Raw genomic sequence first — 57,671 nt, 5'->3', positions numbered from 1 at the left:
GAAATTGTACTTGTTACTATTCCTCAAATATTAGCTGGTTCAATTTTTTTCAGTATAGTAGCCCACGTCTTATTCGCTGTTGCTTTTATCCTTACTAAAGGAAAAGGGTTAAGAATGATGGCATATTCTCTCATGACCCTTGGATCTGTCGGAGTCATTACAGTAGTTCTTTATTTGAAGAATTACAAAACTTCCTTACTAAATCAGAATGAAATTTTCGAAATATTATTTTATATTTTGCTACAATATCCGAAATATCTTTTGGGTTCACCTATTGATCTAATAGAAGTGGGATTATTTTATATACTAATTTCTATAAATGTTATATGTTTTATACCCATTGCCTATCTGATTACAAACTATTGTTATAAACGAGGTTTTTTGACTATATCTTTGCGGGACATAGAGAAGTCATTTTATTCAAATAAGATTTCAGCATTCATCAATAAGTACATAAAGAACTTTTTCATTAGGAAAGACTTATTATATTTAATAAGATCACCAAAGCTATTCTCTGTGTATATCTCACCAATATTATTTACAAGTTTAATCGAATATAAAAATCAGTTTGCATCTGGGATAACTTTGACGGTACTAATAAATATATTTGCGCTTGTAATTGTAACCGTTACATTAAATATCCTTTTATCTGATGATAAAAAACATCAAGATATTTTATTTTCGATTCCTTTTAATTATGAGGAACTGTTTAAAATGAGAAGGCGTTTATTGCACGTTCTTTCTTTTATAATTGCTGGCTCATATATAGTTATGATATGTATTTTAGAATCCGTAGAAATGGAATTTATAATTTATGGTATAGGTCAATTATTTATTCTGACTTATATAGCATCCAGAGTATTATTATCAAGCATCATGAAAAAGAGCAATAAAGATTCTAAAGGATACAGATATAAAGGGGAAATGGTAAAACCCCTTTTGTACTATATATTTGTATGGAATATTCCGCTACTTATTATTTTCAGCACTATTTTCGAGTATCTCAGACAATTACTCAAAAATAATCATGTATCACTTCAAGCAAATATCATTCTAATTTTAATCATAACTATTGTAATTGGAATGTTATATAAAAGTACAAAAATAAATTTAAATATTGGGGTGCAAAGTAAATGACAAACGGAAATAAAACGGAAAAAAAGACATTTTGGCAAAAGTTCGGTAAAGGTTTCACAATTTTTAGTATAATATTCCTCATTTTGAGGTTTTCGGGTGTTTTGGATCCTGTTGCGGAATTTTTTAAAAATTAACACATCTAAAAGGGTTCCCACCATAAGCCAATCAAGCTAAGTAGCCTTAAACCTTGTTAGTCATGGATTCTGCTATTTTACTTTGAGACTTATCAGAAAATAGGCGTCCCAAAGAGCTCTGTGATGAACCCAAATATAATAAAACGGATACGTAAGCGTCAACAAATGCCCACCTATCATTCAGGTGGGCATTTGTGTATGATTTATTTGGTTTTTTTGGAATGTGATTAGGACGTTTTTGACCATGGAGCAGCTGATCTTTTCTTGCAGTCTCGACAATACTATAGATGACGGCACTAGCTTTTGCTCCTTTAATCCCTTTAGCGAACAGCCAGTTTTTACGACTAATAACGAAGGGTTTGATCGCAAGAGGCGGTGATAATACCATATTTAAATAGTGCGATTCCTGGCGTTGCAAAGCATTAGTATGTTCAGCTTTCATTAATTTTGAAGAATCTTCTAGCTATTAAAAATAAAATAACACTAAATTAATCTCAATAGAATAATCTTCTTACGGTGGAAACTCATAAATGTTTTTATTGAAAAATACCTAGTTGAGCAGGAAAATTTGTATTAGTGTTAGCACAACAGTCCCAGCTATAGGTACAATTTTCATAAACATGAATCCATTAGTCGTTGATAATAGTGGTTCTAAAGGATCTTTTGTAGGGGAGGCGAGCATGTGGATCAGCCGTTCCCGGTTACTGTATTTTGATTTCATAGGGAAATTTGGAACATCTATTTCGTATTCATCTAATTTCGTACGGAGATGATGTTCCTCTTTAAAAGGGTTTGGCTTCATGAAAGTCGTCCTCCAATTCTAGTTTTAAATTTTGAATCGCGTTATACAGTCGCGATTTAACGGTTCCTTTAGGTATTCCAAGAATTTCTGCAATATCTTCGTGCGACATGTCATGAAAGTAAAAAAGCAGAATAACGCCACGTTGTTTCTCCGGTAGCTTAGCAATCGCATGCTGAATCGTCATACGATCTGCATGATGAAATTCTTCTTTTGTGATGGGGGTTAGGAAGGGCAAAAAAGATTGTAATTTTTTTCGCCGATTTAATTTTACTATCATAATTCTGTATGCAATTTGAAACAGATATGCTTTCAATTTACCTTTCTTTGGATCGTATTGATGCCTGTAACGTTGTAGTTTGACAAATGTATCTTGAACGATGTCAATACTTAGCTGCTCATCCCGCGTATAGCGAAAGATGAACGAATACAGGGGTTGTTTCAAAAGTGAGTAGATTGTTTCTAACGCTTTGTCTTCGCCGTTTTGATAAGCAATCATATACTCATCTGTATGTTCAATCAAGTTCATCTCCCCACCGCTCCTTAATAGCTTTCAATGTTATTGACACCCGGGAAACTAAGTAAATAATCGATACAGTTGTCCAGATTTGTGTTTGGTTTGTGAAAAACTGCACATAAACATTCTCGACTGTTTGACCACACGAGATTAATATATTAAGTACTTGTACACAAATAATCGTATAGATAGCAAGACTAAGCGTTACTGTATCAAAGACATTCCATTTTAAAAATATTTTTGATTTCTTATAATTAATTTTCCTGTTTTCCCATACCACATATTTACGGTCCATTGGAATTAAAAGCGCTAAAATAAACACGAGTAATATACCTGCAACAATCAGTGAAACAATCCATCCAACACCCATTTCAAATAACCTCCATCTTTGTTCTTTACTAACTATACAAATGAGCGAGTGAAAAGGTTCACTTAGAATGAAAAATATTTTTTATGGCATTCAGTTTTAACTTTTATATTCAAAATATGGGCAAAGAGCAGGTTGGTTATATGAATGGTATTTATCATTTTAAAATCATATTTTAGTATATATTGTAAATCATATACTAAAAATAACGTAAAATAGTTTGTTACCAAGGAAGAGATACAAGCTATTAAGTAACTAATAGGATGTGTTTTAATGATGAATCATTTTTTAAATATGATATTAAGTTACAAAATGCGAGAGTGCTACTTGTTCCTGTTACTTTAGAATATAAAGAATCTCTAAAGAAAATTGTTTTTGATGAGATTATTGGAAATATATAAGCTTTTCTATTCAGAAAGACTAATTAGAAACTTAACTTTACAAGAAAAGATAGAAGGTAAGGCATATCAGGTGTGTTGATTAGGGGAATATTAGGTTATTATTTACCGTTAAAATGGTTTTTTATGTTCAATACTAACGTATGTTACTATATCTTTTAGTTGATTGTAGCGGAGGGTGCTCGACTCCTGCGGGAAATGCAAGCGAACTGAGACCCTGCACGGAGCATAGCGAAGGAAGCGGCTCGGTGCTTGCCCGCGGAAAGCGAGCATCCCGTAGCGTAAATCAATCTACCACTTTAATGGTAATGGTTAAAATTAGTTAATCATCACGCCTGGATGTTTGTTTTAGTAGTATTACAGATGAATGATTGAATGCTAAAAAGATGTTTTTCAGTGAATTTCAATTTGTATAGAAACAAAGGTACTGAAAATAGGGAATAGATGGTTTACTGGGGTAATTAGCTAAATCTTATATGGTCAGGACAATTATTGGCATTTCGGTCCTATTCTTGCCATTTTATTTGAAGCAGTATTTGTGAAGTAAAATCAGAATCAAGGAAGTACTTGAGAAGGAGTAGGATACGCAGCCACATATATAGGATTAATCATCGTTGGAAATAGAGTGATTTACTGTGTTACACTTCTGAAGTTACCTTTTTAGAGGTGATTTTATATTGCTTAAAATAAATGAGAAACATATAGTTCTTTAAAACAGAGCCTAAATTTTAAGGAAAACCATTTAACCCCGTCTTGAAATCAAAACGGGGTGATTCGTATTATATTTTAACTAAAAAATAAACAATTTTAATGACATTTTAAATGAAATAAGAAATTTCTTCATAATTTTGCGTCCTACATCCATTTTTATACGTCTATAGTTTGAATCGAGAAAGGAGGACAGTCGCGTGCAACATGAAATTGAACACATTATACATACATACAGCGATTACTTACTTCGCGTTTCATACGTTTATGTGAAAGACGAGCAACTTGCAGAAGAAATAATCCAGGATGTTTTCTTGAAATTTTATCAAACGCAGCACCAATTTAGAGAAGATGCTTCATTAAAAACATATTTAGTGAAAATGACGATTAATCGTTGTCATGATTATTTACGTAGCTGGAAAAACAAGCGCTCTATTCTTCTTGAAAAAGTGCAACTAAAAGGTAAATCGCACACAGTTGAGAGGGTATACATAGAAAAGCAAGAGCGAATGGAATTAACGAATGTAGTATTAACGCTGCCAGTAATATATCGGGAGGTTATTTTACTTTATTATTACGAGGATTATACGACATCCGATATAGCCAAGCTACTAGAAGTCTCACATTCCACCATTAAGTCTAGGTTACAAAGGGCTCGTAAGGAATTGCAAAAGCAATTAACGGCATATGATTGGGAGGTGTTGTCACATGAATCAATTTAAAGATGAATGGCAAAGGGAATTAAATCGAGAAGTTAAGCTATGTTCAGAGCGAAAGCTAGAAATTTTACGGAAAATAAAGAATGCACCTCATAAAGCACAAAAGCCCAAAAGAAATTGGGGTTACCCAGTGGTTCTTACATCGTTTATTGCGTTAGCTTTATTGTTCCTTGTGATGAATATTCAAGGAGAAATACCACAAGGTAATATTTCATCCGGATCTGTCATGAATAAAGGTGAGAAGGTTGAAAGCGTTTCATGGCAGTTACTAATATATTTGATATTGGTGATTATTTTCTCAAGCTTAACACTGCTATTTAGTGCACTTGCTATTATGAAAACAAAGCGTTGGGATAGTAATGAGAAAGTACAAACGTTACGAACTTTTATCAAGACACATGTACATTACAAAATGTTTCATATTTTGGTAGTTGTCTTAGCACTGTTAACTTTAATTGTATGGATGGTGTCACCGATAGTTGTAGTAAGTAACTTCAAGTTCATCGGAGGAATCGTAACAAATGTATTCATCTTTATTTTTGCAACGCTATTCGTCACGTCACATACACTTTATATTAATCGAAAAGCTGCTATGCAAATTCGTAAGGAAAAGCGTAAACGTACCTTTTTATTATTTCAACTAATGAGCTGGGCTATTGGTATGATGGTATTGGGAAACGTACTTTTATTTGTAACTTACGAGACATCATATGAAGTGATTAAAGTGATCGTTGTTATTGCATATACGACATTTCTTTGTAGTCTTTGTCTGTATGCTGCAAAAGCAGGGAATTATGCAAAATGCCCTCATTGCAATTGTCGATATAATCGCAAATTTATTTTTAAAAAGTCATTTGATCCCTATAAATTTAATTGTCCTGATTGTGCTGAACAAGTGTATATAAAAGATTGGAACGAAAGTGAAACTTCATTTTTATTTTATTCTGTATTTCCAGCAATATTTTTTCCATTGAATTTAGCTGAGCGTATAGGTTTGTCTTTTGGACTACTTATTACTTCTATTTTCTTTATGTTGCTATTTTATATTGTTTGCCTTGCTCCTGTTATAGATAAGTTTACGAACGAAAATAAATCACAATGGTAGTTTTGGTTAGATTAATTTTGAAAATACTTTGAATCATAAAGGCTGATTATCATGATGCTTTTGTCAGAAGAATTGAGTTCTTTGTCTATTTAGTAGATAGGGTTTTTCAGTTCTTTTGATTTCATTTTTCTCACATTAAAAAGTTAAGTTAAACTTCTCTCGATTTAATCCTTAATAGTTAATTGTTCCGTGTTTTTGTTTGTGATTGTACTAGCTCTCAATAAATTGAAACAGTACAAAGTTATCTGTGTGCATCATGAACTCTCCCAGGGCGCTTGACTTTGGATTAATAATTTATAAATATATGGTAATATATATACATAATGGAATTGTCTGCGTTATATTGATCGAATGTCGGGGAAAAGATGCTTGGAAGTTTAATTGTTTTTATACCTCATCACCTTAAAAGTTAATAACTGTATCTTAGGCAATAATTTCCTTGTTCTTAAATCTTTATATAGAGACTAAACTGCGGGTGATGATAGGCGTTTGTATATTCTTTACTGAAGACTTATTTTTATTAACAAGCAAGGCACCAAGTACATTTAATTATTAATAAGTAAGGTGTGTAATGATGAAAATTATTATGGAATTGCAGGGGATCTCCAAACACTATAGAGAGAAAATAGTTTTAGAAAATATGTCTTTCTCGATATATGATAATCAGGTTGTAGCACTTGTTGGAAAGAATGGTTCGGGGAAAAGTACGCTATTAAAAATCATCGGAGGTTTAGTCAAGCCTGACAGTGGTTTGATTCACAAACATACACAGCCGCTGAAAATTGGTTATGTACCGGAAGTTACGCCTTCTCATATTCTGTTTACGCCGGAAGAGTATCTAACTCATATGGGTAATATTCGGGGAATGGCAAAGGGTCAAATACAACAGCGAATAGATAGCTTAATAGAAACCTTTAATTTGCAAGATGCTCGTAAAATAAGAATTGAACACTTTTCTAAAGGAATGAAACAGAAGGTTGCGATTATGCAGGCGATGCTTGAGGAGACAGATCTTTTGATATTGGATGAGCCTTTATCTGGACTTGACCCCAAAGCCCAGAGTGATTTAGAAAGCATTCTATTAATTTTGAAAGAAAAAGGGCTAAGTATTGTCTTAACTTGCCATGAGACTAAATTGTTAGAAAACATAGTGGATAGTGTCCTATTAATTAAGGATCATCAAATTATTCAAACTAGTTTATTACAAGAGAGTGTAAACAAAGGAAATAGATTTATTTTTGAAATTTCTACAGAAACATCGTTAGAAGAATTACTGCCCTTTATCGAAATTAAACAAGAAAGGCGTTTAAACTCTGAAGTAAACGAGATAGAGGCAACCGTTAATCGGGAAATTACAGATAAAATTTTAATGGAACTCCTTATAAAGGGAGCTTCTATTAAGCAATTACTTCCTATACGCGGGTCTGAAGAAAACTTCCATAGCCACTTCTAGTTGAAAGGAGAATGTAAAGAATTGAGAGGTTTATTAAGTTATCAATTAATCAATTATTTAAGATCTTACAGATATGTTCCACCTTTTTCAGTCTATATCATGGCTCTTATAGTGAACTATACTTATATTCCTAATCCAATTTTAGACAGTTACTCATTTACATCCTTGGTTCTCTTTTTTATCATGGGGTGGTTTACAATAACGATTTTTCATGCAGAAGATGAGGGCCAAAAACAAATAACGTTATTGCATTGCAAAAGCTTAAGGGAGTATCATCTGGCACTATTTATTATTTGTGCTCTTATTGGCTTTTGTCTAAGTTGCATATATGTAGCGTATCCCATCGTTATTGGTGCGTTCGGAGGAGAAACTCGTTCATTACATATAATTATGGGGTTCCTGTCTCATTTTAGTTTATCCATTGTAGCCATTGCATTGTCAGCTATCTTTACAAGAGAACTAGTCAAAAACAATGGGAATACGTGGTGGGGAGTGCTAAGTATACTTATTATTTCTGTAGCGATTGCGTCCTTCAAAAGCACGATCCTACAAGTAAAAGGGCTTATATGGCTATTACCGCCTGTCCACCTTTCTTTAGAAATGTTGAGTTCGAAAGATAGTATAAAATCCATCCCTGGATTATTTTATTGGCAATTCGGTTGGATTTTTCTATATGGAATGCTATTTATAAGTCTATTCTTTTTGCTCATAAAGCACAGGCGTACCAATTAAGAGGAGAAGAGGGAAGTAGGGGTTCTTCTGTTGGATAGTAACACTAATTTGTTGCAGGTTCTTCTTAATTTTTTTGTATGACATTTAAGCAAAGGTATGGATAAACACTAGCAAAAGATCATAAGGAAATAGATATGAAACATCAAAATGTACTAAGGCGAACTCCTTTTACTCTATATTCGATATAAACGTATGTTACTAGATTTTCAGTTGATGGAGGGTGCTCGACTCCTGCGGAAAATGCAAGCGAACCGAGACCCTGCACGGAGCGTAGCGAAGGAAGCGGCTTGGTGCTTGTCCGCGAAAAGCGAGCATCTCATAGGGGAAATCAATCTATTACTTTAATGGTAATGGTTTAAATGAGCTAATCAATATGCCTGATTTCAATTAGCCCTTCAAGTGGTAGTTCAATGCTCTATAATGAACAATTTATAGTTATTGTCGGAAGAACAATTTTACGAAGATACGGTAGATTAATAACAAATCTAAATATGTAAATAATTCATGCTATGACGTAAACGAAAATTTTTGGAGGTTATATCAATGGATCATGTAAATAGAATAGCTATAATTGGTGGGACGGGGAAAGTAGGACGTTATATTGCTACTAAGGCGTTACAAAATGGTTATCAAGTTCGCATGCTTGTTCGAAATCCAGAAAAGATTACCGATAAAGATGAAAGAATTGAGATTATAGAAGGAACAGTTGAAAATATTAAAAATCTAAAACTACTTCTCGATGGTTGTCATATTGTCATTAATACCTTTGGACAACCCCCTAAGGATGAACCGATATATAGTAGCCTAACGAAAAATATATTTGAAGTAATGAAAGAATTTGAAATTAATCGATATATAGGTGTTACAGGAGGATCGCTCAACATAAAAGGAGATAAAAAAACCGTTTTAAATAAGATTGGTGCAAAGCTATTTGAAATTTTCTTTTCTAAGATGATGAAGGATAAGAAGGAAGAGTTGACTATTCTTCAAGAAAATACAGGAATTGAATGGACACTAATCCGCTTACCATTTGTAGTCGAGGGTTCGGAATTGGGAAATATTAAGGAAAGCCTTTCCGATATGCCTGGTACGAAAATTACTAATAAAGATATAGCGAGTTTTATCATTAATCAGATTGAAAACAGACAGTATATTCATCAAACTCCATTTATAGCAACATAAACAAATGTAAACGCTACGTTCGTAATAAATAGGACTTAAATAGAAAAGGGACTTCTGCTGAAAGGAAGTTCTCTTTTTTTGCATTTCATCATAATTTGCATCATTGCTATTAAAAACTACTATTTCAATATGTTACTACTATGCGTTAGTAGTTGCTTGATAAAACTTGTTATCATTTCCAATTACTATTAGAATTTAACTATAATCTAACAGGGGTATCTGATATATATAGGAGAACTCAATGAAAAATTTTGATGAAATTTGGGCTATAAGATTCCAACGATATTTGAAAGAACTTTTCAAATACTTAAAATTTGTTTTTGCTACAAGTTATATTGCCATAATCATTGTGTTAGGATTTGCAGTTGCTTATTACGGAAAATGGTTGAAGGTAGTGGCGGATGATTTCCCAGCTGAGTGGCTTGTTTCTGCTTTATGTGGGGTATTACTGTCATTTAGTAGACCAACTACATTAATTCGAGAACCTGACCAAGTATATTTTTTACAGTTAGAATCTAAGATGGGTACCTATTTTAGAAAAGTAATGATATGGACATACTGGTCTCAAATTTTCGTTGTACTAGTGATGTATTGTGGAGGGATTTTTCTATTACTAAAAGTAGAGAATCCTTCATTATGGAAAATCTCTTTAGGATTTTGTGCATTAATAACTTTAAAATATATTAATGTGCGAATAGAATTTTTAAACCATTGGAAAAATCAGGGGAGACATCACTTCATTAATCGCTTGATTCGGTTGTGCCTCTCAATTATTGTATTAAAACTGGCGCTCGAAGGTGAAACCATTCTCTTTTTTATTATTATTGCTCTATTAATAGTCTATGAGAAACGGTATAGGAAAAAAGTTAAAGTAGAACCTATCCCGTATGACTATTTTTCTAAAATGGAAAGTGCTCGAATGGCTCGGTTTTATCGCTTTGTGAATTATTTTACAGATGTCCCGTTTCTAAAAGAGAAGATTAGTCGAAGAGCATGGTTAGATTTTGTGACTAAAATAATAAGTTACAATCAAAAGAATACCTCTCTTTATTTAATAGCCCGTACTTTTATACGAACTGATGAGTCTGTCTATTTGTGGGGAAGATTAACGGTAATTTCAGCTTTTATAGTAGCGTTTGTTAACGAACCTTTTGTTGTATGGGTAATTGTAAGTGCCTTGTCATTTGCGACGATTTATCAAATTAAACACTTGTTCATTTCACCACGAAGTGTTCGTATGAATGCTTTTTATCCGGTTCCAGTAAGTAATCAACAAATAGCCATCAAAAAGTTATTACGTGCATTGATGTTAATACAAGCAACTATCGTTTTGTTATGCAGTCTCGTACAAACAGTTTCTATTGGAAGTTTCTTACTGATACTAATGATTGGGGAAATGACAATTCGCTATACAGGAACGAAATAACTGTAAAAAAAGAGCCCAATTCTAATGAGAGAATAAGGCTCTTTTCAATATCTTAGTAATTTGTACGATTATTATTTTGTTGTTGCGTATGGATAGCTAACAAACGTTGCTTTAACTCGCCTTCCATACGAGCGATTTCAATTTCGGCAGCTTTTCGTTTTTGGCGTCCATCAGCTTGGATTTGCAGTGTTTCTTCGATTGTTTGAAGAAGGTTTTCTTGCGTTTTCTTCAAAGTATCGATTTCGATGAGACCACGTTCGTTTTCTTTTGCAGTTTCAATCGTGTTTACTTTTAGCATTTCAGAGTTTTTAAGTAAGAGGTCATTTGTTGTTTTTGTTACTTGTTTTTGTGCTTCTACTGCTCTTCGCTGATTGTTCAATGTTAGAGCGATGGCAATTTGGTTTTTCCATAATGGAATAGCTGTCATGATCGAAGCTTGAATTTTTTCTGCTAACGTTTGATTCGTTTGTTGAATCATACGAATTTGTGGTGCAGATTGAATCGTAATTTGACGTGATAACTGTAAGTCATAAATACGTTTCTCAAGGCGATCCACGAATTGTGCCATATCATTTACTTCTTGAACAAGCATTTGGTCATTAGCGAATTCTGCTTTTTGGCGTAATTCAGGTAATAACTTAACCGTAATTTCATCGCGTTTTAGTTCAGCTGCAGCGATATAAATATTCAATGCCTCAAAATACGTTTTATTTTGCTCATATAACTTATCGAGCATTTGAACATCTTCCACAAGACCGCGTTTAGAATGTTCTAATTGAATCCCAATACGGTCAATTTGTGTGCTAAGTTTTTGATATTTTGTCATCATTTCTTGGATTGGACGTGCTATTTTACCGAAAAGTTTGCGAAGTCCTGACTTTTTCTCTTGAGATAGTTCTTCAGGATCGATTTCAGATAGCTTATCCATTAAATCTTTTAGGACATCACCTACTGGTCCAATGTCTTTACGTTGTACATGATCAAGCATCTGATGAGAGAAGCGTGAAAGTTCGTTTTGAGCATTAGCTCCGTAAGTTAAAATGGATTCATAGTTGCCAACGGGAATTTGCGAAGAAAGCTGTTCCGCTTTCTTTTTATCCTCATCCGATAATCGGTCAATTTGCTTAACGGGCATATCCGAAGCAGGGGAGACAGATGGTGCTTTGGCTAGTTCTGGCTGCATGTCAAACGGATTGCTAAGTAGGTCGTCCATTGATTTAACTGGTTCGGGTGAAGCTGGATTATTTGTCATATAAATTCTCCTTTCGAGCAAGCAAAGGTTTGTTTTTTTGCGTTGAAATTTGAGCAAAATCGAGTTCTAGTTTTAGCTCTTCTATATCAGATGCTAAGACTGCTCTTAGATCATCTTGCATTGTATGATTTAAGTTTTCTAAAGTCTCCCGCGTTTGCTGAAGGGCAATATGAACATCTATGTCTTTAATCGGTTGCGTTGAGAGAAGGGCATACTTCTCAGTTAATTCTGAAGCTGATTCTAGATGTGCATAAAAGAAATCTTCAGCTTGGTAAAATTTCTTTGGGTTTGTCCGTACAATTTGGAAAATCCGTTTGGCTAATCGATTCATTTCAAAAAGTTGTTTAAAGGCCGAAATAGAGCGAACCTTTGTGTAGTGACGATTTAAGTTTTTAATTTGAGCTTGTGCTAGCATCATTTGTTCTTTAATGTGACGATATTCTGAGCGAGTTATGCCTACAATTTTCAATTGCTTTCGAACTTGAACTTTTTTGAAGATATAGGCTGAGGTAAAGAACGTTATTAAAGCTAAGCCAGAACATTCAAGGAAAGTCAGTTTAAAAGCAAATAGAAAGACAAACCACATTAAGAAAGTAAAAGGGATTGTGATTGCATATCTTGCTAGAAAGTGTCGGAAATTGAGCATAATAAATTCCTCCTTAAACACCCTAATATTATGTACGAAATAAATAAAAGAAAGTTTCAATTTATCGTACAAAAAAGAGATGGGTTAAAACTATATCCGACTAAGTGATTTTATATAGTTTTAACGAGAGTGAAAACCCTTAATAGATATAGTTTTTTCTCATTACGTATTTTATATAATTTCAATTAGCCGTATTCAACCGTAGTGTATAGCAAGTTGTAGATATTCATTCTTATCACTGAAAATCAGTTGATTAGGTTGTAAAGTGTTGTAACCTAATTTAAAGTAGTCTTGTTTTTGTTTTTTTTCCATACTTCCAAGATTAACATAGTCTTTTCGTCCATTCCAATTGTGCGGATGGATTTTTTTGTTTTAGTTGTTTTAACGAAAATACGACCAGTGACGAGGAGGCTCAAGGTTCGTCCCCAGGAAAGCGTCCGCCGGAACGGAAATTAACGGTATCGGAGAAAAAGCCATGGCAGAAACAAATTAATCTTTTCCGCCATGGCTAAAATTCATTTTATGGACTTTTTCAGTGCCCTCCCGAGATGGGGGCTTGACAGCGCTATTATAGATAAACTGTAGTCAAACTCGTAGTCAGTGGGTATCGAGAACATTACAAAAGCATTGTAAACGTTGGTATTACAACACTTTATCATTAAAATAAGAAGTCGGTTTATACAATATCCGACTCCATAGAAGTATACCCTTTTAAATCATTATGTAATTCAATACGGAAACTATTATTTTCCGATTGAGGGTTAACACCACGTTGAACGAATTGGAGAAATTGTTCGATTTGTTCGATTGTTCCTTCTACATCAACCTCGATTTGCGTATGCTCATTTAAATAGCAGCTACCTTTCAAGCCGATTTCAATAGATTTTTGTTTAATGAAAAACCGATATCCGTGATTTTGAACTTTGCCGGTAAATACAATATGAGCCCGTTTTCTCATTTTATTGCCTCCAATTACATTAAAAGTAGTAAGCCGGCATATTGTTTAGTGTCGGCTTACCTATATTGATTTTATATTATTACTCGTTCTTTTTCCAATTTTTCAAGTAGTTCATTAATATAATGTAGTACCTGCTGAGATGAGTTTTCAACTTCTTTTAATGCTAATTCAGCATCGGAGACATTACCTGAGTTATAGGAAACAGCAGCTTTTTTTGCAGCCTCATGAACTTTTTGGTGATGCGAGTCTAACTCGATATATGCTCTTTCTTTGCCAAATTTATCACGTGCTTTTTCAGATGAATACCATTTACCTAGTCGACAATCTCTATGTGAAGATACTTCGCTTTCTTCGATTTTCTCTAATCCTAAGAACATATTATAGACGCGCCATTTCCATAGGATATGATCTGCTTTTGATAATTGCAAAAGGGCAATACTTGAAAGTTGTACATTATTATTTTCAACAATACTTAAACGGAAATGGTTGATTTCAGCGCCAAGTCGATGGATACCAGCTGAAGTCGATTGTCCTAATTCACGAATATCATCTTGCAAGTCAGAAATTTGTACCATGCGATGTGAAACTTCATCAATTGCTGCAGCTTGTTGTTCTGATATAGCTGCTGTATTTGTAACATCTACATTAATTTCTTCGATAGCTTCTACGATTGAAGAAAGAAGTGGTAAAGAATCTTTTGCCTCATGTGTAGCCTCTTTAATAATGGCAGTTGTTTGAGAAATCGATGTTGCTACATTGTTTGAATAGCTTTTTAGATGTTGTACGTTCGAAGAGACTTCTCCTAAAGCTGACACAGTGTTTTCAGCAAGTTTACGAACTTCTTGTGCAACAACAGCAAAGCCTTTCCCGTGCTCACCTGCCCGTGCAGCTTCTATAGAAGCATTTAGAGCAAGTAGATTTGTTTGATCTGCAATTTCTTTAATCAGCGTTACAACATTCTCGATATCATTGACACGTTTTTGTAATTCACTGAATGATTCTACAATCGATGTGAAGGTTTCTTCTGTTTTGAAGATTTCACTTAATGCAAAATCAATGGAGTTCTTACTATTTATTGCATATTCAACAGAATCAGCTGTTTTTTCAGAAATGCGGGCGGATGTTCTAGCTACTTCACTGATAGAAGCAGTAATTTGTTCTGTTGCTGCTGTGGAAGATTGAATTTCTTCGTTTTGGCGATCCAAACTATAAATAAGGTCTTTCATATACATAATTTGTGAGTTCGTATCCATCAAAGCTGAAACTTCACTAACTGTGTGTTCAATCATTCTTTCAGTCGCTACCTCAAATAATAACTCTTGATCGATATTTACAGCAGCTTGAAATGAACGCATCAAGTCGAATGCTTTGGCAGGTTTGTATCCAAAGTTATACAATATGTGTGTAGTCACGTAAAAAGCAAACTGATTGAACATAACAATTGTTTTACCAGGTTCGAATTTATGGTGTCTAAATAAGTAAAAGAAACGTACAGTTTCATCAACGTACTTTTCGTCTCTATGATCTAAAAAGAATGAATTTAAGTATTTTTCGATAAATTGATCAGAAATCGGATTATGCTTATTTGGCGCAATTTCTGCTAAGTATTTTGTGAAAATATCGCGCATAGACGGTGTGCATTTCATTAATTTTGAATAAAGCTCATTTAAGTTTTCTTCATCTCTATTGTGGAAATTATTAAATGCTAATGTATCTTTAAATCTCCCAATTGTATTGATGTCAGTTCCTCTTTGAAGTAGCTGAGTCATTTCCAATTTGGGTCTTATTGTAGCAAACATCCGAATCCCCCTGTGTTAAAAAGTTGTATTTTTATAGTGATTTTATCACATTAACAGTAGGGAATAAAGGCATAAAAAAATGTAACGATAGAATATATAAAATTTAAATAAAAGGATTTGAATAATATGTATAAAATAATTTATATGAAAGCAGATTATGAGCCGTGGTGGCAATTTGAAGGTTGGGAAGAGCATATTATAGAAGAAAATTCTTTTCAATTAAAAGAAGAGGCGGAGCAATATTTGGTAGATACATTACAGAATTTCAAAGAAAAGTATGATCATGATGCTAGTAAAAAAGAACGATTCTGGGCATTTTGGTCTGATGATGAAATCGGCTTTTGTGAAGCTTGTGATGAAGATATTCAAACTTACCATGGTATAATATGGTTATGCGAGGAAAATTAACCTTAAATTTAAGAGTATTTTCCAAAAATTAAGAACATTTGTTGACAAAACTTCCAACTGTACTTATAATTATGGTAACAATTGAAATTGATTAACCGTAACTCGCATTCACATATTACAAAAAGTGATCGGCAGTAGTTCGGTACTTTATGTAATATGTGAATTTTTGATTTCGGTCATTAATTACATATTGTCTACATTTATTTTTTTGGAGGTTTTCTCACATGAAACAAGGTACAGTAAAATGGTTTAACTCAGAAAAAGGCTTCGGTTTTATCGAAGTTGAAGGCGAAAACGACGTATTCGTACACTTCAGCGCTATCCAAGGTGATGGCTTCAAAACTCTTGACGAAGGTCAAAAAGTTGAGTTTGAAGTAGTTGAAGGTAACCGCGGACCACAAGCAGCTAACGTTACTAAACTTTAATATTAGCTAATAAAAAGGAATATCTTTCGAGATATTCCTTTTTTTCTGTTCATTTTTATGTATATGGAAATTACTCTTTAAAGATTTATGAAAAAGAAAAGTACTTGCTGTTAGTATAAGTTTAAATAAAAGAATTAATACATTTTTAAGAAATTTTTTTTTGAGAAGTTTACTTAAAGGTACAGAATTTTATGCTAGAAGTATTAGTGATACAAAGAAGCCATAATATATATAGAAGCATAATAATCATGTTATACTATTATAATCAAATTGGAGGTGGCGTTATGATTAACAAAATTGGACAAGTAATGCTATATGTAAAAGATGTTGAAGCAGTTGCAACTTTTTGGGAGAATAAATTGAATTTTGTCGTTCGACAAAAAAGTAACGAACCTTTATCGGTTGAGCTAGCACCAACAGTGGATAGTGAGACTAGCTTTGTTTTACATGATAAAGAATTTATAGCTAAGATGAGTCCGGAATTGCATTTAAGTACACCATCTGTTTTGCTTTATTCAAATGATCTTGAAAAAGACTATCAAAATTTACAAGAAAAAGGCGTAAAAGTAGGAGCAATCGTTGAATTACCTCATGGTAAAGTATTTAACTTTGCGGATGTTGAAGATAATTACTTTGCTATTATTGAACCTAAATAATTCATAGGTGTTATGGGTGGAAATAGTATTATAAGTACGACAATCCATATAAATAAACTAAAAAACCACCAATTACTTTGGTGGTTTTTTCTTAAATAGAAAGTAAACTACTTGATATTGTTAGTTCTATAAGAATTAAACAATTTCATTTTTTTTTAAAGGACTTTAATGGTACTAAACACTTAAGAAATCAACGATCATTTTCTTTTCACGCTCTGGCATCATATGCATGTGTCCGCATCCTTTTAGCATATGAGCCGTGTTATTTGGTATTATTCTTTTTGCTCTTGGTAATACTTTTTTCGCTGGAAATAAACAATCTTTTTCTCCTGCCATAATAAGTGTTGGTGCTTTACACTGTTGCATTAATTTTTCACTCACATTGGATGGCATCCCTACTTTTGTTCTTACATGATCAAAACTATCTTTCACCATATCCAAAGTATCTTTATCAAGAATTTCTTCTTTAATGGCCATAAATAAAGCTGTTTCTTTTATATATTTTTCTTTCTTAGTTAGTTTATATTTGAGTAGTGATATCATCATTTTCACAGTACTTATTGGAAAGGCATTGTTAATACCTGATGGCGCAATTAATACGGATTTTTTTACTTTTTCTGGTGCGGTACACATTAGTTTTGCCAAAACTCCGCCTCCAAACGAAGCCCCAAAACAAGCTAATTCATCAAATCCAAGCCCTATAATAACGTCACTTGCCCACTTTCCATAATCATAATTGCTAGGAGAAAGATTTACTTCATCACTTTTTCCAGGGTGGCCAATAATATCAACCGCATAGATGTGAAAATCCTTAAGCAGGAATCTGTACGTTAGTAAATTATAGGCAGTAGTACTATTCCCACCATGAAATACTAGCAATGGTTCACCCGATAGATTGCCAGTTTCAATGATATGTGTTCTTCCAAAACGAGTATGAACGTAAATATCCTTACATGAATAATCCAATTTCTTCAATTGATCATCATAAAGCTTTAGTGATATTTCTCTTCCAGATTGTGTTTTGTATATACCCATATAGACCTCTCTTATATCCATATTTTACTACATAATCCTAATTCATATGTTATCACATTCATGGATATTGTATGGATTGAAGATTATACTACCTTCGTGACAAGCAAAATCAATTTCGTGACTCGGCTCGTTCTTATGAAAGATTTTAATTCAATACATATTTCAAGTCCTATTTCTTTTTAGGGTAACTTTTTCAATACAGCACGTACCGGACTTCCATCTGCTTCAACCAATGGAAGTGGGAGGGCGGCCAACTCATAATTTCCTGGTCCAATCTCGTCTAATACTAGCCCCTCCAAAATGTGTATTTTATGACCGGCAAGTTCATGATGAGCAGACAATTCTTTACTATCAAGTGGATCTACTGAAGGTAAATCAAGGCCAATAAGCCGAACACCCAGTTCTGAAAGATATGCCGCTAATTCTGGTTGGATATGTGGGATGGTTTGTGGAAACAGGCTTCGATTCTTCCATGCATCTGTGCGGATTAACAGTCGCGTGACGCCTTGTAAATCTAGATTGGATAATTCTTTTACGCCAATGCTAGTTCTGTTCGGTAAATGGATGACTGTTGCACTCCCTATATATAAATCGAGATCTAACTCAATTACTCTTTTTCCATCGTTATCAAAATGGAAAGGTGCATCAATATGAGTACCAGTGTGTAAACTCATATTAATCTGACCTACATTGACAGATCCACTCTCATTTTTACTCCAATTGACTTTGTATGAAAAGGGGGTATCTCCAGGCCATACTGCAATGTTTTTATCGAGACGTTGTGAAATATCAATCCATATACCCATAAATCTTACCTCCATCTCTTTTGGTTTTATTTTCTTTGCCGCTCTTTTAAAAGAAAACTACGTTATTTCTTCTTATAGCTTTGTTCGTAAACTCCATAGTTCTGGGAAAAATTGTTGGTCCAGTACTCTTTTTAAATATGTAACACCTGATGATCCACCAGTACCTTGTTTATGACCAATAATTCTTTCTACTGTACTTACATGATTAAAACGCCATAATTGCTGTTGATTTCCAATGTCTACTAACTTCTCAGCCAATTCATATAAATCCCAATATTGCTCGACATCGCGATAAACTGTCAGCCATGCCTCTTCTACACTAGTATTTGGTTCATATTTTTGTGAAAAATCCCTGCTAATAGCTTCTTGGTCAATAGGTAATCCACGTGCCACAAGGGCATTAATCGCAGCGTCATAAATACTTGGCTCATGAAGGGCCTGCAGCATTTGCTCAGAAAGTTCTTTCTGATGTTGATAGACTGATAGCATATGGACATTTTTGTTTCCTAATGAAAATTCAATCAAACGATTTTGATAAGATTGGAATCCAGAAGATTGGCCCAGTTTATCTCTAAATTCCATGTATTCTGAAGGTGTTAAAGTTGAAAGGACACTCCATGACTGAATCAATTGCTGTTGAATTCTCGAAACACGCGACAACATTTTAAATGAGGGTTCCAGCTTATTTTGGCGTATACACTCAGTAGCAGCTGCCAACTCATGTAAAATGAGCTTCATCCATAACTCACTTGCTTGATGGATAATGATGAAAAGCATTTCATCGTGATGGTTGGAAAGTCTATGCTGACTAGATAAAATCTTATCAAGGTGGAGATAATCTCCGTAAGACATCGATTTTTGAAAATCGGTTTGAATTTCTTTCTCTAGCCCAGTTATTGTTTGTTCATTGTTATCCTTATTTTTCATTCTGTAATCCCCTCACTTTTCAAATAAATCGCTCATACTATTTATTCCATTATGCTATTCTATTTTTTCTTCACATCCAGAGAATATGCAGCTACGATGATTTTCATTTCTTCATTTCGAAACAAAATAGGCAACTAGTTAGTAACAGAGGAATCTCGATTTGAAGCATGATTTAGAAATGTGTAAACTATCATTTGCTGGATATTACGTTATGCAATGACTTCTCGTTCATTCTTGAATTTTTCATATTTTCTTTCAGACATGATATTCTTGAGTATTTGTACCACTTTCCAAACTTCTGCGTAGGAAGTGTATAGTGCAACTGGAGCAAGACGGATGATGTTTGGTGCTCGGAAATCCGGAATCACACAGTTTTCTTTCAATGCCTTACAAATACGTGCAGCTTCTTTATGCTCAAGGCTCACATGTCCTCCACGACGTATGTCTTCTCTAGGAGTTCCAATGGAAAAACCCATATTTTCCAACTCTAATTCCACTAAATCTATTAAATATTGATTGATTTTTAGAGATTTTTCTCGAATATTTTCGATTCCAGCTTCTATAATAATATCTAAAGACCCAATCAAGGGTGCACAACTTAAGATATGAGGTGTACCAATTTGATAAGCGCCAGCAGATTCAGCTGGTGTTAAAGTATGTTCCATATCGAATTGTTTATCTTTTCTTGACCCGAACCATCCAGCCAATCCAGGCATCGTTCCAAAATGTTTTCGATTTACATATAAGCCCCCAACAGCGCCAGGACCGCCATTTAAATGTTTATAATTGCACCAATAGGCAAAGTCAACACCCCATTCACTGAATAAATGCGGGATTGCACCAATAGAATGACATCCGTCAAATCCGATCACGATTCCTCTTTTATGTGCTTCTTCAGTTAAGCGTTTCATATCCAAAATTTGACCACTGCGATACAGGACTGTTGGTAAGATGATAAGAGCGATGTCATCGGTCATTGCTTCGATAATGTCATCCTCATTAAGAAATCGGCCATCGCGACTTTTCACACGAGTGAGATGGGTTTGCGGGTCGTATCCATGTATAGATAGTTGACTTTGAAGAGCATAAATATCAGTCGGAAAAGTTAGTTCATCTGCTAGTATTTTTGTGCGTATTCCTTCCGGCTTATAAAAAGTAGCTACAAGTTGATGCAGATTTACAGTAGTAGACCCGGTTACAATAACTTCCTCGTGAGTTGCGCCAACTAAATGTGCAATCTTCTCGGCCAATTTCTCAGCCATGTAAAACCATGGGTGATTCCCTTGAGTCCACCCGTCAATCCCGTGTTTTTTCCAATCCTCTAAAGACTCCAAAAGAGTGCGCTCAGCTCTTTTCGAAAGAAGTCCCAATGAGTTGCCATCCATATAGATGGCATCTGGCTTTATATAAAACTCTTCTCGAAAACTTTTAAGGATATCTTTCTCATCCAGTTGTTTTGCGTAATCCAAAGTGTATTTTGAAACCATAATGATCCTCCTAAATGAATTTGTCTGAATATTCCAGAAGAATCGTACCAAAGAATATGACACAATGTCAATAAGTTGATTCTGAAAATTATTAATATTAAAATATTGAGTTTATTGAGTGGTATTTTCCAACAAGTTTTTTTATTTTGGAAGATTTGATTTATGCTAGAGGATAAGGGGAGGAATAGGAATGGATAATGGTAAAGTAGGGGATAAACGACATTTGCGCTCAATTATGACACGTCAAAAGTTATTAGAAGTTGCAAAGGAAATTTTCCTTGAAGAAGGTTTTCAAGCTGCGGTTATTTCTCAAATGATCAAAAAGGCAAACATCGGTTATGGAACTGCCTATGTTCATTTTAAAGGGAAAGAGGATCTTTTAATTGTATTAATGGAGAATATCATGGAGCAATTTTATGAAATTGCCGAAACTTCTTTCTTTCCAAAATCAAAAGATGAAGCAAAACATATCATAAACAAACAAGCAAATGCTTTTTTAAAAATGGCAGAGGCTGAGCGTAATATGATGCAAGTTTTTGAACAGGCTATTGGAATTTCTATGGTTATCTCAGATAAATGGAAAGCAATTCGGATGAAGTTCATTCAGCGAATTTCAAAGGACGTCGCCTATGCACAGCAAAATGGACTGGCAAGAGCTGAACTAAACCATGAGCTTGTAGCAAAAGGGTGGTTTTTCACAAACGAAATGTATCTTTGGGAAATTGTCCGTAACGAACATCAATGTTCCATCGAAGAAATTGCTCAAACCATCACGTCAGTTTACTTCGAAGGTTTGTATTTGTAATTATATTAAATGATGCTATATTTGGTAGTTCGAAAAATAATCCAGTTTTATAACAATGAAATTAAACGGAGGGAATTTATTGAATTCATAGGATTAATGTTACTCAATTTGCGTATTATGGATATAAGAAGTAGTGGAAATGCAAATGACTATTAATCTAATTGACATAGAGGTGATTTATATAAAAGTACAATTAAAACCCGTAACGAGAGAAAATTGGGAAGAAGCACTGAAGTTAAGTGTTGAAAATGGGCAGACGAGTTTTGTTCCATCAGTTGCAGTATCTCTAGCTAAAGTATATATAAAACCGGATGGTGATTCAGTCGAATATATACCATTCGCCATTTATGACAATGAGCAAATGGTAGGATTCATTATGCATGCTTTTGAAGAGAATACTACGAATATGTATTGGATAAACGGGTTTATTGTTGATGATAAATATCAACGACGAGGTTATGGTAAAGCAGCATTAGCTGAAATAGTTACGTGGATAGAAAATCGATTTGATATTTGTGAAGAAATTCGTTTAACAGTTCATAAAGAAAATAGTAATGCGCGTAATTTATATGAAAAATTTGGTTTTCTACAAACAGGAGAAGTTTATGATGACGAAGATGTTATGTATTTACCTATAAATTAAAGATATTTTATAAAATAGGGGGGTTAGAAATACTGATGGTCAATAAAAAAAGCGTTATTGTAATGACGCTTATTTCTGCAATCCTTTTTTGTGCTTTACTAGTGGGAACCTCACTTACACCTCTCTCTGACTTAGGTCCCAATGCCAATAAATTTGGTTCAGTAGGGATGTGGTTAGGCATGGTAATGATATTGTTTTGCTATCTATTGCCTGTAAGTTTATTCGTAGCAGGGATAAATGCGATGAAGTTCGTAATGGCATTCCTTTGTGGCTTAGGCATACTAATATTTACAGCTACAATTGGGGCTGTGATTTTCCTAGGTTTTGTTCAAAATATAATACCTGAAATTTTAGTCGTTGTAGCTATTTGTTTAGCTGCAATAATTGTTAATATTAGCTGGTTTTTCGTTGCATTTCGATCCACAAAAATTAAATTGGTTGTATCCAATAACTAAGAGCTAGTAGTTTATATAATGTATTTGGCTTCTGCAAAAGTTCAAAATAGATTTTATTATGAAAAAGAGTAAGTCTTGAACAATTTGTTTAAAAAACTTACTCTTTTTTATCTAGTTTTTTATAATTCACTATTTAATAAAATTAACCCTTTTGTGCAATGGAAAATTAATGGCCATCAAAGCCATTCTAATATCTCTATTCGATTACCAAATGGGTCATTAACATAAATTCTATTTGCACCCGGTAGATCTTTATCAATAATAAAACTAACTTCGTTTTTTGATAAATGTGTTTTTAGAGCTTCAATATTTTCTACTTCAAAAGCGGGATGTGCCTTTTTAGCAGGAGCAAACGGTTCTTCAATTCCTATATGGATTTGGTAGTGAGCAAATTCAAACCAAACACCGCCCCTTTTCTTTAACAGTTCTGGTTTTTCTATTTCTCGAAATCCTAGAATATCGCCAAAAAATCTTTTTGCTTCAGTTTCTGAATTTTTAGGCGCAGCTAGTTGAATATGAGCAATTGATTTGAATACAAATGACATTGTAAATCCCCCCTGTACTGTTATAACCACATTTTAACTCAAGTTGTTTGATAAGAAAATGTGATTAAAATTATAAATACTCATAAGAATTACTTATGCCATTTACTCCTATAAATCTAGAATCATAGTCCAAAAAACTAAAACCAATACATGGGAAATAAACTTTAATTTGTAAAAAACATATGCATAACTAAAAGTATTTACGCTATTATAGATAATAAGAGGTAACAAACATTAAAGGAGATGAAGTATGATGAGTTCAAATCAAACATTGAAAGGAGAACTTAAAGAGAATATAAAGTTCTCTGTAATAATCCCTGCACATAACGAAGAGAAATACATTGGAAAATGCTTAGATTCAATTAAAAAAGCCTCAAAAGCTTATGCAGATCAAATTGAAATAATTGTTGTATTAAATCGATGTAGACAAAACAGAGGAAGTAGCAAAGTCTTATAATTGCATTACATTAAAAAATGGGGATAAAAACTTATCTAAAATCCGTAATGCGGGTGCTGCAATAGCAAAAGGTGAAATAATCATAACAATTGATGCTGATACCCAGATGACAGAGGATTTTTTGTCTAATGTAGACAAATATTTATCATCAGGAAAATACATTGGCGGTGGCGTTAACGGCAAGTTTGAAAGAGTTTCTTTAGGAATAATCGTTTCGGCAATATTGATAATATTTCCATTGCTTTTTAAGTATGGAGCTATTTCTGTTGGGATTTTTTGGTGCTATAAAAAAGATTTCGAAGCAATCAACGGATTTAATGAAAAAATGTTCATGTCAGAAGATGCAGATTTTGCAATGCGGTTAAAAAAATGGGGAAAGAAAAATAATAAAAAGTTTGGAACTATAAAAAATGCAATGATCACATCATGTAGAAGATTTGATGCTAATGGAGATTGGGCTCTATTGAAAAATCCAAAAATAATATTAGGCTACTTAAAAGGGACAGATCAAAATCAAGCTGATAAAACATATTATGATAACCAAGAAAGATAAATTAAATGGATTTCAAAGTAACTGAACAAGTACATTTATGGTGTTTTAGAGTACTAAATTACAAAATCCAGATCTTTTATAAGTTGATAGTGTAATTTGACGGGATAAAGCTTTAAATAATTATCCTTGCCAAATGTGGCATGAACCTCTCTATTGCTAGCATATAGTATTAATAATATGTTGTAAGGAGGAAGAGATATGAAGAAATCACTGGTCATTATGGGGAACGGGAATACATATGTAGTTGATGAATCTCCCGATGAGTTTTATGAAAATTATTTAAGTGAGTCGGTAGAAAATTATGAGTACCTTGATTTAGATGAATTTACAACCATTTCAATTGCACATATCTCTGAAATTGTCGGAATAGACGATTAATGAATTAAGCCACATCAAATAGATGTGGCTTTTTATATTACCCTAATTCAATAAGGAAGGGGATAATACATAGATTTTATCTGAAACTTCCATCGTAGATAAAAGGGCGCCTACAAGTAAAAAAAACTCATGAATCTTTTAGATATCGAGAATCAGTTATAAAAAGAATTAAAATGAATGTATGTACATTTAGTTTAAGTTTCAACACTATGAAATTATGTTAATATAATATCGTAATACATAATAAGTGGAAAATTGGAATTCTGTTTGGAGCGATTTTATTAAAGAGAATTTTACTGCAAGTCCTGAAGAAATAGAATTACAACTTAGTGAAATGGTAGAAGCTGCTTGATTATCTGATAGACAAGCAAAACCAAAGAAATAGTAGGAGGGATATTATGGAGTTCTATATTATGAGAGCTGATAATGACTTTAAACAAAAACGAATCAATGCAAACGGTAGTTCTAAAATAAGAATATGTAGTAAATGTAACGGTAGACGCGCTTACTTAAACGAAAAATTAAAAGTATATTTTCCAATCAAAAATATCACTGATTTTTATGATGTACCACCATATAATATTCTCAGTAATAAAGTATATGAAATATTAAGTGAGAATAATATCACTGATTTTGATTTATATCAAATAGATATCGAATGCAAATATTCTGATTTTGAAGTGGAGAATAAAAAACATAAATTATGTAGATTTGAACCAATTGGGAATGGTGGGTTTTTACATGATCTAAAAGGAAATGTAATACCTTATTGTGAAAGTTGTAATAGGTTTCTAGGTGATATTGGTGATGGTCTTAGTGTAAATGAAGATCAGTGGGACGGTAGTGATATTTTTTATTTTGACAATTGGTTTGGTAATATAATAATTACTGAAAAGGTATATAATATATTAAATAAAAAACAACTTCGAAATATTCGTTTTATTAATTTAAAAGATTTTAAATCGAATTATACTTTAAGAAAGTTGACAGGTGAGTTCCGTTAATAAAATAAAAGCACAGAGAAAGTAAATAGAGAAGAATATTTTATAATGATTAGCATATTATTCCTAGGGACTGTATAATACCTATATAGTTATTGGATTTTTTAGTTAATCTATATTTTAATGACTAAACTTGTCTAAGGGATGATTAAGATGGAAAAATCTTTAGAAGATGCTATACGGAATCTAATGGAAGAAATGTTTAATATCCAAACTAAATCAAATGAGTTTATGAAGGTACTTACTCATGATGAGAGCCTCTCTGAAAATTTAATCTTATTACTACTAAGACTAAAATTATTCAGACATATGAAAATCACTGAAATCTCAGAAGCTTTTATGCTAACACCTGGGGCAGCAACGAATATGTGCGATAAACTTGAAAATTTAGATTATGTAGAAAGAATAAGAGTAAAAGATGATAGAAGAGTTGTAAGGGTATCTCTTACTAAAAAAGGTGAACAAAGAGTGGAAGCCATCTTCTCTAAATTCTCAAAAGAAAAGATTGAGCAAATATCAAGTACATTAGTAGAGATAAATAAGCTATTTGCAAAAATTGAATATTAATCATACCTAAAAAACAGATTAATTCTAATTTGTTCGGTATGTCGACAAAAGGCATTCAGAATACTCACATCCTGAATGTCTTTTGTTATTTTTGTATATTTTGGTTATTTAAGATCCTCCTTTATAGATAAAATACTAAATACTCTTTGAGAGTTAATTAGTATTCTATTACTAACTTTGCCAAGTACAACTGGCAAGTTTCTTTAAATTCATAATTTTCCCTATAAGATGTTCTTGAGATATTAGTGGACCCAAAGCAATCATTTCAATTAGATTTCTTTACAAATTTTTCATTTCGCATCATTTTAAAAGATTGTTTATATCACATGTGTAGTTGATTGGAGCGGAGGTGGCGACTCCCGAGGGAAAAGCGGGACAGTCCAAGACCCTGCAGGAGCGTAGCGACGAAGCGACTAGGCGCCCGCCCGCGGAAAGCGCCAACCGTAGCGGAAATCAACGGTCTTATCTCTATATATTTTAAAAGAAAAAAGACCGTAGATAAATTCGAATCTCTTCGAGTACATGTTTTGGTTTTATTACATACGTAGTTGAATGGAGCGGAGGTGGCGACTCCAGCGGGAAAAGCGAGACAGTCCAAGACCCTGCAGGAGCATAGCGACGAAGCGACTTGGCGTCCGCCCGCGGAAAGCGTCCACCGTAGCGGAAATCAAAGGTTTTTCTACTGGTATAAATCTCACCTTCTCCCTACAATATAAACATACGTTTGCTCCTACTATTTATCAATATAGTTAAATCATGCTCTTAAATAAAAAAATTGACATTAGTATCGTTGTTTAATATTATAATTAATATATATTTTAGTTACTAAAATATTTATTGGTTGAAATTAAAGAGTTAATACTAATTCTAAACAAGGAGAAGAATATGAAAAGAATAAAATGGATGATTGGGGTTTTGATTTTGATAATAACTGGTTCGTTGGTTTCTTTAAATTTGAGTAAAAAAGAAGTTGTGTATAAGAGTGATTTGGAAAATGTGAAAAAGATCTTTGTTGACGCTGATGTTTCGAACGTTGTTATTGTTACTAGTGATTCCGATTTGAATGTGCAATATGCAGGACAGAAATCATTTGTGGGAACTTCTGATATGAATATAGTTTATGACAAAGATCAAGCAATAATAAAAGTACGTGCACTTCAAAAAAGGTGGATGACTGTTATACCTGGTTCTACAAAAAGAGGTGAATTACTATTGAATATTCCACCTAGATTGCTAGAAGAGGTACAAATAAATACACAAAATGGGAACATTGATGTAAAAAATTTAAGTGAAGTAAATCGGTTAAAACTTAATTCAAGTGTAGGGAAAATCAATATAAATTCTTTTAAAGGCAACAAATTAGATATAGAAGCGAAAAATGGCTCAATAAATATAGGATCTGTTGATGCGGAAGTAAACATTAAGAACAGAACAGGTAATCTAAACAGTTTGGAATTTACTGATATTAAGGGGAAAAATACGATTAAATTGTCTAATGGTCATGCGAAAATAACACTGCCAAATGACATAGAAATGGCTGATCTAAGCTTAAATATCGCAACAAAAAATGGCAAGATTTCTTCTGAGAATGATAAAGTATCGACAGATGTAATAACTAAGCATGGTGCTGGTCAAAAGTTAATTCAACCTTCAAAAGGGGATAGGGAATTGATAATTTCTTGTTCAGTAGGGAGTATAAAAATTAAGTAAGGAAATTGCATAATAATTTCTTTAGTTGTTCACGTTCTTGTTTTAAGTTTCTCATCATCTTTTTCTCTCACTTCAGATAATTCTTATTTTAGAATTTTTTGATTTGGAAAAGCGTCCGATCGACTCCTGCGGGAAAAACGAGACAGACGAGACCCTGCAGGAGCATAGCGACGAAGCGGCTCGGCGCTCGCCCGCGGAAAGCGTCCGGTAAGCTTCGGAAAACCTGAAATCCTGTACAGTCTGAAGTCACATTAATAAGATGTGACTTTTTAATTACCCCTATTTATTGAGAGGGGTTAGTGCTGATAGAAAGAAAATAGACATAAAAAATCCCCGTACGCTCCAATTTAATTGGGGAGTACGGGGATTGGACTGTTAAAGGGATTATTTTAATCCTTCTTTTTCTTTCCACTCTAAATATTCATCATAAGTTAATTGCTTATCTAAAATTGAACCGTCTTCACGGACTTCAATTACGCGGTTAGCAATTGTTTGAATGAACTGATGGTCATGAGATGTGAAAATCATAGCACCTTTGAAGCGAATTAAGCCTTCATTTAGTGCTTGGATTGACTCAAGGTCAAGGTGGTTAGTAGGCTCATCAAGTAAAATAACATTTGCAGAGGCAAGCATCATTTTAGATAGCATACAACGAACTTTTTCGCCACCTGATAATACAGAAGGAGATTTCTTCACTTCTTCACCAGAGAATAACATACGACCTAAGAATCCACGTAAGAAGCTTTCTGTTTCGTCTTCTGGAGAATATTGACGTAACCATTCTACTAATGATCTCTCTGTGCCACCGAAGTATTTATCGTGATCGTTTTCAAAGTAGCTTTGAGATGTAGTGACACCCCATTTATAAGTTCCAGCATCTGCTTCTTTTTCTTCCATTAAGATATCAAGAAGAGCAGTTTTTGCTTGCGGGCTACCTAGTAAAATGATTTTGTCTTCTTTGTTCATTGAGAAGCGAATATCTTTAAATAGAGTTTCGCCTTCGTGACTTGCTGTTAGACTATCAACAGTTAACACGTCATTACCGATTTCACGACCTGTTTGGAAGTTGATGAATGGATACTTACGGCTAGATGGTTTAATATCGTCAAGCTCGATTTTATCCAACATCTTTTTACGAGAAGTTGCTTGGCTAGATTTAGAAGCGTTCGCAGAGAAACGTGCAACGAATGCTTGTAGCTCTTTAATCTTCTCTTCTTTCTTCTTGTTTTGATCTGACATCATTTTTTGTGCTAATTGACTAGACTCATACCAGAAGTCATAGTTACCAACATATAATTGGATTTTAGAGAAATCAAGGTCAGCGATATGTGTACATACTTTGTTTAAGAAGTGACGGTCATGGGATACAACAATAACCGTATTTTCAAAGTTGATCAAAAACTCTTCTAACCATTGGATTGCTTTTAAGTCAAGGTGGTTGGTAGGCTCATCTAGTAATAGAACGTCAGGCTTACCAAATAGGGCTTGTGCTAATAACACTTTAACTTTGTCAGAACCTTCTAGGTCAGCCATAAGCATATAGTGAAGATCGTCGCCAATTCCTAAACCGTTTAATAATGTTGCCGCTTCAGATTCAGCTTCCCAACCATTTAGGTCAGCAAATTCACCTTCTAATTCAGCAGCACGCATGCCGTCTTCATCAGAAAACTCTTCTTTTGCGTAGATTGCGTCTTTTTCAGCTTTAACTTCCCAAAGACGTTTGTTCCCCATTACAACTGTATCTAAAACGTTAAATTCATCGTATTCGAAGTGATTTTGCTTTAATACAGAAAGGCGTTCGTCTTTGCCCATAGATACGTGGCCATCTTGTGCCTCGATATCACCTGATAAAATTTTTAAAAATGTCGATTTACCAGCACCGTTTGCTCCGATTAGGCCGTAACAGTTACCTGGTGTGAATTTAATATTTACGTCGTCAAATAATTTACGGTCGCCATAGCGAAGACCTACATTACTTACTTGAATCATGTAAGTTCCTCCTTTTTTCACAATGCTTCTAGTATATCATGGAACGCTTAACAAGACAGCAAATAATGTTCTAAAAGTGTATAAATTTGCACTTATTCTTAATTTTTTAGTCAAAAATTAAGGGTTTAGTAGCTAAAAGGCAAAGGAGATAGTTTGAAAGGACATTCATCATGCAATATCAATAAATTTAAATGATAGTGAAAAATAATTAAACTTTAGATAATGCTCATTTTTTGAATCTCAAAGAAATAGAATTAATAAGATGTAAATCAAAGAAGAGGTGAAAGGGGAAGTCGCGGCAATGGCTGAGCCTGAGCAGCCTATCTTTGAGGAAGTTAATTATGTAGTTCTAGACTACATTTTGGAGAGGATATATTCGAAAAATAATGAATGAATCCATTTATTAAAAGCAGGAGGTAAGTACACCTGGAATTTGCAAAGGGCACTGACGTTTTTAAGTGATAAAAAGTAAGTATATCCATTCGATGACATGCTAGCTTGTGAGGACACATTAACTGATATTGCGAAAGTACTGGGTACGTCTGCAAATCATGAAGTAACTCGCGCTTCAATTTTAGTAAATGAAGGAGTGTAATCATGAATGTCATATTAACGGAAATAGTAGGGGACAATGGACAGGTTTTAAACATAACTTTAAATCGACCAAAAATGCTCAATGCATTTAATACAAAGATGGCAGAGTATATGTTGTCACTTTTAAAAGTTGTGTCAACTGATTTGTCAATTAGAGCCGTACTTTTAACTTCCTCAAATAAAGAAGCTTTTTGTACAGGGGCAGATTTAAAGGAACGTAACGGACTCTCTAGGGAGGAATGGAAGACACAGCATGAATTATTTGAGCAGTTGTTTTATGCTCTTGAGGATTTACCACAACCAACAATTGCCGTAGTAAATGGCTATGCTTTGGCTGGTGGTTTTGAATTAGCGCTCAATTGTGATTTAATCGTTGCTGCAAAAAATGCAAAATTTGGTTTACCAGAAGTAACACGTGGCATTATGCCTGGGTGTGGTGGTTCTCGCCTTTTACCGAAACGGGTGCCATTACATAAAGCGAAACAATGGTTATTTACAGGTGAAATATTTGGAGTAGAAGAAGCGCATGATGCTGGCTTACTTAATGCAGTTGTCACTTCAGACGAATTGTTCCAAACAGCTCTAAGGCTTGCAAATAAAATTGCAAAAAATGCGCCTTTAGGTGTGCAAGGTTGTAAGGTGAATGCAAATACATTAGGAGCGTTACAAAATAGTGAAGCAAGAAAACGAGAAATAGAGATTTATAATTTAGCAGTTAATTCGGATGATCGGCTTGAAGGTGTACATGCATTTAATGAAAAAAGAGCGCCATTTTTCACAGGAAAGTGAGGGAGAAATGCTGTATTTATATTAGATGAGCCAGGGGCATTTTTAGAAGAATTCCTTGAAGCTAGGGCGCATTTCTTAGGAGGCGCTCATGTCGAAAATTATTTCTCTTGAAGATATTAACGAAGGTTTTGAAACAGTGATTCATCACGTATTATTATTCAAATAGATTAGGGGGCGAATGTGTGGGATTAAGCTATCAAATTGCAGACTACGTCATAGGTTTAACATATGAGCAACTACCAAAGGAAGTCGTTTCATATACAAAACGCTGTATTTTAGATTATTACGCATCTGCTCTTAAAGGGCGAGACGGGGTACCGATTCAAATGATCGATGAACTCATTCGTGAAATGGGTGGTGCATCTCAAGCAACAACAGTTACTAATGTTAAAAATTCAGTAGTGAACGTAGCATTATTAAATGGTGCGGCAAGTCATTTTAGTGAGCTTGATGATATTCATAAGGCTTCAATAGTACACGCAGCAACGGTTGTAATGCCAGCTGCAATCGCAGTTGCTGAATGGAAAAGGCTTTCCGGGAAAGCACTTATTACAGCGATTGTTGCAGGGTATGAAGTGGCATATCGAATTGGGGAGACAGTGTCACCTTTGCATTATTATTACTTCCATAATACAGCTACATGTGGCACTTTTGGAGCAACAGCGGCTGTTGCAAAACTATTAGAGTTAAATGAAAATCAAATTGTCAATGCATTAGGTAGTGCAGGTACACAAGCAGCAGGTCTTTGGGAATTTATAGAGGATGGAGCAATGTCAAAGCAACTTCATCCAGGAAAAGCAGCGATGCAAGGCGTATTAAGTTGTTTACTTGCACAAAAAGGATTTACCGGTGCGAAGAAAGTATTAGAAGGAAGCCGTGGCTTTTTTGAAGCGATGAGTGAACAGTATGACATATCTAAAATGACAGCAGGCATTGGAGATAGCTTTAAAATTATTGAAAACTCATTTAAAGTGCATGCATCTTGCCGCCATACACATCCTGTAATGGATTTACTAGTTGAATATCATAAAGTGCATGATGTGAATATCAGAACAATAGAGAAAATAGTCATTTCAACATATAAGACAGCGCTAGATATTACAAATAATCCATCACCTGATACGATTTATGCTGCCAAATTCAGTATTCAGTTTTGTGCAGCACTTGCACTATCAACAGGTAGCGGAGGTTATCATGCATTTACTGAACAAATATTACACGATCCAACTATTCGTGCAATAATGGAAAAAATTGAAGTTCAAGTTGATAAAAAAGTAGATTTAGCGTATCCAAAAGAATGGGGTGCAAATTTATCGATTCATTTTACAGACGGTTCGATTTATAAAGCAAAAACGCGATATCCAGTAGGAGATCCAGAGAATCCTGTTTCTACAGAAGCATTAGTTGAAAAATTTATGACACTCACAAACGATCTACCTTTTGAACAAAGAGTGCAAATTGTAAAAACAATCCTTAATCTAGAACAATATAAGGTAAAAGAACTGGTCGGAGCGGTGCATAGAAAGATTGAAATCGAATCCTAAAAGAAAAATCTGTACTTTATATTCCGCATAATCTAACTAGGTTTTAATAACCAAAAACCCAAAATAGTATCCACTATTTTGGGTTCAGTTTCTTCTATTTTAAATCTTCAATCGAATCAATATCTACATATTTAGGGACAACAATACCATTTTTTGTTCCTTTTAAGTTTGGTCCTAAATTAACAAGATCTTTTTTGTAAGATGCATAATAATCTTTGTGAGTACTTGGAAGCCATGCAGCGACCATTGCATCAACACTGCCGTTTGCAACACCTGCAAACATTGGGCCAACCTCAACTTGACTCATCTTAACTTTGTATCCATTTTGCTCAAGTACTTTTGCAATCACGTTTGTACTAGCAATTTCAGTGTCCCATGCAACATAAGCGAGCTTGATTTCTTTACCATTACCCGCTTGTGCTCCTTTAGTCCATTTAGCTACTTTATCGGCATTTGCTTTAATCCATTTTTCAGCAGCATCTTTTGGATCCGTTCCACCTGAGACATCTACCATCACTTTCTCCATGTCGCTCGTATCCCAAGCAAATTGATCAAGTATTGTATATGCACCTGGAGTATCTTCTTTTAGTCCTTTTCGAACGATTGTATTAATTTCTTCTGAGCCACCAAAAGTCCCATTTGGATCATCGAGATATTTCAAATCAAAGGAAGCGAACATCCAGTGAGGAGACCAACCTGTAATAATAATGGGTTCTTTCTTTGAATATGCTTTTTTCAATTCAGCAACCATTGCGGCAGATGAACCTTCAACTAGAGTCCAATTATCTAATTTATAATCTTTCATAGCAGTTTTTGCTTGTGCCATTAATCCAGCACCTGGTTCGATTCCGATGATTTTATAATTTGTAGATTCACCAATCGCAGAACCCGTACCTGTTATAGCTTCCTCTTTTGTAAATGTGTTAAAGAGTGCGGCAACAACAATGAGGATACCGACTATACTAAGAACAATTTTACGACTTACTAGTTTTTCATATGCGGGTTTGCGAATGTTTTGAGTAATGCGGTCTAAAATAATGGCAATAAAGACTATGGATAGACCTGCTTCAAAACCTTGTCCAACATTAATCTGACTAACTGCACGGTAAACGTCTGCACCAAGTCCAGGTGCACCAACTAGTGAAGCAGTAACAACCATTGAAAGGGCAAGCATAATACTTTGGTTAATCCCAGCTAAAATGGTTGGTGTTGCTAATGGTAATTGGACTTTAAATAATTTTTGACTAGATGTTGAACCAAATGCATCTGATGCCTCAATCAAATCCCTCGGAACTTCTTGAATACCTAGATTTGTCATGCGGATAGCTGGCGCAATCGCAAAAATGAACGATGCAACAATACCAGGTACTACACCAATTCCGAAAAATAGTATCGACGGAATGAGATAAACAAATGCAGGCATTGTCTGCATAAAGTCTAAAATAGGTGTAACGATATTTTGTACTGTTTTATTTTGCGCACACCATATACCTATAGGAATACCAAGTAATATAATAAAGAATCCCGATACTAAAACAATCGCTAAAGTTTGAATTGTGGAATCCCAATAACCTAGATTATCAACTAATAGCAAACTAACTACTGTAAATATCCCTAATGGCCATTTACTTGTATAGCCAACTAATAGGGCTAACACAATAATTAAAACAATTGGGGGACCTACACTTAGTACATCAACAATAATATTTAACAGTCCATCGATTGCATTTGTAAAAAACGAAAACAGTGCAGCAAATGTGACTGTGATCCAATCAACTAAAGAATCTACCCATTCACCTAATGGAATTTTTGACATATTCATGGTTTAATCACTCTCCAATGCATTCAAAGAATCTTTGTTACCAGCTAAAGCGCCAATGACGGCTCCGCGAATAACAATTCCTTTGATTCTGTGTTTATCGTCAACAACTGAAATTGGAAGAGAGGATGTTGCCATAACATCCATTAAGTTTACTAAAAGTGCATCTTCGGGCACTGTTGGTACTTCTGTTGTCATGACTTCTGATATTGATAGGTTTTGATCAATCGCTTGACGAGCTTGTTCGGCAGAGATCGCGCCCAGTAATTTTTGCTTACGATCCACCACGAATATACTAGAATATCCTTCTTTACGCATGATTTCTAATGCAACACGAGGACCCCTATCGATACCGATTTTCTCTGGTCGTTTCATAATGTGTGAAGCAGTTAATACTTTAGATAAATCAACATCTTCAACGAATTTTTCTACAAATTCATTTGCTGGACTCATCATAATTTGTTCTGGTGTACCAAGTTGAATGATACTTCCATCTTTCATTAAGGCGATTCTATCACCAATACGTAATGCTTCATCTAAATCATGTGTAATGAAGATAATGGTTTTTTTGAAATTCTCTTGTATCTCCAGTAGTTCATCTTGCATATCTTTTCGAATTAATGGATCAAGTGCACTAAATGCCTCATCCATAAGTAAGATATCTGTGTCACTAGCAAGTGCGCGTGCAAGACCTACCCTTTGTTGCATACCACCGCTCAGTTGTGAAGGCAATTGATGTTCATACCCTTTAAGTCCAACGATTTCTAAAGCTTGCATAGCTTTCTCACGTCGTTCTTTAATAGGCTTCTTTTGGATCTCAAGTCCAAATTCTGTGTTTTCTAAAATTGTTTTGTGGGGGAAGAGAGCAAAGTTTTGAAAGACCATACTAATTTTCTGTTGTCTTACTTCTCTAAGACGGGAAGCACTCATTTTTACGATATCTTCATTATCAATTAAAATCTCGCCAATAGTTGGTGCAATCAGACGATTAAACATACGAATTAATGTAGATTTACCACTACCAGACAAGCCCATAATAACGAAAATCTCTCCAGGATAAATACTAAAGTTCACTTTATTTACACCTAAAGTTTGTCCAGTCTCTTTCAAAATTTCTTTTTTAGAACGACCTAATTCTAAAAGCTCCAGTGCTGCTTTGGGAGACTTACCAAAAATCTTTGATACGTTTCTTACTTCTACAAAAGGATCCATTTAAACACCTCGTTCTTATATTCTTTTTGAAAACAGAAGCAGTCATGAAATAACAATTCAGAAATGTAATTATTTCGTAAAATAAAAAAGAAGTTATTGATTTATCATGTGCGAAGTTGACTAAAACAATCCTTCTTACTTGAATTTCCATTTATTTAATAAAGTAAATGGAAATAAGTCATTTTATTTATGCTTGCTTAACTCTTATTTTTACCAAATAATGAAATTTACTACTGATGAGGATTATGAAAAAAGAGGAAAAACAACAGCAAATATGGGAATTTTTCAAGGGCAAAATAGAGTGTTTACTTTATTACTATATCGTTTACTAAACTTCATATCAAATGAAAGCCGTATTTGGAACTATCATTTTCAATAAGTTTTTCGCAGTATTAAATTTGATGAATTGCAAATGAAACGTTGGCATATATGGTTTTAAATCTATTTTGGTAGTTAGTTTTATACATAGAATCGTAGATAAAATATTTTTTAAAAATGTGAATTTAGACCTATTTAAATTTACGGTTATTTTAGTTTCCAAGAGAAGGATGTTTTTAGGAGAAATGGAAAATAAAATAAGAAGAATTAATAGCATTTTATATTGAAAAAAACATAATAATCCTCTATAAAAGAAATTTGAAATAAATATTGCAAGGTAGGAGGTTTTAAAACAATTATTTTACTAATAAAAAGATGGTTTTTGTTGGTTTAAATGGCATACTAAAATACCCTTAATATTATTGTTATACCAATGACAGAGCCATATATGGAACCTGTTCTATCATATATCATGAAGTACACATCATTCAGGGTAGGTGACGACTAAAAAAATAGTTACTACTGAGAATAGAGAGTAGTATTGGATTATCCAATTTTATACTTTAAGGATTTATTTCAAGCTTTTTATATTTAAACTGGATGGTTAAACAACAAAAGAATTTAGACTAGGTGAGTCCATATCTGTACTTCTTTTAATGTTAATCTTTCATAACTCAATCATTTTGATACTACATTTAAGACTAGGTAACCGTGAATTCGGTCGCCTGGCTTTTTTATTTATTTAGAACAAAAGGAGTGGATTATTGTAAAGGAGCAATTAATAAAAGCAATGCAGCGTAAACAATTGGTTAACTTGATGTATTTTTCGAAGAGTGGAGAGATAACTAAACGACGTGTGAAAATTATTGAAGTATCATCAGAAAAGTTCTTAGCCTATTGCTTTGTTAAACGCGATAAACGTACTTTTATTATCGATAACGTTCTTGCGGCTATTCCGATTATTCGTAGAGAGAATGAAATTATATGAGCTTGAAATATTCAATCAAGAAAACAATAGAGGATCATAATGGAAAAAGAGAACACTTATTTTATGCCACAAATAAGTGCTCTCTCATTATAATTACTTTTTAGATGCTTTAATAATAAATGTTGCAGGCACTAATTGAGCTTTTTGTGTAGAATACCATTTAGATGGAGTATCTGAAATCTCATTGTCAGGTAATATAACATCGTCTATTACCTTTTCAATTGTAAAACCAGTTTCAATTAGTGTATTTATATATGTACTTAGTTTCCGGTGGTGTATAACAACACTATTATGCCAAGCTTCGTTATATTCAGGACCTTCAATATTGTAGGATTTATTAAAAGTAAATGATGACTGTTCATAGGTCAAGCGGTCGTGAATCGGATGCTCCCAACTAAAGATGAATATCCCTCCTGGCTTCAAATATGTATATATATTTGACAAAGTACTTTGTAAATCAACTGTCCACCCTAATGCATATATAGAATACGCAATATCGAAGTAATTGCTTGGTAATCCCGGGTTTTCCTCCATTGGAGATTCGAATAATGATACTTTGGCCTGTTGATTACTTAACAAATTAGTAGCTGTTTCAATTTGTTTTGTTGTAAGGTCTAATCCCCATAGTTCCTCCGCTCCTTGGCTCCCCATAAAGAGTAACGAGTGCCCGCTACCACACCCTATATCCAATACTTTTAAATCTGAAATATCCCCAAATAATTTTAATTGTTCTTCACTTGGAGAGAATGGCCCGTAGTCAGGGAGAGCTGCTCTTCCAAAAAAACGTTCTGCAGATTTCTCCCAACTTTCCTTATTTAAATTCAAAATAGTAGTATTTGCTATCATGATTTCAGCTCCTTTAATTGTTAGCACTAAACATATTTATAACCACTATTCTACAAAAGGGAATATTATTCCTTCTTATTAATAAGCTCAATGGAAAACATGGCTGAACACGTTGCAACGTTATAATACCGCTTTTTTGGAGTGTTTAAGTGTGTGAAAGCAAGTAAAATGCAACTTTAAGAGCGATTGAATCTAATAATGAAGGTAACAAACAGATAAACGGACTTTTGAACTTTATTCACAAAAAGACCCAGTACATTTTGAGTACTGGGCCTTTTTGTACTTATTCTTTATTAGTCACGTATTTTCTACTTTTATTTTTTGTCTGTCTAATTCTATTTTTTTTAATTCTACTTCTAATTCCATATGTTTGATTAAATATTCTTTTTTAATCTGATAAACTTTAAGTAAACTTAAAATCATTATAATAAAACCAAATAAAAGCATAAAAAATTGTATATCTGAGAAATTCAAAAGGCTCACCTCGCACTTATTTTTTACAACTGCTTACATTATTTATTGCAATATATTGAAAAAATGTATATGTGTTTATGAATGATGATAACATTGGTAATTACAAAATAATAGATATGGAGCAGTTATAATGAAAAAAATTAGTTTTATAATTTGTAGCTTATTATCTACATTGCTTGTGTCTACTGTATTTCCTAATTTCTCTAATGCTAAAGAATTTGACAGTAAAGAGGAAGCTTTATCTGAATCAGTATTATATAACTTAGATATAGGATATTGGCACACATATGATACGAAAACGTTTGATAACTATACTAAAAGAATAGATAGTATTTATAGTATAAATGAGGGAGAAAAGAGATATATATTACTAAATTAACAAGGCGAAGTGATAGTACCAGTAATAAAACAACCCATAATTTCGGGAAAAATATACGAGGCTTTACCTGTTGTTGCTATCCATTTATTACATAAAAATGGGTCGAAATACAAATTATCTATCCAGAGGTAGCCGTTAGGTTGAAAAGAAAAGGAAGACTATTCAACGATCACGTTTGATTGTTGGCTAGCAATATTATTTTTGTCTTGTAATTGATTTTGCTGCTTAGTAAAAAATTTTTGTACTGGGATATTTATATAAAAGAACATCCCCATAATGCACAAAATACATACAACCTTAAAAGGGTATAGTAAGTAACATCAAATAGGAAACACTTTTCTCTAGTTTAGAACGCATTAATCTTGGGCACAACAATGGTAAGAAGATAATAATAAAGTTGCTATTTGGATAATAACGAAGGAGAAATTAATGGCTGCTATAACTGATAATTCCCGAGAAAAATCAAATTATATAAATCGTTCCACAACTACTGCGTTGGCATCATTTTTACGACAAGTCTACTACCGATATTGCAATGGTTTAAAGCTACTTCCTATCTATCTGCTCATATACTCTCCGTCGTCTTGGACAGTAAGGACTTTGTTTTGTGATGTAGACGCATCAAGCGAATACTTTTTTTCTATATGCACATAATAATTAATATAAACAGTAATTAAACTGGAGAAAGAGGTAGATTAAAAATGGCAGAATTAGATTTAGAGACTAAAAAGCAATTGGAGTCAAATTTTCTTAAGCTCAAAGATTCTATGAATCGTATGACAGACTTCTTAAACAACAACGATTGCACTTTGCTTTACGAATTGGACTATAAATTAAAACATGACCCCGGGCTCTTAGAAGAATTTAAAAAAAATCCATCGGCAGTTATTGTAAGGGAGACAGGGCTTACTATTCCTGATGGTGGTTTGCATTTTCATTATATAGACAAAAACAATAAATACTATCCTGAGGAAAGAGACGCCCTTAAACAACTTATGTTTGGTAGTAATGATACAAACATACCTTGGAGTCGTATAGAGGTTCGATTTGGTATTGGTCCTGCGTGTATAGCTCAATGTGATGAACCAGGAGACGACTGATATTTGTATACTCATTTTAAATCCTAAACTACTTCTTTAGTTGAATAAGACCTGGGTCATTTTATCTCAATTTTTTATGACACAAAAGTGACCCCACTTAATTAAAATTTGACCTTATATTATTTCTAAGGTTTTTTTATCTAGATTTCCATTCAGATATTCGCTAAAGGAATTCATTTTCTCTTTCAACATCTGAAGTGTACGCTTAGCTACTTTTGCATTTTCTTTTGTTTGCTGTAACAGATGTCTTGGCATGTAATCACGATCAAAATCAATAATCACTCTTTAATACTCCTAATCGATAAACTGAAATAGTACCAATATATCTAGATTATCTTTAATTGGATAAGACAATAATTCCAGCTAAAAAAAGTATCACTCAAAGACATAAATTTTATATTTATAGTAAGGTTAAATCTAAACCTAGACACCTTACCAGCCTCTTCACAAAAACATTGTTTAAATAAATAGGTATTAATCGTTCGAAATATTCAATACTAAATTTGGGACACTTAGGGGTAAACAAACTGTCCCAATTACCTGCTTTTAAAACATATAGGGAGGTTTATTTATGAATATTGACCATTCACCACCTAATAATCGTTCTTATGATGGCACTGCAAACAATCTTCAGCATCCCAAGTGGGGTAGCGTAGGTGAGCCCTTTTATCGACTTACTTCATTCGCTTATGACGATAGAGTATCAGCACCCTCGGGGGTAAACCGCCCAAATGCTAGGTTAATTAGCAATACATTATGCAAACAAATTGGTTCTATTATGAACCATCGAGGACTAAGTGACCTAACAGGTGTTTGGGCTTTGTTTCTTAGCCATACCCTACAAAGTTTTCGAGCAGCTGAACCCGAGGAGCAGTTTGGTATCCTTGTCCCCGAGGGAGATCCTGTTTTTGAACCTGGCACTACTATTCCCTTAGCACGCTGGCTCTATGATGTTTCAACGGGCCGGGAGCCGGGTAAGCCACGTCTACAAATAAATAATACTTCTTCTTATCTCGATGCTTCCGCTATATATGGTATTGATTTTACCCGAGTTGGTGCCTTAAGAGAATTCAAGAATGGGGCAATGAAAGTTAGTGAGGGGAATCTATTGCCTCTAAACACATTTGGCCTACCTAATCGAGTACCAGGACCGAATTTCTTCCTTGCAGGAGATGAACGCGCCAATACAAGTTTTGGTTTGTGCGCAATGCACACACTTTTCGTCCGCGAACATAATCGACTTGCAAATGAAATGGTAAGCACTAATCCGAACCTTACTGATGAGGAAATCTACCAACGTGTTCGTAAGATAGTAGGTGCACAGATTCAAGTTATTACCAACAATGAATTCCTTCCAGCGTTATTAGGATCGAACTCTCCAAGTGGATCAGAGGCCTATGACTCTAACGTAAATGCTACGATCAGTGAAATCTTCTCTGTAGTGGGTTTCCGCTTTGGCCTGAACTGTCAACACTAAACTAGACAACTATTATAAGGTCTGTTGTTTAAATTCAACGGGCGTTTTATAGTCCAAAGTTTGATGAATTCGAATATTGTTAAACCAATTCACATAGTCTCGAAGTTCAAGTTCAAGTTGTTCAAGAGAAGTAAAAGAGCGTTGGTAAATAAATTCCGTTTTGAAGCTCCTAAATGTTCTTTCAGCCACGGCATTGTCATAAGGACATCCTTTTGTACTTAACGAACGTGTCATTCCAAAAGCTTCAACAGCTTCTGAAATCAGGTGATTATCAAATTCTTTCCCACGATCACTATGAAACATTTGTACATTTGTTAAGTTTCCTTTAATCCGACTTAAAGCTTGGTAAACAAGAACGGCGTTCTTATGTGAACCAGCACTATATCCGACCAGTTCACGATTAAATAAGTCGACAAATAGACAGACGTAGTGCCATTTATTAAGAACACGAACGTACGTTAAATCACTAACTAGGACGGCAAGTTCTTGTTCTTGCTGAAATTCACGGGCAAGCACATTTCCAATAGGTGCTTCATTACATGTTTCCTTATAAGGTTTAAATTGCGCTACTGTATAGTTTGAGGTAAGACCTAGTTGCTTCATGATACGACCAATCCGACGTCGAGAAACGATTTTCTCTTGCTTCTCAAGTTCCTTCTTAATTTTACGTGTACCGTAATTACTACGGCTTGCTTTGAAGATAGTCAAAATACACTCCGTTAACTCGATTTCATCGGCTGCTTTTTGTTCATCTTCACGTAAACTTGCGTAGTAATAATATGTACTACGTGGAATTTCAAGGACGTCGCACATTGCTGATACCGAATATTTGTGAGTGTTGTTTCGAATCACATCTATTTTCGTCCCATGATCAGCGCGGCTTGCTTTAAAATATCATTCTCCATCCGTAAACGTTGAAGTTCTTTACGCATTTCTATCAGTTCGTTTTCTTCAGGCGAACGATTATCTTTTGCTTTAAAGGAACCGGTATTTTGATGCTTTTTAATCCAACTATCTAGAGCCGAAGGCGTTAAGTCGTATTCACGTACAATATCTGCACGTGATTTTCCGTTCTCATAAAGCTGCACCATTTGTAATTTAAATTCAGCAGTAAACGTTCGGCGTTTTTGTCTCATCGGATAGCACGCTCCTTTTTGATTGTTAGAGTAAGTGTACTAGCCCTTATTTTATTTGTCTAACTTAGAGTAACCTGTCCAAAAGGCCTCCATCTTGAGTTAGATGGAGGCCTTTTATTTAGTAGAAAGATCAAACTTTTTTATAAATGTTTAAAAAATTAAAAGGAATGAATCCATTAATCAATCTTTTTTCAAAATGAATTCTTTTTATTTGCCTACTATCAGGGATTTGATGACATTTTTTTAAAACTTTATTTCGAAGTTGATCGTATTTCAATTACTTCAAAAAACAAGAAACAGTCTGGAAATTATAATCAGTTTTTTATGTCGAACCTAATTTGTAAACGAACAAGTTTGTACTCTTACAACTTAGTTGTGACGAAAAAGCTCATTAAAGCCGTATTATTATACTACCTGGAGAAACGTTTTTACAACTCAGTCGCGACGTGAAAATTTATTTTTGTATTTTTTACTTACAACTTAATCGTGACGAAACGACCTCGAACAAATGAAGGCAAAATTTTATATGTTGTTTTTTAGAAGTCTTACAATGTTGAATACCAAATAGAAAGGAGCCTATTTATTTCAGTGACATCCAAATCCGAACTGCTGGGGAAGATCTTCACTTGAATTACGCAAATCAGGCTTTAAAAACAGCGGTTGTGGAAGAGCTAATCATACGACTGTAGCAGCAAAAGTAAAAGGATTTAGCTAAAACTAAAGAATGTTTAAATATCTTAAATGAAATATGCCATGAAACAACTATACTAATCGTAACTCACGATGCTTCTTTGTTAAATACATACGAATCTCATATAATAAATTTTAATTAAGGGGTAATGCAAATGCATTTATTAAAGAATTTCCCTGTACAAGAGGGCGCACATTGTGCCTCAACTTCTATTTCAGAAATAATGAAATATAATGGTTATAATTTATCTGAGGCTATGGTTTTTGGTATTTCTAGCGGATTGTATTTTTTATATTTAAATCAATTCTATGAGGAATATTCCCGTCTAGTTTTTACTAGAACGCCTATGCTAGAAAATGACTTCTTTAAAAATATAGGAGTTCAATTTAAATGGAACAGGAATCACCTTAAATACGAAGATATTGTTAATAGTATTAATAAGGGAAACCCTATTTTAGTGTTAACTGACCCCTCAATATTAGATTTTTTTGACGTTCAAATACCGAGTGCTGCTGGACATACGCTAACCATCATAGGCTATGAAGATAATGCCAAAAACCTAAGAATATCTGACAGTATTGGTTCGGAAATTTTTTATTGTAGTTATGATAATCTTTGTGCAGCAATTGACGTTGAAAAGGCACCATTATATATTAGGAATATTTGGGGTGTCGTTGAAAATGTAGAAATCAAGGGAAGTCTTGAAGAGATTATTTTTAAAGCTATGAAAGAAAATGCTTTAAAAATGCTTAAACCTCAGACTAATCATAGTGGAATAAATGCAATAAATAAACTACATAATGAATTACCACAATGGAAAGATTTGAATAACTACGATTTGTTGTGTAGTCATGTTTATAACTCTATTGAAGATATAGGTACTGGGGAAAGAGGTTTTAGAAATTTATATGTAGATTTTTTAAAAGAAGTAAATAACATTACTTCTGAAGTTGATATAACTGAATTATTAGAGATTAAAATAAAGTTAGCAAAACTATATCGTGAACTTAGTAAATACTTTTATTTAGAATCACGGGATTGTGGAAAAACATATATTAAGAAAATTCAAGCTATTCTCTCGGGAATTATTGAAACTGAAGAATATTTCTGGGATTCTGTTCACGTAAATTGTTGATAATTTTTTGTGTCCAAGTTATTGACTTAGATTAACAGCTTATGATGTATATACATCATAAGCTGTTTTAATGTGCGCCCGGCATGCGTATGAACTATAGGGTGTAAGTCCCGAACCCCGAAGACAGAAGTAGAGGTTAGCCAAGAGCAAGGGTGTCCGTGGCGACGCGGAATCTGAAGGAAGCTGGAGGCAAAACACCGGTCCGAGGAACACAAATCTCATATAAGGCTAGGTATGATTGGTGGATGAGTTTGCATTACAAAACAAAGTCCTTTCTGTCGAAGGTCATATCGAGTAAATGAGGCGGATAGATGGTGTGAAAGTGCATACGCTTACCCGGGGAGGTCTGATGGAAACGTGAAGTACCCTTCATAACCTACTTGGTGACAAGTAGCTGAACCATCAGAAGTCAGCAGAGGTCATAGTACGATTGGGTCTAGAACTAATCGGAAGGACTGAACAACTAAGAGAGAATAGCCCTTGGCATTCCATCTTGAATGAATGAACACAGAAAACAGAGACCTCACGCTTAGAAAGTAATGGTGAAGTCCATGAGGGTATTTGCGGAGGGTGTAGTTCAGGTGGGCATAAGAAGACAAGCTATTCACGGAAAGGAACGAAATGGTGATGTTGAATCAAATTCTAGCACGTCCGAATATGATACAAGCATTAAAGCGAGTGGAAGCGAATAAAGGAAGCCATGGAGTAGACATGATGCCCGTACAAACCTTACGTCAGCACATCCTCGAAAACTGGGAATCTATTAAAGCTCAAATTCTAACGGGAACCTATGAACCGCAACCAGTACGTCGTGTCGAAATCCCGAAACCAGACGGCGGTGTGCGTCTATTAGGGATCCCAACCGTGACAGACCGTTTGATTCAACAAGCTATATCGCAGATATTATCAAAGGAATATGACCAAACTTTCTCGGACAACAGTTATGGATTCCGACCAAATCGGAGTGCTCATGACGCAGTCCGAAAAGCGAAGGGTTATATGAAGGAAGGATATCGTTGGGTTGTAGATATGGATTTAGAGAAATTCTTTGATAAGGTCAACCACGACCGCTTAATGGCAACATTAGCAAAAAGAATTCATGATAAATCATTATTAAAACTTATCCGTAAATATCTCCAAGCAGGTGTCATGATAAATGGAGTTGTTTCAAGTACAGAGGAAGGAACACCGCAAGGTGGACCATTAAGTCCACTTCTTTCTAATATCGTGTTAGATGAGTTGGATAAAGAATTAGAGAAACGTGGTCATAAATTCGTTCGCTATGCAGACGACTGCAATATCTATGTGAAAAGTAAACGTGCGGGAGAGCGTACAATAGCAAGCGTACAGCGATTCGTCGAAGGAACACTACGCTTGAAAGTGAATGAGTCCAAATCAGCGGTAGACCGACCGTGGAATCGAAAATTCTTGGGTTTTAGTTTTTCACACAATAAAGAACCAAAAGTTCGAGTGGCGAAAACAAGCCTTCAACGAATGAAGAAGAAAATACGAGAAATTACCTCTAGAAAGATGCCATTTCCAATGGAATATCGTATCGAGAAATTAAACCAATATCTAATTGGATGGTGTGGATATTTTGCGCTCGCAGATACACCTTCGGCATTCAGTAAATTAGACAGTTGGATTAAAAGAAGGTTACGAATGTGTCTTTGGAAGAATTGGAAGAAACCCCGAACCAGAGTCAGAAATCTCATTCGTTTAAAAGTTCCATACGGAAAAGCATACGAATGGGGAAATACCCGAAAAGGATACTGGCGCATCTCAAAAAGCCCCATATTACACAGAACCCTTGGCAATTCCTATTGGGAAAGCCAAGGGCTGAAAAGTCTGCAAGTTCGTTACGAAACTTTGCGTTATTCATCTTAATTGAACCGCCGTATACGGATCCGTACGTACGGTGGTGTGAGAGGTCGGGAGTTAATCACTCCCTCCTACTCGATTATATTCGGTAGAATTAATAGACAGTATGTAACTAATTATAGTTTCTGATTTTATGTAGAGGGTACTTCAACATAAGTATCGCAGAGGTCCATTGTGCATCACATCAAGGAAAAAAAGCTAATGATTTTCATTAGTTTTAGCGAAGCGTACTCTTAATTTAGTAATAAAAACTATAAATTCAATTATATGTTTAAAAAGAGATGGAAAAATATTTTCACTACATAACGAAGTGATGAAATTCGTTGATACCTCAATGTTTATAGAGGGAGTTTAGTTGAACAAAATTGTTCCAAATTGAAACTTTCTCCAATTCAAATCGTAAAAATAGTTAAATTAAACACATCCTTATTCTATTTACGACGCATAATCAAAAGGGAGAGAAATAGATGTATGAATACAAGTTTATAAAAATAGAGTTTAAAAAATTATCTGGCAAACCTCATGAAGACTATCGAGAAGTAATTAAAAATCACGCAAATCAAGGCTGGCGTTTTGTTCAAATTTTCTCTCCTGACTTTGCAACTTCAGGAGTTGGAGTAGGGTCATACTATGAATTGATTTTTGAAAGACCTATAAAATAGTAAAAAGAACAGAAATTATTCGTTATGAAAGTTTGTGAAACAGTACACTTAAACTAACGGAGTGCTTTACTTCACGAAAGAGTGAAGCCTTTTTCTTATTGAACTAACGAGCAGGTTAGTTCAATAAGGAGGATAGTCATCTGGATTTATACAATACAAAAATAAGGACAATTATAGAAGGGGCTAAGACTTTTGCCTAAAGGCCATAAATAACTGTAAAATACTTTATTGTATGGGTTACTTTACTTTTCAGAAAAAATATAAACCCCTGAGTATTATGATTTTTTAGCACCATTGTCTTTTATAAAAATATTTATATTGATTTTATCAATAGAATCTTTAGTGATAGTATTTAATTCTTCCTCAGTCCAAGTTCGAGATTTAAAACGATAAGCTCTCTCTGAAAAATTGAAGATATCAGCATTGATTTCTAATCCTCTCGTAAATGTCTTTTGAAACTGTGTTAAAATAATATCTTTCACTTCATTCTCAATTATTTCATTTTCAAGATTCTTTTGATTTTCTCTGATTGATGCCTCTATTTCTAAATTTATAATGTATTTAGGAATTATTTCTCCTGATACTTTTATACGATAATCTATATTATCAATAAACAAAGATACCGATTTATCTTTAATTGATAGCTTCATGTTATTAAAGTCTTTATTAAACCAATCTAGTCCGGAAAGTTCCTCCTCTTTTATCCATCCTTTCAATTTTTGATTGGAAAGGAAGTATGCCCCATTAATAGATAATATTTTTTTTGTATGATTATTTTCCATCCAATAATCATCTCTAATCTCTATTGTAGGAACCATTATAGATCCAACTGGCTCGTAAAATCTTTTAATAATGTCTTGTACAGTTCTAGTTGAGATAAATGAATTAAAGAATAATTGTTCTTTTGGATCATAAGGAAATGTTAATGTAGGGGGTTTGTGAAAAAAACCATGTACATTCATTATTTCTTTAATATTATCCTCATATCCATAAACCAAAGTATTGTAACGAAAATAATAGTTCCTACTTAAAAAATCTAAAACATTCTGCAAATGCCCATCCAAAATATTTTTGGAAATAAAGATGTTTTGTATATGCCCATAATATAAAGGATTAACAGAATGTTTTTCAATATCATCTATAGCTTCCTGGATAGTTTCACCTTCTCCATGTCCATTAACAATTGGTGTGGGTTCAGATGCAATTCCTGGATCTGAGCCCGCAACATTGTTAAAGCCTATTGCTTGGAAGTATAAATTATATTTATTATTAGAATAATCTATCCCAATAGCAGTTATATAAATTTCACTTTGAATTTCTTTTGTACCTAAACAACCCCCTAATAAAAATATTAATTGTAAAAAAAGGGTTGCTTTCAACATGAAAATAAAGAAATTGGACATACGCTAACTCCTGCCTTCTGAAAAAATTGGACATACAATCAATCTCTATTTGTTATTTTGAATGGCATTTTTAAGAAACCTTTAATAAGATTTGGAACGTTTACTTTATACAAAGTGGAAAGGTAAGGATGTCCAAAACTTTCTAATGAGGAGATATAGGTTAAAAAGAATAGAACACTTAATACAAATCCATACATCCCAAAAAAGGTAGCGGTAATTAACACAGCAACTCTTAATAAAAATACATTCCCTAATATATTTTGATTAATTAATGTGTAACTAGAAATGACAGTAAGGGCTCCAATTACTAATGTTGATGGTGACGTAAAACCTGCTCTAATTGCAGCATCACCAACTATTAATCCTCCTAAGACAGCAACAGTTTGACCGACAGCTTTTGGTAAACGTACTCCAGCTTCTCGAAAGAGGTCAAAAAAGATGAGCATGATCAGAATCTCAAACGCAGAAGATACTGGTAAACCAATTTTAGATGCAGATATCGATACTAATAAGGGAAAAGGCAATTGGTTAAGCTGATGGACAGTTAGTGCAATCCATAAACCAGGTAAAAAAATACTTGTCAATAAAGATGTCACTCTTAACATACGGGAAAAACTCACAGATAAGAAACTTGTTTGATCGTCTTCTGGAGCTTTCAAAGTAAGTAGTAAATTCACTGGGCCAATTAAACAGCTTGGGTTTCCATCTACCAGTATTGCAAAACGACCTTTATTGAGTGAATTTACTACAAAATCTGGTCTGCCAGTATAATCAAGGAGAGGGAAGAGGGTATATGTCTTATCGTAAAGTAATTCTTCGATATGGTAACTACTTGCAATATTATCTACTTTTATATTATTTAATTTTTTTTGAACATTAATTAAAACGTCTTGTTTGATAATATTGTCAATGTAAAGTAGTAGAACTTTTGTTTTACTTGTATTTCCAAGAGAGTATTCTTTACTTAATAAATTATTACTTTTTAATCTCATTCGTATCAAAGAAAGATTAGTATCTATATTTTCAACAAATCCATCTCGTGGTCCCCTTAATGAAACTTCCATATTTGATTCTTCAATGGATCGTTCAGGGAGTTTAGCTATATTGATTGAATATAATTTATCAGATTGAACATGATAAAAATATAACAAACCTGTAAAAATACCCCTGTTTATTTCACCTAATTTTGTAATGAAGTCATTTATTTCTCTAACTTCTAAATATCGATTTATTATTTTCACGTCACTCAAATGCCCTTTTTCAGCAAGATGTCTAATGTTTGGTAATAAAGAATTAAAGTAAAGAATACTATCAATTAAGCTAGCGCAATATATAAAAATTACTTCTTGTTTGTATTGATTATAAATATAAAATTTATTGCTAATTGTTATATCTGATTGTTCACTTAATTCCTTGCAAAGAATATCTTTATTATTACTATTTCCGGTCAATTTTTTGTCCCCCTTTAACTTTTAATAGTACATAGGTAACAATAATGAAAATGAGTAAGAACACAAAAATAGAGGGAAGGTAAACCCTATTTAAGAATGATAAAAAATTAGAAACTGACCAAGGAATTAGTAATCCTATAGTTAAACTTAAATATAAAATGAATAAAATAAAATTTCGATTTTTAAAAAATGAAGATATTATATACATAAATAAACTAACACGAATAAACGACATAGATAAAATTTGGAAAATTGATAAGGAATCCATTCTTGTGAAATATTTACCAAATGACAAAACTCTCCATTGTTCATTAATGGGAAATGTCATTTTTTTCGTTATATAAATACCGAATTCTGATATAGTAGTCACAATTGTTATTAAAACTAATACAACCAATATTGTAGATAAAGCTATAATCCCTTTAGTTTTTAGCCTTTCTTTTAGATAGCCATTTAAAATAATTAAAATAAATCCAAACTCTAAAATACCAATACATATGTATAATATTCCCCATAGAATTGAAGTAATACCACTTATTTTTATTGGTAAAATAAGCTCATATTCATTACTAATCGAATTCCCTAAATTCAGTAGTACAAATAATACAACGAATAGGGCACCAATAATCAAAGACTGAATGGCAATGGTTTTGATACCTTTTAGTGAGCCGTAAAAGCACAAAATTATAAATAAGATAACTGTTATGAAGTAAGGATATTCTGAGACAAAATTTTCATCGACCCAAATCATGGTGAATTTAAGTGTTATAAAAGTTGACGAAAGCAGATATACAATATATGAAGTAAGTATGATCAAATAAAGAGATTTATTATAATAATTAGATATAAAATAAGGGAAAGAAAAATTATTTAATGAGGCAGTAATTCTTGAAATAAGTATGGCTAAAAGACATGTTGGTATTAAACTTACTAATACACTAATCCATGATTCACGTTCGACTTCAGAAAACATTGTGGGAATTAAAATGAATTGTGCTAAAAAACTGAAGGATAAGAATAATAAACAATATATATGTGTTGGTTGAATAACTTTGTTCATCTTTTTAAACCTCCTCATTTCATTATTTCCCAAGAATATTATTTTTAACCAGCATGAGTAACTATATTATAAATTTTATAAAACCTATTAAACGGCTTTGGAAATTCTAATCACAATGTTTTGAAAAAAATACGGAGGTTGACGAAAATGAAAGTAAGCTTTAAATTACGAGGAAGTCATTCGGCATATGTTGTTGATAAAGGAAGAGACCAATTACAGGAAAACGAAAACAAAAGAGTAAGGGGGTAGTTTGATTTAAATCATCTCACCGCTATAGATTTCTAGAGGTAAGATCTTTTTGAATGTTTTTGTTAATATCACTAGAAAGATTGTGAAGAAAAGTACTTTAACTAACGAAGCAGCGCGACAAGTTTTGTTATAAGCACTAATGTGTGAAAAAACAAAGGATTCCTTGGGGAATCCTAACTTTATAACTGAGGATAGAAATGATAAAACCATGTATTTTGAAACTATCCCATTAAGATTCCTGCATGCGTCATAAGGGACAGATTATGGGGTCTGAAGCTCAGGTGAAGTCGGCAGAACAAAGGCTGAAGCCACTCCTCACGGAAAAGGTATGCCAATGGATATGCCGGATGGCTGAAAAACTAAATATGGTGAGAATTTTCTTGTGGAAAAGAACAGACGAACTTCCGGATGTACGGGTCTAAAGTTAGAGCATAAGGAAACTTGTGTACCATCCAACGATGGAGTGAGTGACGTGGAGTAAAAATTGCTTCTATGAAACACGTTATACCGAACAATGGCGGTATCCAGCTCACAGGCTTACAGGAAGCACCTAAGTTTAGAAGAAATATAGCTAGGTTATAAGGGACTTGGAAAATAAGGAACGTTGTCTCAAGGGCTGTCACCCGAAACGGTTGCTATAAGCGATATGGCGAAATGCATTTGTCCTTATGAGGGTAGGGGTACGACCAGTGAGACCTCTGTAATGGAGTTGGAGGAACAGCCCCAAGTCTAGCGATAAGTAATAATTATTTTTCAACTGTGCATTGCACCGGTCGGGTAAGAACGTGGGAACATCACTTCAAAGAGGAATGATGCCACAGTGCAAGCTCTACGATATTGGGATTATTACGGGATGACAGACACCTTTACAGACTTACATCAACGAGCCAAAAATAAAGAATCATTCCATCTGCTATACGACATCATCACGTCGAGGAACAATATTTTATTAGCGTATCGAACAATCAAGTCAAATAAAGGGTCGAAGACCCCTGGAACAGATGGTAAAACTATTGTAGACATAGAGAAACGATCAGAGAACGATTTAGTAGAAGAAATACAAAGTAAGCTGAAAAATTATCGTCCAAAGAAAGTCAGACGTAAACTAATCGAAAAAGATAATGGCAAGATGCGACCATTAGGTATTCCATGCATTCTGGATAGAATCATACAACTGTGCTTTAAACAAGTGTTAGAGCCTATTGCAGAGGCTCATTTCTATAATCATAGCTATGGGTTTAGACCTTTACGGTCTACTCATCATGCGATGGCAAGAATTCAATTTCTAGTTAATCGGTCGAAACTCCACTACGTTGTAGATGTGGATATAAAAGGGTTCTTTGATAATATCAATCATACCTTGCTTATTAAGCAGTTATGGAATTTAGGTATTCGGGATAGACAGGTCCTTGCCTGTATATCCAAAATGCTAAAGGCTGAAGTGGATGGAGAAGGTATTCCGACAAAGGGTTCTCCACAAGGTGGCCTACTTTCACCGTTATTGTCTAATATTGTACTAAATGAATTGGACCAGTGGATTGCGGACCAATGGGAACTATTTCCCCTCCATAAATCACTTAAAACTAGAGGTCAACTTCTTGCAAAGAATCGAACTCACTTAAAAGAAGGCTACATAGTTAGGTATGCTGATGACTTTAAAATCATCTGTCGAGACTGGAAAACTGCCGAAAAGTGGTATCATGCAGTTAAATTATTTTTAAAAGAACGTTTAAAACTTGATATTTCACCAGAAAAATCGAAGATTATTAATCTGCGCAAGAATGAGTCTGCGTTTCTTGGTTTCACAATACGTGCCAATCGTAAAGGAATAAAGCGAGTTGCACATACGTTTGTCAAAGCTGAAAAGATGCAGAAAATTAAGGCGGATGCAAAGAAACGAATAGAAATACTCCGAACATCGCCAACTACTCAAAATGCTATGCGCTTTAATAGTTTTGTCTTAGGGTTACACAATTATTTTAGCAGAGCTACTCACGTCAACTTAGCGTTCTCACGACTTGCCTATGAAATAGGTGCATCTATGTACAATCGTCTTAAACCCGTTGGTAAATATGAACATCCTAACAATCCTCCACCTGTGTATAAAAAGTTCTATGGCTTAGGCTCTAAAACTTATAAAATCGCCGGGATATACCTCTTTCCTCTCGGAATCATCAAAACTAAAAATGTGATTGGCTTTACTCAAAGTATAACCCCATTTACCGAAGAAGGTCGAGTGCAAATATCCACACGGTTGAGTAAAGATATAAGACAGGAAATAGTATTGTTAATGGAATCAAAAATATCGACACGGAGTGTCGAATATATGGATAATCGGATTAGTAGATACAGTATGAAAAAAGGAAAATGTGAAATAACTGGCATGTTCCTACAAGCACAAAATGTCTACTGTCACCATTATATACCTAAGTATCTTGGTGGAAGCGACAAATTCAATAATCTACGTATTCTCCAAAGAGAGATACATGAATTAATCCATATGACCGACAAAATTAAGGCGAATACACTCATAAAAACTTTGGGCATCACTGAATCGATGTTAGAAAAAATCAATAAATATCGAGAAAAATGTGAGCTAGAAATAATCAAATAACCCAAATCAACAAGAGTAACTTGAAACTTATAATTAATAATACCATCGCTAGATGGAACGCGGTATGCTTGGAAACTGGCACGTTCCGTGTGGAGTAGGGGAAAAGCTGGAGATAACTTCAAATGCTTACCTATTACTAACGTTGTGCGGCCGAGCCTAGGTCGTATAATATAGCGGGTGGGATTCCCGTCGAGAAAGAACTAGCCATTCACTCGTAACGAGTCTTGGAGGACTACTGGTAACATTAGCCTTTAAGCGTATACAGTTAGGTGGCGGGTCGAAAAGCCGAATGTTTGAAGGGGGTGAGCTCCATAATGTTAGTAAATTGAGAGGGCTGATACTTTAAGCCCAGCAGAAAGCTATATTTTATCCATCGTTAAAGGCAAGAAGGGTAGAACCTCTCTGGAGTCAGAGACCTAGGCACGTCACACATTGATATGATACGTATGGTGTACAAGCGATAATAAGCAAGGAAACCAAATGCTGTTGTAGGGAGTCGGATAGCAGTGTAGTACCAATGAAGTTGGGTAATGCCGATGGAGGAAAGGCTGCTACCAAGTTACCACCCTTACTAGGGATACATTTACTACACGCAGAGGTAGGGATAATAAATGGAAACAAAACTATTAAGGATAGCAGAATTAGCAAAATCTGATCCGAGAATGAAATTTACATCTATTGCACATTTACTAGATAAGCAAAAGAGTGCTAAGTTCAAAACAATCCATTGTTCGCAAAAGACAGATTTAACGAACATTGGTAGACTAGGCAATTGGAATTAGGTATAATAACCTGAGATTTGCTTATATATCAACATTTCACCATAGCCATCAATCCCATAATTTTTAAGCAGGAATACGGTTAAACCTGCCATAAAAAGTCCTCTGATAATAAAGATAACTTCAATAAATTGAAACCAATTAAAGATTCCTTTTTGATAATATAATGCTCTACTGTCCTTTCGTTCATAACCTTGTAAATATACAAAATCAACAGCAAAGTATAAAGAAAAAGGATGCTTAATCACTAGTGCAACAAAATAAAGAAATGAATAAAAAAGATTTATATATACACCATTCCAAATCATTTGCTCTGCTGACCCTGATAGGAGATCCACCGTCGTGCCTAGTACTAATGAGCCTAAAATAAATAAACCTGTTATGTTAAACTGCTTATCTAAAATAAAAAGGTAAAGGGTATAAACAATTCCCGGAATAGTTGAAACCAGCATTGCTACGTAATCACCAAAAGGTTCCCTACCAAAATTCCATATAATATATGGTGATGCTGCATAAAAAATCAAATCTAATAAAATAAACCATTTGTTTGAATGCTGTTTTTTCGCCATATTCCCCTCCATATCTCTCTATTCAGCTTCGTCCCCAACCTTTATTATGATATTAACATAAATATCCAATGAAAAATCATCTCTCAACTAAGAAATCTATAGAGGGTTTTTAGAGCATTCGGCAACTAAAATACCGTCTGGCTTTATTTCGAGTGGAATGCTTATATGGATACATAGGACTTAAATATAGAAAAACTTCGGGAAACGAATTATTGGCAGCTTAAATGATATACAAAATTCACAGCAAATGGCTTATCTTAGACATTCGCAGAAAGAAATAAAGAAAAAGCACTAATTATACCTTTGCATGAATTAAATGTAGTTGTTTTTGATATTGAAACAACAGGCTTTTTACCTGAAAAGGGAGGCGGAATACTCTCAATTGTTGCAATTTAAATATGTGGAGAAACTATCCAAATAGAACGGGCGTTCTACTCACTTGTATATTGATCAAAACATTCCCCAGGAAATTATTCAATTTACTGGCATCACAAACGATCAAATAAAAGAAGCACCTAATTTCTCAAGTTTTAGTACAGTTTCTTCAATTTAAAGGGGGAAAAGGAAGTGTCCAAAGAGTACAATGCTAAAATCAAACAATGTGAAACTAGAGGTTTTATGTGATAAAAACGGTATTTCAGTAGTGGAACGTCATCACGCATTAGGGGATGCAAAACTAACTGCAGAACTGTGGAGTTTATATGTAGGAAAGTTCAAGCGTAGGGTTGTGATACATTAAATGATGTTTAGAAGGTTCGCTTATTCGTGATGATGAGGCAATTCCAGTCACTGTTAAATGGGGAAGTCAAGAAGAAATAATTGAATTAAAGATGAAGCGGAAATAGAAAAATTCTTCTGAAATAAGATGGTGAATATCATAAATTTTTTAGTTTCACAATCTATAGTTAATTATGTAACTAGGAAATCCCATTGGATACTAATCCAATGGGATCATTTTGTTATTATACTGGATATTCTTCTTTTAATTTTGAGATATCTACTTCGGATCTTTCTTCTAATGAATGTCTTAAATGGACGGTTGCTAATTTTCCATCATCATGTAGCTTATCAATCCATACAGAAACACCGTTATAGCTCACTTCGAATTCCGATGGTGAAGCAACAATTTCTTGTGCACGTTGATATTCCAAATAAAGACCTCCTATTTTTTATTTATTTTCAGTAACTAATTTATCAAGCTCACTAACTCTTCAGAATACACCTTCTTTCTGGTTCCTTCTTAATATGGTATTGAAACGTCTTTTTATCACAGAAAATAATACTCAGAACTGAGTATCTATTGATCTTTGTTTGCTAAACTAAGTTGGAAGTTTTTCTTATTTCAAATGAAGAATTTCAATATTAAGGTTAATGCTAAAAAAATTTGTGATGGACATTCAAGTGACTAATTCCGAAAATAAACAAAATAAGGAACTGGAAACGGTATAATAAATAGGTAGCAGTAAACATTAAAAAGGAAAAGTATTGCGTAATACAGAATGAAGATAACTAAAAGTTATATAAAATGTTTATGATTGCTTCATATAAGTAAAAGCGATTATAAAAAGACAAAAAAGGAGAAACCATGATAAAAAATAATAAAACAGGTTGGAACTTTGACAACAGTTATAGCCAGCTACCGAACTCATTTTTTTCCCGCACCAACCCAACTCCTGTAAGTTCGCCAGAGTTGATTATTTTCAATAGTGAGTTGGCAACATCCTTAGGTTTAAACTTTCAGGGGTTACAAAAAGAAGAAGGCATAGAAATGCTTGCTGGAAATCAGATTCCCGAAGGTGCTTCGCCTCTTGCTCAAGCTTATGCGGGGCATCAGTTCGGTCATTTTAATATGTTGGGAGACGGACGAGCAGTGCTGTTAGGTGAACACATCCTACCAAATGGTGAGAGAACTGATATTCAGCTCAAGGGATCAGGTAGAACGCCATACTCTCGTGGGGGTGATGGTCGAGCAACACTTGGACCAATGCTACGCGAATATATCATCAGCGAAGCCATGCACGCGCTTGGGATTCCTACTACCCGTAGTCTTGCAGTAGTGACAACAGGTGAGTCAGTTATCCGTGAAACTGAACTACCGGGTGCAGTTATGACTCGTGTAGCTACTAGTCATATACGTGTCGGTACCTTTCAATACATTGCAAAATGGGGCTCTTTAGAGGAACTCAGAATTTTGGCTGACTATACTATTGAGCGTCATTTCCCTAATATTGGAATGGATAAAAGTCGATATCTTACTTTCCTTCAGGAAGTGATTACACGTCAAGCTGAGCTTATTGCCAAATGGCAACTTGTTGGATTTAT

Annotated in this window: 54 protein-coding genes and 1 pseudogene (2 of these 55 only partly in view); 30 read left to right on the top strand and 25 right to left on the bottom strand. The window is 34.1% G+C overall.

Translation table 11 applies throughout. The features are described 5' to 3' along the window. Nucleotides 1-1,137, top strand: the 3' portion of a protein-coding gene (locus ACZLO7_RS13740; protein ID WP_464940487.1) for an elicitor-associated permease-like protein. 168 nt of this gene lie to the left of the window's left edge; 1,137 of the gene's 1,305 nt are visible here — the last part of the coding sequence; its start codon lies beyond the left edge, outside the window; its stop codon occupies nt 1,135-1,137. 180 nt (nt 1,138-1,317) lie between these two features. Here the strand turns inward: ACZLO7_RS13740 and ACZLO7_RS13735 are convergent, their stop codons facing one another. From ACZLO7_RS13735 to ACZLO7_RS13720, 4 genes are all read right to left on the bottom strand, one after another. Beyond that, nucleotides 1,318-1,713, bottom strand: a complete 396-nt coding sequence (locus ACZLO7_RS13735; protein ID WP_464940501.1) for a hypothetical protein — start codon at nt 1,711-1,713, stop codon at nt 1,318-1,320. A 108-nt stretch (nt 1,714-1,821) separates the two neighbouring features. Further along, nucleotides 1,822-2,073, bottom strand: a complete 252-nt coding sequence (locus tag ACZLO7_RS13730) for a hypothetical protein (RefSeq protein ID WP_464940486.1) — start codon at nt 2,071-2,073, stop codon at nt 1,822-1,824. Then, complete coding sequence (locus ACZLO7_RS13725) at nt 2,054-2,569, bottom strand: RNA polymerase sigma factor (protein WP_464940500.1); 516 nt, start codon at nt 2,567-2,569, stop codon at nt 2,054-2,056. Before ACZLO7_RS13725 ends, ACZLO7_RS13730 begins: the two co-directional genes overlap by 20 nt. A 16-nt stretch (nt 2,570-2,585) precedes the next feature. After that, nucleotides 2,586-2,957, bottom strand: coding sequence for a group-specific protein (locus ACZLO7_RS13720; RefSeq protein WP_464940485.1), 372 nt, complete (start codon nt 2,955-2,957; stop codon nt 2,586-2,588). A gap of 1,303 nt (nt 2,958-4,260) precedes the next feature. On the opposite strand from ACZLO7_RS13720, the gene ACZLO7_RS13715 reads away from it, so the two are divergent. From ACZLO7_RS13715 to ACZLO7_RS13690, 6 genes are all read left to right on the top strand, one after another. Next, the gene (locus tag ACZLO7_RS13715; protein WP_464940483.1) at nt 4,261-4,782 is read left to right on the top strand and encodes a sigma-70 family RNA polymerase sigma factor; all 522 of its coding nucleotides are present in this window, start codon (nt 4,261-4,263) and stop codon (nt 4,780-4,782) included. Further along, nucleotides 4,769-5,884 carry a hypothetical protein gene (locus ACZLO7_RS13710; RefSeq protein WP_464940482.1) on the top strand — a complete coding sequence of 372 codons (1,116 nt, stop codon included), beginning with the start codon at nt 4,769-4,771 and terminating at the stop codon, nt 5,882-5,884. Before ACZLO7_RS13715 ends, ACZLO7_RS13710 begins: the two co-directional genes overlap by 14 nt. Nucleotides 5,885-6,455: 571 nt before the next feature. Then, complete coding sequence (locus ACZLO7_RS13705) at nt 6,456-7,337, top strand: ABC transporter ATP-binding protein (RefSeq protein ID WP_464940481.1); 882 nt, start codon at nt 6,456-6,458, stop codon at nt 7,335-7,337. 21 nt (nt 7,338-7,358) lie between these two features. Beyond that, the gene (locus tag ACZLO7_RS13700; RefSeq protein ID WP_464940480.1) at nt 7,359-8,069 is read left to right on the top strand and encodes an ABC transporter permease; all 711 of its coding nucleotides are present in this window, start codon (nt 7,359-7,361) and stop codon (nt 8,067-8,069) included. Nucleotides 8,070-8,612: 543 nt separating this feature from the next. Continuing rightward, nucleotides 8,613-9,251, top strand: a complete 639-nt coding sequence (locus ACZLO7_RS13695; RefSeq protein ID WP_464940478.1) for an NAD(P)H-binding protein — start codon at nt 8,613-8,615, stop codon at nt 9,249-9,251. Nucleotides 9,252-9,492: 241 nt separating this feature from the next. After that, nucleotides 9,493-10,677 carry an ABC transporter permease gene (locus ACZLO7_RS13690; RefSeq protein ID WP_464940477.1) on the top strand — a complete coding sequence of 395 codons (1,185 nt, stop codon included), beginning with the start codon at nt 9,493-9,495 and terminating at the stop codon, nt 10,675-10,677. Nucleotides 10,678-10,729: 52 nt separating this feature from the next. Here the strand turns inward: ACZLO7_RS13690 and ACZLO7_RS13685 are convergent, their stop codons facing one another. The 4 genes from ACZLO7_RS13685 to ACZLO7_RS13670 all read right to left on the bottom strand — a co-directional run bounded on the left by ACZLO7_RS13685 (nt 10,730) and on the right by ACZLO7_RS13670 (nt 15,332). Then, nucleotides 10,730-11,929 (bottom strand): toxic anion resistance protein, encoded by a 1,200-nt coding sequence (locus ACZLO7_RS13685; RefSeq protein ID WP_464940476.1) that lies wholly within the window; start codon nt 11,927-11,929, stop codon nt 10,730-10,732. Then, nucleotides 11,919-12,575, bottom strand: a complete 657-nt coding sequence (locus ACZLO7_RS13680; RefSeq protein ID WP_464940475.1) for a 5-bromo-4-chloroindolyl phosphate hydrolysis family protein — start codon at nt 12,573-12,575, stop codon at nt 11,919-11,921. Before ACZLO7_RS13680 ends, ACZLO7_RS13685 begins: the two co-directional genes overlap by 11 nt. A 676-nt stretch (nt 12,576-13,251) precedes the next feature. Further along, nucleotides 13,252-13,533 (bottom strand): acylphosphatase, encoded by a 282-nt coding sequence (locus ACZLO7_RS13675; RefSeq protein WP_464940474.1) that lies wholly within the window; start codon nt 13,531-13,533, stop codon nt 13,252-13,254. 71 nt (nt 13,534-13,604) lie between these two features. Further along, nucleotides 13,605-15,332, bottom strand: coding sequence for a methyl-accepting chemotaxis protein (locus ACZLO7_RS13670; RefSeq protein ID WP_464940473.1), 1,728 nt, complete (start codon nt 15,330-15,332; stop codon nt 13,605-13,607). Between the two features lie 126 nt (nt 15,333-15,458). On the opposite strand from ACZLO7_RS13670, the gene ACZLO7_RS13665 reads away from it, so the two are divergent. The 3 genes from ACZLO7_RS13665 (at nt 15,459) to ACZLO7_RS13655 (ending at nt 16,821) form a co-directional block, all read left to right on the top strand. After that, nucleotides 15,459-15,740, top strand: a complete 282-nt coding sequence (locus tag ACZLO7_RS13665) for a DUF1033 family protein (protein ID WP_464940472.1) — start codon at nt 15,459-15,461, stop codon at nt 15,738-15,740. Nucleotides 15,741-15,964: 224 nt separating this feature from the next. Continuing rightward, entirely contained in the window at nt 15,965-16,165 is a 201-nt protein-coding gene (locus ACZLO7_RS13660; RefSeq protein ID WP_038189357.1) for a cold-shock protein, read from the top strand. Between the two features lie 284 nt (nt 16,166-16,449). Next, nucleotides 16,450-16,821 (top strand): VOC family protein, encoded by a 372-nt coding sequence (locus ACZLO7_RS13655; RefSeq protein WP_464940471.1) that lies wholly within the window; start codon nt 16,450-16,452, stop codon nt 16,819-16,821. Between the two features lie 174 nt (nt 16,822-16,995). On the opposite strand, the gene ACZLO7_RS13650 is transcribed toward ACZLO7_RS13655, so the two are convergent. From ACZLO7_RS13650 to kynU, 4 genes are all read right to left on the bottom strand, one after another. Next, on the bottom strand, nt 16,996-17,856 hold the full coding sequence (locus ACZLO7_RS13650; protein WP_464940470.1) for an alpha/beta fold hydrolase: 861 nt from the start codon (nt 17,854-17,856) through the stop codon (nt 16,996-16,998). A gap of 179 nt (nt 17,857-18,035) precedes the next feature. Then, nucleotides 18,036-18,662, bottom strand: a complete 627-nt coding sequence (gene kynB / locus ACZLO7_RS13645) for an arylformamidase (RefSeq protein WP_464940469.1) — start codon at nt 18,660-18,662, stop codon at nt 18,036-18,038. 72 nt (nt 18,663-18,734) lie between these two features. Then, on the bottom strand, nt 18,735-19,589 hold the full coding sequence (gene kynA, locus ACZLO7_RS13640) for a tryptophan 2,3-dioxygenase (protein ID WP_464940468.1): 855 nt from the start codon (nt 19,587-19,589) through the stop codon (nt 18,735-18,737). A 209-nt stretch (nt 19,590-19,798) separates the two neighbouring features. Next, a complete protein-coding gene (gene kynU, locus ACZLO7_RS13635) occupies nt 19,799-21,076 on the bottom strand; it encodes a kynureninase (protein ID WP_464940467.1) in 1,278 nt (425 codons plus the stop codon). 190 nt (nt 21,077-21,266) lie between these two features. On the opposite strand from kynU, the gene ACZLO7_RS13630 reads away from it, so the two are divergent. From ACZLO7_RS13630 to ACZLO7_RS13620, 3 genes are all read left to right on the top strand, one after another. Then, on the top strand, nt 21,267-21,881 hold the full coding sequence (locus ACZLO7_RS13630) for a TetR/AcrR family transcriptional regulator (protein ID WP_464940466.1): 615 nt from the start codon (nt 21,267-21,269) through the stop codon (nt 21,879-21,881). A 181-nt stretch (nt 21,882-22,062) separates the two neighbouring features. Next, on the top strand, nt 22,063-22,524 hold the full coding sequence (locus tag ACZLO7_RS13625; RefSeq protein ID WP_464940499.1) for a GNAT family N-acetyltransferase: 462 nt from the start codon (nt 22,063-22,065) through the stop codon (nt 22,522-22,524). Nucleotides 22,525-22,559: 35 nt separating this feature from the next. Beyond that, a complete protein-coding gene (locus ACZLO7_RS13620) occupies nt 22,560-22,979 on the top strand; it encodes a DUF5391 family protein (RefSeq protein WP_464940465.1) in 420 nt (139 codons plus the stop codon). A 176-nt stretch (nt 22,980-23,155) separates the two neighbouring features. On the opposite strand, the gene ACZLO7_RS13615 is transcribed toward ACZLO7_RS13620, so the two are convergent. Next, entirely contained in the window at nt 23,156-23,524 is a 369-nt protein-coding gene (locus ACZLO7_RS13615) for a VOC family protein (protein ID WP_464940464.1), read from the bottom strand. A gap of 250 nt (nt 23,525-23,774) precedes the next feature. Here ACZLO7_RS13615 and ACZLO7_RS13610 point away from each other — a divergent pair. The 5 genes and pseudogenes from ACZLO7_RS13610 (at nt 23,775) to ACZLO7_RS13590 (ending at nt 28,190) form a co-directional block, all read left to right on the top strand. Next, nucleotides 23,775-24,534: pseudogene (locus tag ACZLO7_RS13610) on the top strand (glycosyltransferase). A gap of 198 nt (nt 24,535-24,732) precedes the next feature. Next, entirely contained in the window at nt 24,733-24,912 is a 180-nt protein-coding gene (locus tag ACZLO7_RS13605; protein ID WP_427751366.1) for a hypothetical protein, read from the top strand. A 413-nt stretch (nt 24,913-25,325) separates the two neighbouring features. Beyond that, nucleotides 25,326-25,916: a hypothetical protein gene (locus tag ACZLO7_RS13600; RefSeq protein ID WP_464940463.1), complete on the top strand. Its 591-nt coding sequence runs from the start codon at nt 25,326-25,328 to the stop codon at nt 25,914-25,916. A gap of 150 nt (nt 25,917-26,066) precedes the next feature. Beyond that, entirely contained in the window at nt 26,067-26,480 is a 414-nt protein-coding gene (locus ACZLO7_RS13595) for a MarR family winged helix-turn-helix transcriptional regulator (RefSeq protein ID WP_464940462.1), read from the top strand. Nucleotides 26,481-27,365: 885 nt separating this feature from the next. After that, complete coding sequence (locus ACZLO7_RS13590; protein WP_464940461.1) at nt 27,366-28,190, top strand: DUF4097 family beta strand repeat-containing protein; 825 nt, start codon at nt 27,366-27,368, stop codon at nt 28,188-28,190. Between the two features lie 384 nt (nt 28,191-28,574). On the opposite strand, the gene ACZLO7_RS13585 is transcribed toward ACZLO7_RS13590, so the two are convergent. Continuing rightward, entirely contained in the window at nt 28,575-30,179 is a 1,605-nt protein-coding gene (locus tag ACZLO7_RS13585; RefSeq protein ID WP_511261340.1) for an ABC-F family ATP-binding cassette domain-containing protein, read from the bottom strand. A 597-nt stretch (nt 30,180-30,776) separates the two neighbouring features. On the opposite strand from ACZLO7_RS13585, the gene ACZLO7_RS13580 reads away from it, so the two are divergent. Beyond that, complete coding sequence (locus ACZLO7_RS13580; protein WP_464940459.1) at nt 30,777-31,562, top strand: enoyl-CoA hydratase/isomerase family protein; 786 nt, start codon at nt 30,777-30,779, stop codon at nt 31,560-31,562. Nucleotides 31,563-31,744: 182 nt separating this feature from the next. Continuing rightward, the gene (locus ACZLO7_RS13575) at nt 31,745-33,106 is read left to right on the top strand and encodes an MmgE/PrpD family protein (protein ID WP_464940458.1); all 1,362 of its coding nucleotides are present in this window, start codon (nt 31,745-31,747) and stop codon (nt 33,104-33,106) included. A gap of 94 nt (nt 33,107-33,200) precedes the next feature. Here ACZLO7_RS13575 and ACZLO7_RS13570 read toward each other — a convergent pair whose 3' ends face one another. Both ACZLO7_RS13570 and ACZLO7_RS13565 read right to left on the bottom strand, forming a co-directional pair. Continuing rightward, nucleotides 33,201-34,928 carry a glycine betaine ABC transporter substrate-binding protein gene (locus ACZLO7_RS13570; protein ID WP_464940457.1) on the bottom strand — a complete coding sequence of 576 codons (1,728 nt, stop codon included), beginning with the start codon at nt 34,926-34,928 and terminating at the stop codon, nt 33,201-33,203. 3 nt (nt 34,929-34,931) lie between these two features. Continuing rightward, complete coding sequence (locus tag ACZLO7_RS13565; RefSeq protein ID WP_464940456.1) at nt 34,932-36,137, bottom strand: quaternary amine ABC transporter ATP-binding protein; 1,206 nt, start codon at nt 36,135-36,137, stop codon at nt 34,932-34,934. A gap of 1,108 nt (nt 36,138-37,245) precedes the next feature. Between ACZLO7_RS13565 and ACZLO7_RS13560 the strand changes: the two genes are divergently transcribed. Continuing rightward, nucleotides 37,246-37,443, top strand: a complete 198-nt coding sequence (locus tag ACZLO7_RS13560) for a transcriptional regulator (RefSeq protein WP_464940455.1) — start codon at nt 37,246-37,248, stop codon at nt 37,441-37,443. Nucleotides 37,444-37,536: 93 nt separating this feature from the next. Here the strand turns inward: ACZLO7_RS13560 and ACZLO7_RS13555 are convergent, their stop codons facing one another. Then, a complete protein-coding gene (locus ACZLO7_RS13555; protein ID WP_464940498.1) occupies nt 37,537-38,286 on the bottom strand; it encodes a class I SAM-dependent methyltransferase in 750 nt (249 codons plus the stop codon). 300 nt (nt 38,287-38,586) lie between these two features. Beyond that, nucleotides 38,587-38,763: a hypothetical protein gene (locus ACZLO7_RS13550; RefSeq protein WP_464940454.1), complete on the bottom strand. Its 177-nt coding sequence runs from the start codon at nt 38,761-38,763 to the stop codon at nt 38,587-38,589. A 130-nt stretch (nt 38,764-38,893) separates the two neighbouring features. Here ACZLO7_RS13550 and ACZLO7_RS13545 point away from each other — a divergent pair, with 130 nt between their 5' ends. Together ACZLO7_RS13545 and ACZLO7_RS13540 are read left to right on the top strand one after the other, a co-directional pair. Next, nucleotides 38,894-39,142, top strand: coding sequence for a hypothetical protein (locus ACZLO7_RS13545; RefSeq protein WP_464940453.1), 249 nt, complete (start codon nt 38,894-38,896; stop codon nt 39,140-39,142). A gap of 701 nt (nt 39,143-39,843) precedes the next feature. Beyond that, nucleotides 39,844-40,242 carry a hypothetical protein gene (locus ACZLO7_RS13540; RefSeq protein WP_464940452.1) on the top strand — a complete coding sequence of 133 codons (399 nt, stop codon included), beginning with the start codon at nt 39,844-39,846 and terminating at the stop codon, nt 40,240-40,242. Nucleotides 40,243-40,356: 114 nt separating this feature from the next. On the opposite strand, the gene ACZLO7_RS13535 is transcribed toward ACZLO7_RS13540, so the two are convergent. After that, nucleotides 40,357-40,524, bottom strand: a complete 168-nt coding sequence (locus ACZLO7_RS13535; RefSeq protein WP_464940450.1) for a hypothetical protein — start codon at nt 40,522-40,524, stop codon at nt 40,357-40,359. Nucleotides 40,525-40,813: 289 nt separating this feature from the next. Here ACZLO7_RS13535 and ACZLO7_RS13530 point away from each other — a divergent pair, with 289 nt between their 5' ends. Next, the gene (locus tag ACZLO7_RS13530) at nt 40,814-41,719 is read left to right on the top strand and encodes a peroxidase family protein (RefSeq protein WP_464940449.1); all 906 of its coding nucleotides are present in this window, start codon (nt 40,814-40,816) and stop codon (nt 41,717-41,719) included. Between the two features lie 12 nt (nt 41,720-41,731). On the opposite strand, the gene ACZLO7_RS13525 is transcribed toward ACZLO7_RS13530, so the two are convergent. After that, nucleotides 41,732-42,855 (bottom strand): IS3 family transposase gene (locus ACZLO7_RS13525; protein ID WP_464941456.1). Its coding sequence is split into 2 segments (ribosomal slippage): nt 41,732-42,576 and nt 42,576-42,855, totalling 1,125 coding nucleotides; the frame shifts between segments, so codons are not numbered across the junction. 845 nt (nt 42,856-43,700) lie between these two features. On the opposite strand from ACZLO7_RS13525, the gene ACZLO7_RS13520 reads away from it, so the two are divergent. The 3 genes from ACZLO7_RS13520 to ACZLO7_RS13510 all read left to right on the top strand — a co-directional run bounded on the left by ACZLO7_RS13520 (nt 43,701) and on the right by ACZLO7_RS13510 (nt 47,224). Then, on the top strand, nt 43,701-44,681 hold the full coding sequence (locus tag ACZLO7_RS13520) for a BtrH N-terminal domain-containing protein (RefSeq protein WP_464941444.1): 981 nt from the start codon (nt 43,701-43,703) through the stop codon (nt 44,679-44,681). A gap of 624 nt (nt 44,682-45,305) precedes the next feature. Further along, a complete protein-coding gene (gene ltrA, locus ACZLO7_RS13515) occupies nt 45,306-46,568 on the top strand; it encodes a group II intron reverse transcriptase/maturase (protein WP_511261422.1) in 1,263 nt (420 codons plus the stop codon). Nucleotides 46,569-47,029: 461 nt separating this feature from the next. Further along, nucleotides 47,030-47,224 (top strand): DUF4177 domain-containing protein, encoded by a 195-nt coding sequence (locus ACZLO7_RS13510; protein WP_464941427.1) that lies wholly within the window; start codon nt 47,030-47,032, stop codon nt 47,222-47,224. A gap of 275 nt (nt 47,225-47,499) precedes the next feature. Here the strand turns inward: ACZLO7_RS13510 and ACZLO7_RS13505 are convergent, their stop codons facing one another. From ACZLO7_RS13505 to ACZLO7_RS13495, 3 genes are read right to left on the bottom strand one after another with little or no spacing between them, the layout of a single operon-like run. After that, nucleotides 47,500-48,627: a Ger(x)C family spore germination protein gene (locus ACZLO7_RS13505; RefSeq protein ID WP_464941425.1), complete on the bottom strand. Its 1,128-nt coding sequence runs from the start codon at nt 48,625-48,627 to the stop codon at nt 47,500-47,502. A gap of 38 nt (nt 48,628-48,665) precedes the next feature. Beyond that, nucleotides 48,666-50,078: a spore germination protein gene (locus ACZLO7_RS13500; protein WP_464941424.1), complete on the bottom strand. Its 1,413-nt coding sequence runs from the start codon at nt 50,076-50,078 to the stop codon at nt 48,666-48,668. Further along, nucleotides 50,065-51,138 carry a GerAB/ArcD/ProY family transporter gene (locus ACZLO7_RS13495; protein ID WP_464941422.1) on the bottom strand — a complete coding sequence of 358 codons (1,074 nt, stop codon included), beginning with the start codon at nt 51,136-51,138 and terminating at the stop codon, nt 50,065-50,067. The genes ACZLO7_RS13500 and ACZLO7_RS13495 overlap by 14 nt, the downstream gene beginning before the upstream one ends. A 1,102-nt stretch (nt 51,139-52,240) precedes the next feature. Here ACZLO7_RS13495 and ltrA (ACZLO7_RS13490) point away from each other — a divergent pair. Beyond that, on the top strand, nt 52,241-54,001 hold the full coding sequence (gene ltrA / locus ACZLO7_RS13490) for a group II intron reverse transcriptase/maturase (RefSeq protein WP_464941439.1): 1,761 nt from the start codon (nt 52,241-52,243) through the stop codon (nt 53,999-54,001). Nucleotides 54,002-54,612: 611 nt separating this feature from the next. After that, nucleotides 54,613-54,783, top strand: a complete 171-nt coding sequence (locus ACZLO7_RS13485) for a hypothetical protein (protein ID WP_464937528.1) — start codon at nt 54,613-54,615, stop codon at nt 54,781-54,783. Here ACZLO7_RS13485 and ACZLO7_RS13480 read toward each other — a convergent pair. Both ACZLO7_RS13480 and ACZLO7_RS13475 read right to left on the bottom strand, forming a co-directional pair. Beyond that, complete coding sequence (locus ACZLO7_RS13480) at nt 54,780-55,349, bottom strand: VC0807 family protein (protein WP_464937529.1); 570 nt, start codon at nt 55,347-55,349, stop codon at nt 54,780-54,782. The genes ACZLO7_RS13485 and ACZLO7_RS13480 overlap by 4 nt on opposite strands. Nucleotides 55,350-56,311: 962 nt before the next feature. After that, nucleotides 56,312-56,500, bottom strand: coding sequence for an H-type small acid-soluble spore protein (locus tag ACZLO7_RS13475; RefSeq protein WP_464937531.1), 189 nt, complete (start codon nt 56,498-56,500; stop codon nt 56,312-56,314). A 434-nt stretch (nt 56,501-56,934) separates the two neighbouring features. On the opposite strand from ACZLO7_RS13475, the gene ACZLO7_RS13470 reads away from it, so the two are divergent. Then, a protein-coding gene (locus tag ACZLO7_RS13470; protein WP_464937532.1) for a protein adenylyltransferase SelO crosses the window boundary here: on the top strand, nt 56,935-57,671 show its 5' portion. 727 nt of this gene lie beyond the right edge of the window; 737 of the gene's 1,464 nt are visible here — the first part of the coding sequence; it begins with the start codon at nt 56,935-56,937; its stop codon lies beyond the right edge, outside the window.

Source organism: Viridibacillus sp. d25.2, from assembly GCF_055456015.2.
This window is presented reverse-complemented; position numbering and strand designations above follow the sequence as displayed.

What these genes read in the sequence shown, in the direction of transcription:
- ACZLO7_RS13510 (WP_464941427.1), top strand. Translation starts at nt 47,030, where the DNA reads ATGTATGAATACAAGTTTATAAAAATAGAGTTTAAAAAATTATCTGGC.
- ACZLO7_RS13735 (WP_464940501.1), bottom strand. Translation starts at nt 1,713, where the DNA reads ATGAAAGCTGAACATACTAATGCTTTGCAACGCCAGGAATCGCACTAT.
- ACZLO7_RS13485 (WP_464937528.1), top strand. Translation starts at nt 54,613, where the DNA reads ATGGAAACAAAACTATTAAGGATAGCAGAATTAGCAAAATCTGATCCG.
- ACZLO7_RS13540 (WP_464940452.1), top strand. Translation starts at nt 39,844, where the DNA reads ATGGCAGAATTAGATTTAGAGACTAAAAAGCAATTGGAGTCAAATTTT.
- kynA (WP_464940468.1), bottom strand. Translation starts at nt 19,589, where the DNA reads ATGAAAAATAAGGATAACAATGAACAAACAATAACTGGGCTAGAGAAA.
- ACZLO7_RS13685 (WP_464940476.1), bottom strand. Translation starts at nt 11,929, where the DNA reads ATGACAAATAATCCAGCTTCACCCGAACCAGTTAAATCAATGGACGAC.
- ACZLO7_RS13675 (WP_464940474.1), bottom strand. Translation starts at nt 13,533, where the DNA reads ATGAGAAAACGGGCTCATATTGTATTTACCGGCAAAGTTCAAAATCAC.
- kynU (WP_464940467.1), bottom strand. Translation starts at nt 21,076, where the DNA reads ATGGTTTCAAAATACACTTTGGATTACGCAAAACAACTGGATGAGAAA.
- ACZLO7_RS13590 (WP_464940461.1), top strand. Translation starts at nt 27,366, where the DNA reads ATGAAAAGAATAAAATGGATGATTGGGGTTTTGATTTTGATAATAACT.
- ACZLO7_RS13690 (WP_464940477.1), top strand. Translation starts at nt 9,493, where the DNA reads ATGAAAAATTTTGATGAAATTTGGGCTATAAGATTCCAACGATATTTG.
- ltrA (WP_464941439.1), top strand. Translation starts at nt 52,241, where the DNA reads ATGACAGACACCTTTACAGACTTACATCAACGAGCCAAAAATAAAGAA.
- ACZLO7_RS13585 (WP_511261340.1), bottom strand. Translation starts at nt 30,179, where the DNA reads ATGATTCAAGTAAGTAATGTAGGTCTTCGCTATGGCGACCGTAAATTA.
- ACZLO7_RS13710 (WP_464940482.1), top strand. Translation starts at nt 4,769, where the DNA reads ATGAATCAATTTAAAGATGAATGGCAAAGGGAATTAAATCGAGAAGTT.
- ACZLO7_RS13495 (WP_464941422.1), bottom strand. Translation starts at nt 51,138, where the DNA reads ATGAACAAAGTTATTCAACCAACACATATATATTGTTTATTATTCTTA.
- ACZLO7_RS13530 (WP_464940449.1), top strand. Translation starts at nt 40,814, where the DNA reads ATGAATATTGACCATTCACCACCTAATAATCGTTCTTATGATGGCACT.
- ACZLO7_RS13480 (WP_464937529.1), bottom strand. Translation starts at nt 55,349, where the DNA reads ATGGCGAAAAAACAGCATTCAAACAAATGGTTTATTTTATTAGATTTG.
- ACZLO7_RS13600 (WP_464940463.1), top strand. Translation starts at nt 25,326, where the DNA reads ATGAGAGCTGATAATGACTTTAAACAAAAACGAATCAATGCAAACGGT.
- ACZLO7_RS13520 (WP_464941444.1), top strand. Translation starts at nt 43,701, where the DNA reads ATGCATTTATTAAAGAATTTCCCTGTACAAGAGGGCGCACATTGTGCC.
- ACZLO7_RS13695 (WP_464940478.1), top strand. Translation starts at nt 8,613, where the DNA reads ATGGATCATGTAAATAGAATAGCTATAATTGGTGGGACGGGGAAAGTA.
- ACZLO7_RS13595 (WP_464940462.1), top strand. Translation starts at nt 26,067, where the DNA reads ATGGAAAAATCTTTAGAAGATGCTATACGGAATCTAATGGAAGAAATG.
- ACZLO7_RS13570 (WP_464940457.1), bottom strand. Translation starts at nt 34,928, where the DNA reads ATGAATATGTCAAAAATTCCATTAGGTGAATGGGTAGATTCTTTAGTT.
- ACZLO7_RS13560 (WP_464940455.1), top strand. Translation starts at nt 37,246, where the DNA reads ATGCAGCGTAAACAATTGGTTAACTTGATGTATTTTTCGAAGAGTGGA.
- ACZLO7_RS13650 (WP_464940470.1), bottom strand. Translation starts at nt 17,856, where the DNA reads ATGGGTATATACAAAACACAATCTGGAAGAGAAATATCACTAAAGCTT.
- ACZLO7_RS13620 (WP_464940465.1), top strand. Translation starts at nt 22,560, where the DNA reads ATGGTCAATAAAAAAAGCGTTATTGTAATGACGCTTATTTCTGCAATC.
- ACZLO7_RS13615 (WP_464940464.1), bottom strand. Translation starts at nt 23,524, where the DNA reads ATGTCATTTGTATTCAAATCAATTGCTCATATTCAACTAGCTGCGCCT.
- ACZLO7_RS13680 (WP_464940475.1), bottom strand. Translation starts at nt 12,575, where the DNA reads ATGCTCAATTTCCGACACTTTCTAGCAAGATATGCAATCACAATCCCT.
- ACZLO7_RS13505 (WP_464941425.1), bottom strand. Translation starts at nt 48,627, where the DNA reads ATGTCCAATTTCTTTATTTTCATGTTGAAAGCAACCCTTTTTTTACAA.
- ACZLO7_RS13580 (WP_464940459.1), top strand. Translation starts at nt 30,777, where the DNA reads ATGAATGTCATATTAACGGAAATAGTAGGGGACAATGGACAGGTTTTA.
- ACZLO7_RS13730 (WP_464940486.1), bottom strand. Translation starts at nt 2,073, where the DNA reads ATGAAGCCAAACCCTTTTAAAGAGGAACATCATCTCCGTACGAAATTA.
- ACZLO7_RS13665 (WP_464940472.1), top strand. Translation starts at nt 15,459, where the DNA reads ATGTATAAAATAATTTATATGAAAGCAGATTATGAGCCGTGGTGGCAA.
- kynB (WP_464940469.1), bottom strand. Translation starts at nt 18,662, where the DNA reads ATGGGTATATGGATTGATATTTCACAACGTCTCGATAAAAACATTGCA.
- ACZLO7_RS13545 (WP_464940453.1), top strand. Translation starts at nt 38,894, where the DNA reads ATGAAAAAAATTAGTTTTATAATTTGTAGCTTATTATCTACATTGCTT.
- ACZLO7_RS13565 (WP_464940456.1), bottom strand. Translation starts at nt 36,137, where the DNA reads ATGGATCCTTTTGTAGAAGTAAGAAACGTATCAAAGATTTTTGGTAAG.
- ACZLO7_RS13605 (WP_427751366.1), top strand. Translation starts at nt 24,733, where the DNA reads ATGAAGAAATCACTGGTCATTATGGGGAACGGGAATACATATGTAGTT.
- ACZLO7_RS13655 (WP_464940471.1), top strand. Translation starts at nt 16,450, where the DNA reads ATGATTAACAAAATTGGACAAGTAATGCTATATGTAAAAGATGTTGAA.
- ACZLO7_RS13670 (WP_464940473.1), bottom strand. Translation starts at nt 15,332, where the DNA reads ATGTTTGCTACAATAAGACCCAAATTGGAAATGACTCAGCTACTTCAA.
- ACZLO7_RS13725 (WP_464940500.1), bottom strand. Translation starts at nt 2,569, where the DNA reads ATGATTGCTTATCAAAACGGCGAAGACAAAGCGTTAGAAACAATCTAC.
- ACZLO7_RS13705 (WP_464940481.1), top strand. Translation starts at nt 6,456, where the DNA reads ATGATGAAAATTATTATGGAATTGCAGGGGATCTCCAAACACTATAGA.
- ACZLO7_RS13660 (WP_038189357.1), top strand. Translation starts at nt 15,965, where the DNA reads ATGAAACAAGGTACAGTAAAATGGTTTAACTCAGAAAAAGGCTTCGGT.
- ACZLO7_RS13720 (WP_464940485.1), bottom strand. Translation starts at nt 2,957, where the DNA reads ATGGGTGTTGGATGGATTGTTTCACTGATTGTTGCAGGTATATTACTC.
- ACZLO7_RS13630 (WP_464940466.1), top strand. Translation starts at nt 21,267, where the DNA reads ATGGATAATGGTAAAGTAGGGGATAAACGACATTTGCGCTCAATTATG.